Origin of the sequence: Fodinicurvata fenggangensis DSM 21160, from assembly GCF_000686045.1 — a bacterium.
GTDB classification, from domain to species: Bacteria; Pseudomonadota; Alphaproteobacteria; order Kiloniellales; family DSM-21159; genus Fodinicurvata; species Fodinicurvata fenggangensis.
In genome coordinates, this window is sequence record NZ_JMLV01000016.1 from 1 (window position 1) to 55,927 (window position 55,927).

The window sequence follows — 55,927 nt, forward strand, 5'->3', positions numbered from 1 at the left end:
CGTCGGCCATGTCTGCGACCTCTTCACCGAGGAGGAATGCACCAACTTCTTCAGGGCTGCCGGATATGAAATCAATTAAACGCGACAGGCTTTAGTCAGATGGCGCTCCAACAGCATGTAATCCTTGCTGGTGAGCTGGCACTTCATAGGCCGCAATGCCTCGGGCAGACCCCATTGGATCAGGTCCGGCAGGCAATCGGTGATTGGTGAATAGGAAACAGGGGAACCCGCTTCAAGGTGCGGGCCAGACCAGTTTGTGTTTATCGTGTGCATGACATCCCACCGCCGAACGACTTCTGTCGTTCGGTTCATGAATTCCATAGGAAATGTGGAATTGCCCCAAGCGGTGGGAGAGCACGTCTACCCTTAGCCCGCTCGGGGCTGAGAGCCTTCGAGCAGGGTGCCTGCAAACCGCAGGAACCTGTATGATGGGACGTGCTTGTACATGATGTACAGAAGGTAGGTCCGCCAGATGGTAAAGTCAAACGCCCTATTTACATAACGTTTATGATAAAAATGACGTGAGCCGATGGCGAGCAAATTGCCGGTGATGGAAAGGGAGCTTCCCTCCTGGCCGGGGTGTGCCAGGAAACGCCTTGTATTCAGCCTGCGGCCGGAACCGGTGCCTTCAGGGCTTCATTCAGATCGGCGATGATATCTTCCACTTCTTCCAGGCCGACCGACAGCCGGATCAGTCCTTCCGTGATGCCGTGGGCGGCGCGTTCTTCGGCAGTATAGGTCGAATGTGTCATGCTGGCGGGGTGCTGGATCAGGCTTTCCGCATCACCCAGTGACACGGCCCGCCGGATCAGCTGCAGCCGATCCATCATGGCCTTTCCGGCCGCGTGCCCGTCCTTGAGTTCAAAGGCGATCATCGCACCGAATCCGGGCATCTGACGGCGGGCCAACGCGTGTTGCGGGAAGCTCTCAAGCCCGGGGTAGTGGACCTTGGCCACCGCCGGATGGCGCTCGAGCATACCGGCCACTTCCATGGCATTCTCACAATGTCGCTCCATGCGCAGTTTGAGCGTTTTAAGGCCGCGCAGCACCAGCATGGCATTGAAAGGCGCCATGACGGCACCGGTCATGTCCTTCATGCCGATCATGCGGACCTCGCCCATGTCGTCCGCTCTGCCGACGGCAAGCCCGCCGACCAGGTCGCCGTGCCCGCCCATGTATTTTGTTGCGGAGTGGACGACGATATCCGCGCCCAATTCGATGGGGCGGGTCAGGACCGGGGTGGCATAGGTGTTGTCGACCACCGTTTTGGCGTCATGGGTTCGTGCGATGGCGCCTACGGCGTCGATATCGACCAGACGCATGTTCGGGTTTGCGGGCGTTTCGAAATACACGATCCGTGTGCGGGACGAGATCGCAGCTTCCAGCGCCGCCGGCTCGGTCAGGTCCACATGGGTGACGGTGATTCCGAACTTCTCCAGCCCGTGACGCATGAAGGCGAAGGTGCAGCCATAGAGGGTTTCGTCGGTGATGACCTCGTCCCCTGGCGCCAGGAAGGTCCAGAGAACCGAGGTGATGGCCCCCATGCCCGAGGCGAGTGCAAGACCCGCTTCGGCGCCCTCCAGTGCCGCCACGCGACGCTCGAGCAGATCCAGTGTGGGGTTGGAGATTCGCGAATAGATGTGGCCCTGGGCCTCGCCAGCGAAGAGCGCCGCGCCCTGCTCGACCGTATCGAAAGCGAAGGTGGAGGTGAGGTGCAGCGGTGGCGTCAGAGCGCCCTCGTTGTCTTGAGGCTCATACCCAAGATGAATGGCACGGGTGGCAAAACCGGCGGACTTGTTCGGAGTCATGGGCTGTCCCTTTGCTGCTGTCTGCCGCCAGTATCGCAGGAATCATCTGGTGATGGCGGTCAAAATCTGTCACGAATACATATGAAAATAGCATGATTTACTAATAGAGATGGTCATTGAAGTCACTTGATGCCAAGGATTTGCAGATTATCCGTGAGCTGCAGAAGGACGGCCGCCTGACGAATGCGGACCTGGCAACGCGGGTCAACCTGTCGCCCACGCCCTGCCTGCGGCGCGTCCGCTTGTTGGAGGAGGCGGGGATCATCACCGGCTATTCGGCCAACGTGAATCCCAGGGCCTACGGCCTGACGATCACAGCCTTCATCCGCATTTCCCTGGAACGTCACGATCGTGATGTCGTGCAGCGTTTCGAGGAACGGGTGTGCAGCATCGAGGAAATCCTGGACTGCCATCTGCTGACGGGGGAGGCCGATTACCTGTTGCGTGTGATGGTTACCGACCTCGAGGCCTATGAGGCCTTCGTGCGGACCCGCCTGCACGCCATCCAGGGTATCAGTTCGATCACGACAAGCTTCGTCTACGGGACCGTCAAGTCCTCGCCGATTTTCCCCAGGCCCTGATAGCAAGGACGAGAGGTGAAAGGGCGGATAGAGAATTTTTATGGACCTGCGCGACGGAGAAGAAAGCGACCTCATGGATATAAACTGGGAAGAAGTCACTGATCTTCTGGAAAAACTCTATGAAGCCTCTAGTGGGTTAGAAGCCTTGTTTCCGGGTAGGAAATTTACGCTCGATGGCCACCTTGTGGGAAGTATTGGAGAGGTGGTCGCTGCCTACATGTTCGGGCTTGAACTCATGCCAGCTTCGAATCTTGGCTATGATGCATTATCTGCCGACGGCCGCAAGGTAGAGATCAAACTTACCCAGGGAACTGTCATCGGCATTCGTCACCAGGCAGAGCATATCATTGTGCTGCATCGCTCAAGGGGCGGGCCGATTCGTGTTGCATATAACGGTCCTGGGGAACCGATTTGGTCTGCGGCAGGGTCAATGCAACGCAATGGTGCCCGGCAGATCTCTGTGAGAAAGCTTGCGAGGCTTGATGAAAGTCTCCCTGAAGCCAGGAAGTTACCAATTCTTCAGCAGGCACCAGTGTAAATCTGGAAGGTTTCAGTATGCCTTGGCCAGGTCGAGGATGGCCTGAGCGAAAGCTTCCGGTGCCTCCTGGGGTGGGTTGTGGCCTGTATCGGGCAGCAGGCGGCGTTCATAACGGTCAGTGAAATGCGCGGCGTGGGGGTCCGTCTCCTCCGGCGGATCCACACCGTCATTCGCGCCTTCAAGTACGATGGTGGGCACGGATATATCGGGCTGGCTGGCCAGTTGTGCCTCCAGGCCTTCCAGAGCCGGATCACCCGGAATCAGGCCATAGCGGTGGCGATAGGAATGGATCACGACCTCGACGAAGTCCGGGTTGTCGAACGCGGAAGCGCTGCGATTGAAGGTTTCAGTATCGAAGTTCCATGTCGGCGACCAGAGTTCCCAGAGCAGGCGCGTCAGGTCGCGGCGGTTTGCGGCCAGTCCCGCGCGGCCTCGTTCGGAGTGGAAGTAGTACTGGTACCAGAAGCGCCGTTCCTGTTCCGGTGCGGCGGGTGTGTCGGCCTTTGCGATGTCCTGGATGTTGTAGCCGGTGCCACAGCTGACCAGGCCGTGCACCCGGTTCGGCCAGAGGGCGGCCACGATGCAGGCGGCGCGTCCGCCCCAGTCATAGCCGGCCAGGATCGCCTGCGGAATCTCGAGCGCCTCCAGGAACGCCCGCAGGTCATCTCCCAGAGCGGCCTGCTGGCCCGAGCGGAGCGTGTTCCTTGACAGGAATCGCGTTGGGCCATAGCCGCGCAGGTAGGGGACGAGGCAGCGGAACCCATTTTGTGAAAGCTGCCCGGCCACTTCATCGTAGGAGTGGACGTCATAGGGAAAGCCATGCAGCAGAACCACCGGCGTACCGTCCGCCGGGCCCTGCTCCAGGTAGGTGACATTGAGCGAACCTGCGATCACCTGCTTCATACTGTCCTTCTCCTGCACCCTGATTATGCCCGAGGCAGTTCCAGTCTTGCTTCCAGCCCCTGCGCACGGTTTTCCAGGACCAAACTGCCGCCCGCGGCATCCGCGATCTCACTGGCGATGGCCAGGCCAAAGCCGTTGCTCCTGGCGCTTTCGTCGAGCCGTCTGCCTCGCGTTGTGAGAGTCTCGATCTGGGCTGGAGGAATTCCGGGCCCATCGTCGCGAATGGTTATTTCGATCCGATCGTCCAGGGCGCGCCCTGACAGATTGACTCGGCTCGAGGCGTGCCGGGCAGCGTTTTCGGCAAGTGCGCCCAGAGCCTCGGCCAGGTCGCTTGAATCGATACGGGCATGGAGGGTAGGGGCGATATCGAGACTCCATGCAACGCCTGCACCATCCGGACTGCGTTTCAGTACGGAAATAATGCCACGTGTCGTCTCCGCTACGTCCGCTCGTGCTTCCCGTGCACGTGCCGCTGCGCGCGCGCGCAGCAGCTCGCGGTCAACATGTCGCTGCATGGCACGGGCCACTTCCTCGATGTCTTCGGCAGCACGGGGGGACCCGCTTGTCCGCAGGCGACCGGCTTCCCCCAGCAGAGCCTGCAAGGGAGTCTTGAGGCCGTGTGCTAGGTCGCCAGCCCGGGCCCTGGCTTTTGAAATATCGGCTTCGCGCTTTTCGAGCAGGGCATCCAGTTCGTCCGCCAGGGGTTGGACCTCCTGTGGCCAATCCGTGCCCATGCGTGTGGCTTGACCAGAGCGCAGTGCTGCAATCCGCGTGCCGAGCCAACGCAAGGGGCGAAGACCTACCAGTAGTTGGACTGCTTGCGCTGCGATAAGGAATAACGCCAGCAAGGCCAGGAAAGGGGCAAGGTCTGTCATGAAGGCACGTTGTGCGCTTTCCAACTGCCCGGCATCCATGGCCACGGCCACACGGACTGGCTGGTTGCCCAGCCGTTCGGGCAGGGTAACCCTGCGTTCAAAGACCAGCAATTGGGTGTCGTCAGGTCCCGTGAGTCGCAAGCTGTGTGGCTGATGATCCGGCTGGTCGGTGGACGGGAGCGATAGCTCGTAATCCCAGAGTGAACGAGATCGAAGCACCTGGCCATTGGTCTCGACCTGCCAGTAAAGACCGCCATAGGGCTGTTGGAATCTGGGGTCTGCGGGAGGGGGTGTGACCGTCAGATTACCGTCCTGCTGTCCAAGTCCTGCCAGGACCTGATCCAGTTGCACCGACAGTTCGGCTGTTGCACGGCGCTCCACATGGGTCCCGAACAGTGTGGTCAGGCCGGCTGCCGCCAGTCCCAGCGCCAGTATGACAGCGACGGCGCCCGCAATCGCCAGGCGCAAACGCAGGGAGAGGCGCTTCACTGCCCTTCGCCCTCAAGGTAATACCCGAAACCGCGGCGTGTTCCGATCACGTCTCTCCCCAACTTGCGTCTCAGCCGGGCGACGACAGCTTCGAGGGCATTGGGGTCGCGGGCATCATCGTCTCCATAGAGATGTTCCAGCAGCTCGGTTGGCGGTATCACGCGATCGCGGTGCAGTGCCAGATAGGCCATGAAGCGGTATTCCAGCGCTGTCAAACTGACAGGAAGGCCGCGCACGGCCAGGGTCATGCGATTGGTGTCGAGGGTCAGTTCTCCCACCTGCTGTACGGCCGCGCCGCGACCGGCAGACCGGCGCACCAAGGCCCGGGCCCGGGCGACCAATTCCTCGATCCGAAAAGGCTTTGGCAGGTAGTCGTCGGCGCCGGCATCGATGCCTTCCACACGCTCTTCCCAGGTTCCACGTGCAGTCAGGACCAGCACCGGCAGTTCACGCCCACTGGCGCGCCAGCGCTTGAGCAGTGACAGTCCGTCCATGCTGGGCAGCCCCAGGTCAAGTACCACGAGGTCGTAGTCTTCTGTATCGCCCAGGAACCAGGCTTCCTCGCCATCGGCGCAAACCTCGACCAGGAAACCGGCGCTTTCGAGGGCTGTCTTCAGATCCGAGGCAATCCGCGAGTCATCCTCGACTATAAGTGCCCGCATCAGTCGTCCTCGAACTCCCGTTCCAGAATGCGCCCGGTCGCGCCGTCGAGCTCCAGTTCCAGCAGCCGGCCATCCGGGGTGATAAGCTCAAGCTCATAGAGATATCGCCCATCATCGTGTTCAAGGTCTACCTCAATGACACGACCGCCGGTATCTTTCTCGGCAATCTCCAGGATGCGTGTTAGTGGCAATACATCGCCACGCTCCAGGGCTTCGCGCGCACGCTCGTGATCGTCACCGTCGGCCAGGGCGGACGAGGCAAGAAGCAGTAGAAGCGGAAACAAATATCTCATCATGCAGATTCTCTACGTCAGACAAGCTGACAATATGCTGACATCACGCATCAGGGTGTGGTCAGCGCCAATATTCTAGAAGGGAGCCTCATTGCGGCACACAGCTGCAGCATACCAAAGGAGCATAACATGAAACGCAAACTGCTTATTGCCACCACTTTCGCCGCCGCAACCGGTTTCCTGATTGCGGGTGTTCAGGCATCCGATGACGATCGCGCCAGTAACGGGAGCCTTTCCTCGCAGGAAGAAGCGATGGAGCTTTCCGAGTTCGCAACCATGTTGTCTTCGCAGGGCTATACCATTCACGAGATTGAAGTCGAGGATGGTGTTTTTAGCGTAGAGATGACTGACGAGGCCGGAGCGGAATATGAGGGGGATTACGATGTCGTAACAGGCGAGGCAGTTTACGGCCCCCATCGTGATGATTGACGAAAGCGGGGCGTTACAGGCCTCATCCCAGTGATAGTTCGGCCCGGCTGTACTTGGAGTGCAGCCGGGCCAGTGCCGTTCGGAGAGTTCTAAATCAATAGTCCCGCAGCACCTTCCAGCGTTCCAGACTCTCCGCCGGCCAGTGTTCGCTGCGGCGATAGTACTGGGGCATCACCGGAACGTCGCTGGGCAGGGACAGCCAGTGCTGCTTGGAGTCCGTGTAGATATGGATATCGGGCGGGAAGCGGTCTGGGTCGTCCAGGGTTCCGACGCGCAAGAAGGCAACCTTCTCGCCGGCGCCGGGATAGTGGCTCCAGAGGGCCACGCGGCAGTCGGGGCAGCGCAGGATCTTTTGACCCCTGCCGCTTTCGGAGGGCGTCAGTGTCAGCTCGGGCTGCCCGACCAGTAGCTCCAGGCTTGCGGTTTCCACGAGCGCGTTGATGGCCAACGCGCTGCCGGTTTCGCGTTGGCACCAGCGGCAATGACAGCCATGTACGAAAAGCGGTCGGGCCGTCATGCGATAGCGAACCCTGCCACACGTGCAGCCACCCTCGAAATGGGCTGCGTTGCCATCTTGAACCATGTTCTTTTGTCCCCCGGTCATTGTCCTGGCAATGGAAAGGCCAGAGTACCCCGCCGTATTGGGCTTTGACCAGCCGCGGCTTCCTACAGACCTCAGGTCACGCGTGTCAGCAGAACCTTGATGCCGGCCGAGGCGAAGGCCAGCGCGAAGAAGGCCTCGAACCAGCGACGCAGGCGCAGGTAGCCACGGACCACCGGCGGAATCGAGAACAGCAAGGCGTAGCCGTGGAAGACCAGGAAGCTCTGGAGCCCGATGGCGGCGATCACCAGGAGCAGGCCTTGCAGTGTGGCACCGGGCGGAATGGCGATGGAGTAGAGAGAACCAAAGAAGAGGGCAGCCTTCGGATTGGTCAGGTGTATGGCCAGGCCTTTTCCATAGGCACGGCGCAGGGAGGTCGAAGGCATTGCCTTCGTCTGGGGCTCACGGTCCGACATGGCCTTGCGGCCTGCAGCGACAGCCAGATAGACAAGATAGCCTGCACCCAGATAGCGCAGGATCTCCAGCGCCCAGGCATGGGTCAGCAGGATCGCGCCCAGACCGAATGCAGCGCTTGTCGACCAGAGCAGGGAACCGGTCATGACGCCTGAGGCCAGGGCCAGGCCGAACCGGCGCCCGGAGGTCATGGAAGTGCTGGCAATGGCCAGGGTTGCTGGACCCGGACTGAGGGAGGCGATCAGGGCCGCGCCTAGGATAAGCGTTAACTGGATACCTTCGTACATACCCCTCTCCCTCTAGTGGATTCCGGGAGCCTCCCGGATTGGATCATTCCCCCTCGCGTGCTTTAGACCAGCCGTCGGGGTCCTTCAGGAAAGCCTTGACCTCATTTATGCCGGCTTCGTCCAGATAACTGCGCTCGGCGGCCACCTGCAGGGCGTCATGCCAGGTACAGAGCGCATGCAGGGAAACACCCTGTTCCTCCAACTGGGCGATGCCTTCGGGAAAGATGCCATAGTGAAAGATGACGAAGGTGTGCGCGACTTTGGCCCCGGCCTCGCGCAGGGCTTCGACGAAGCTCAGTTTCGAACCGCCATCGGTGGCCAGGTCCTCGACCAAAAGCACGCGCGCGCCTTCAGAAAAGGTCCCCTCGATGCGAGCATTGCGACCGAAGCCCTTGGCCTTCTTGCGGACATAGACCATTGGCAAGCCCAGGCGTTCGGCGATCCAGGCAGCAAAGGGAATGCCCGCCGTTTCGCCGCCGGCCACGGCGTCGAAGGCCTCCACGCCGGCTTCCTGCATCAGGCGTTCCACGGCCAGGTTCATCAGGGCTGCACGGGCCCGTGGAAAGGAGATGACCTTGCGGCAATCGATATAGACCGGACTGCGCCGGCCGGACGTAAAGGTAAAGGGCTCCTGTGGGCGAAAGTGGACCGCCTCGATCTCCAGCAGGGTCGAGGCAGTGAGCCGGGCGTGATCTGTCAGGTGAGTCATGGTCTGTCGGTCCCCTTGCGTGACTCCTGCTAGATATCCTGTTCGATACGACAGGACAATCGCGCAGGGCTGAGAAGGGCGTGTATTTCCTTTCATCGGGCGGCAGACTTCCCATCTCTCGGGCAGGCATAGATGCAAGGGCACTCGGATATGCAAAGCAAACCAATCGCTGAGGGCACCCCATCCCCCGGGCAAAGCCTGGACGCCATCCGCCAGACCGGTCCGTTGGTCCACAACATCACGAATCTTGTTGCCATGGACCTGGCGGCCAACAGCCTGCTGGCGGTCGGGGCCTCGCCCGTGATGGCCCACGCCTCGGAGGAGGTGGAGGACTTCGTCTCGCTGGCAGGGGCGCTGACCATCAACATAGGCACCTTTACCCAGGACTGGCAGGAGGCTGCCGTCTCTGCCGCTGTCCAGGCTTTGGGCAACGAAACGCCTTGGGTCCTGGACCCGGTCGGCTGCGGTGCCACGCGTTTTCGCATGGAGAACACACAACGCCTGTTGAAGATCCGGCCAACAGTTTTGCGTGGAAACGCCTCCGAGATTGCGGCGCTGGCCAATCATGCCTTGCGCAGCGGCAAGGGCGTCGATGCCACGCATTGGGTTGAGGACGTGGAAAAGGAGGCCGTGCGCCTGGCGCGCGAGGTGGGCGTGGTCGTTGCTGTTACGGGCGAAGTCGATTTTGCCACCGATGGTCAGAGAAACTTGCGTGTGTCTGGAGGACACCCGTTGATGACACGAGTCACAGCGACTGGCTGTGCTTTGAGCGCATTGACGGGAGCCTTCCTGGCGGTGGAGGCGGACGCACTTGTTGCCGCCAGCCATGCATTGGCCTGCATGGCCGCAGCGGGCGAAATCGCCGGTCGTCAGGCTGAAGGGCCCGGGTCCTTTCGGGTTCAGTTGCTGGACGCTCTCTATAGCTTGAGCCCCGGGAAACTGGACGAATTGGCCGCGATAGAATGGATGGAGGAGCAAGGATGACACGACCCGGTTTCGACCTTTCGGTTTATCTGGTGATCGGGCCGGAGGACGTACGCCACCACAGCCTGGAGGATGTGGTCGCCCTGGCAGCCAAGGGCGGGGTCAGCCTGGTCCAGCTGCGTGACAAGATGGCCGACAAGCAGCGATTCGTGGAGCTTGGCCGTGCCTTGCAGGGTGTTCTGAAACCTGCGGGCTTGCCGCTGATCGTCAATGACAGGGTCGAAGAGGCCGTCGCACTGGGGGCCGCCGGTGTGCATGTGGGTCAAGACGACATGCCGGCACGTCTGGTTCGTCAGGTCTTGGGCCCCGATCGGCTGGTCGGGCTGTCCAGCTCGCGACCGGAGGATGCACAGGCCGCAGACCCACAGGTGGTGGATTACCTGGGCGCAGGTCCCGTGAATATCACCACCAGCAAGGCGGATGCCAAGAAACCGATTGCTGCCGAAGGTGTGGGGGTGATCTGTCGAGCGACGTCCTTGCCCGTGGTGGCGATCGGCGGAATCCAAGTCGCGGATGTTCCGGCACTTGTGCGTGCGGGCGTTTCCGGTGTTGCCGTGGTTTCGGCCATCTGCAGTGCCACGAACCCCGAGTCTGCAGCGCGTGATTTGCGCCAGGCGGTCGATCAGGCCAAGGCCTGACGCAATATGGCATCAGTGCTGGAGGACGTTCAGCTGGCTTCGCAGACCATGTCAGCTTGGGGGTTTCGAACCAGAGTGCGGAAGACACTGCTGGCTATGATACCCAGCAACAGCCAGAAGGCTGCTGAAGTGCTGAGCGAAGCCATAAGAAACTGTTCAGAAAGTTCCAGTGGTATGCCGCTTTGTGCCGCCGGTGCGACAGGGGCGCCGTAGATATGCGGCATGGCCAGAAGAATCAGGCCCAGTGGCTTGAGCCAAAGAGGACGCAACAGAACCAAGATCAGCAAGCCCGCCGAGCTGAACAGGGCCGTAACCAGGAACCAGGACTGACGTTCAAGGAGTGGTGCCTGTTCCATGCCGGGCAGTGCAGGTGGCACACCAATTGCGGGCAGCAGACTCCACGCCAGGAAGCCACCCACCCCCCAAAGCAGCCCATGCCAGGCGCGTGTACGCCCCAGCAGGCTCATGCCGGCAGCAATGACCAGGCCAAACCCGATGCCTGTCATTCCGTTGGACAGGAGTGTAAGCAGGCTTTTGCCAAAGACACCGGCCTGATTTTGGTCCTGCAGGATATTGTCGTGCATGCTGAGGGTTTCGTTGGCGCCAAAGCTGGCTTCATACAGTTCGGCCTGATGAAGCAGGGGCACCAAGGTTGCCAGTTGCAGGACAGTGATTGCGAGTCCGGCTATAGAGCCTGCGACCAGCCCGGTAATGAGGATGCGGCTTAGCACAGGCATATCCTTCTATGACGCGATACCGAGCTTTTACCGTAACGCTCACATGCAAGACGAATCAATCACGCTTGAGCCTGTGCGCTCAAAGGACACACCTGCACCCGGCCAGCCGATAGCTCCTCAGCCGGCAAATATTCCTTGTCCAGGGAAAAGCGGGATCCAGGGTGCAGAAATAGCTGTGGCGTTTCTGTGTCAGCCACGTGGCATTACTGGATTTCCTCAAGATAATTCGTTGTTTTTCTTTGCCTTGTGGACATCCGAAGTGGGAAAAGCGGGATTGAGCCTTGAAGGTTGCCTTATTGCAGCCAAATGTAGATACGAAACATGAGCAGGATTACATTCAATCCCTGCCACGTTACTGAAGGTAAGGAGCTTGACCATGAAGAATATCGTTCTGGCCCTGACAGCCGTTGCTGGTCTGACCCTAGCGGGGTGCTCCGGCATGTCCACGACCGAACAGCGTACTTTGACCGGCGGTGCGGCTGGTGCGGCTGGTGGTGCGGCTCTTGGCGCCGTTACCGGCGGCAGCGCGACCACGGGCGCCCTGTTGGGTGGCGCCCTGGGTGCTGGCGGTGGCTATCTTTACGACCAGGCTGAAGAAGACTGAGCCTGCCCCCTCAGTCTCTTCCATGGACCGGGAAGCCTTCCAGGCTTCCCGGTTTTTTTTACGACAACAGTTTGTTCAGGCTTGTTGTTGGCCGGTCGTTGAAGTGGTTTCCCTGGGTGTTTCCAGGGGCTCCGTGGAAGCAAAACGCTTCTGCCAGAAGAACAGGGCGATGCCTAATCCGATGCCGAGGATGTCGGTTGTCGTCCCGCCGGAGATCATGGATACCGCGCCGATCAGCAAGGGAATGCGAATATAGGCCTTGGCATGGCCGAAGTACCAGGCCTGTACGGCCGAGGCCAGCAGGAAGATGCCAATCAAGGCCGTCACCATGTTCTGGGCAATCTCCATCGACTCGGCCTGGAGCAGAAGTCCCGGTGCATAGAAGAACATGTAGGGCACGATGAAGGCGGCCACCCCGAACTTGAAGGCCGTGACGGAAGTCCGCATTGGGTCCGATCCCGCAATTGCGGCGCCGGCATAGGCGGCCAGTGCGACCGGTGGCGTGATGGCCGAGATGACCGCGTAGTAGAACACGAAGAAATGAGCGGTCAGTGGGTCGATCCCAAGGCGGATCAGCCCGGGGGCGATGACCGAGGCCGCGACGGCGTAGGCGGCCGTTGTCGGCATGCCCATGCCCAGGATGATGGAAATGACCATGGCGAAGGCCAGAGCCAGCAACTGGCTGGTATCGGCCAGTTGCAGCAACATGGACGAGAAGCGCAGGCCAACGCCCGTCAAGCCGATGACCCCGACGATGATGCCGGCACAGGCACAGACCGCGATGAGCTGAATGGCCATGCGCGAGGCGCGATTGAGCGCATTGATGGTCCGTATCGGGCCCATGCGATGGGTGGTCAGCCAGCTGACGACCACGGCGGCGATCAGCGACATGGTGCCCGCCCGGATGACGGAATAGCCCGACAGCAGCGTGTAGATCAGGATGATGATGGGGATGAAGAGGAATATCTTCTTCAGGATATCGTTCATCCGGGGAAGGGCCGAGGAGGGCAGGCCTTTCATTCCCAGCTTCTGGGCCTCGAAATCCACCATCAGAAAGACGGCCGCGAAATAGAGGATCGCGGGGATGATGGCCGACATCATCAGTTCCGTGTACTTGATGCCTGTGATCTCGGCCATGATGAAGGCGCCCGCGCCCATGATCGGCGGCATGATCTGTCCTCCGGTGGAGGAAGCGGCCTCGATCGAGGCCGCGGACTGCGAGCGATACCCCACCTTCTTCATCAGCGGAATGGTCAGTGAACCCGTCGCCACCACATTGCCGGCGGAGGTGCCGTTGATCATTCCCATCAGGCCACTGGAGAAGACAGCAACCTTGGCCGGGCCGCCTCGGGTGCGACCGGCAATGGCGAAGGCAAAGTTCACGAAATACTCACCCACGCGCGATTCCTGCAGGAACGCGGCGAAGATGATGAACAGGATGATGTAGGTCGAGGATACGGCGACCGTTGGACCCAGGATGCCATTGTCCGTGTAGATATAGGTGAAGAAGCGGGCCGCGCGATAGCCGCCGTGTTCCAGGATTCCGGGCAGGTAGGGGCCCAGGAAGGAATAGGCGATGAAAACCATGGCGATGACGACCAGGGGCATACCGGCCACGCGCCGCGTCAATTCCATAATCAGCAGGATACCGGTCAGCGACATCCAGAAATCCGGCGGGGTCGGCATGACTCCGGCCCGCGATTGCAGTGCCGCCAGGTTGATCAGCAGGTACACGCAAACCAGGATGCTGCAGATCGCAAGAATCGCGTCGTACCAGCCCAGATACTGGGCCTGCGGCTTGAAGATCCAACTGCTGATGATTGCTACGATAAAGGCAGCGAAGGTACCGAGACTGGCGTATTCCCAGACCCAGGGTGGCGGTGCCATTTTTCCCTGAACCAGGACGATGTGGGCCGCATAGAGAGTCAGGACCACTGCGCCCAGAATCAGGAGGCCGCCCACCAAGCCGGGCAATATTTCAAATTTGGAGGCAGACCAGCCAATGTTTCCGCCGGTTTCCGTGTCCTGGAACTTTCGTGCCGCCATCAGGACGAATCCGATGACCAGTGCGCCCGCAATATGGGTGATGCGGAAGGACCAGGTCTCCATCGGGAAGATGTTGAGTGTTATCAGGTGAAAAGCGGCATAGGCGACACAGGCCGCGAAAATAAGCCAGCCGCGCCAGTTTTTCAGGTCGCGCTCGTTGGCGACCACCACTTCCTCGTCGATCTTCTCGACGTTCAGGGTTTCCACGACGTCCGACGGAGCGGAACTGTCCGATTGGAGCTGGTTGTCTTCCCGGGCCATTTTGGTCTTGTTCCAGTGTAACGGCGAGTGCGGATTTCTGGAATTGGAACACTTCCAGACTGGAAGAAAGAAACCAGCCGGAAGCCAAGGCTTCCGGCTGGTGGCAAAAAGCTTACTTCATTTCAGGCGGAATGAGATCCTCGTCGATCTCGTAGCCCTTTTCCTGGAAATACTTCACAGCACCCGGATGGAAGAACATGAAGCTGTTCTTGTCGTAGTGCTCGGGCAGGGTTTCGGCCGCTGCCTTGTGGACTTCCATCATGCGATCATTGTTGTCCAGCACGGTCTTCATGATCTCATAGCCCAGGCTTTCCGGGATGGACTTGTTCGCGATGGCGAAGTTCCACATGGCCACCGTGTCCTGGTCATCAGGTACGGCATCATAGGTGTCGCCCGGAATGGTAAAGGGGGCCAGAGAGGGGTTCTCATCCAGCAGGGTCTGAATCTCTTCATCGTTGAAGGCGAAGATGTTCACATCCCGCTGGGCGGCCACTTCACTGAAGGCCGCGATCGGAACACCGGCGCCGAAGGCGAAGGCGTCGATCAGGCCGTCCTGCAGCTGGCTGCCTAGGTCACTGGCGCCGCCATACTGCGGTTCGAAGTCAACACCGAGCTGTTCCAGGAAGCGTGGGAAGTATGTGCCCGGCGTGCCGCCGCGTGGGCCCACACCAACGGTCTTGCCGTTCAGGTCCTCGACCGAGTCAATGTCGGAATCGGCCAGTGCGATGATCTGGAACGGTGTCTGGTACATCGGGAAGAGCGCACGAACATCGCGCATCTCGACACCCGGTGCGATCTCGTTTTCACCGATCCAGGCATCATAGCCCGGGCCCATGGTGGTCATGCCGAATTCCAGGTCACCGGCATTCACGAGTGCCATGTTCTGGACAGGGCCACCGGTGGCTTCGGTCGAAGTCTGGATGTCCAGCTCCTCCTGGACCAGATCGGCCCAACCGGCGCCATAGATGAAGTATGTGCCGCCCTGACTGGCGGTGCCGACGGTTACGGAATCCGGCCAGTCATCCTGTGCGACGGCGCCGGTGGCCATGGCGCCAGCCATGGCAAGCGCCGCGCTGGCGGTTCCCAGTTTTGTTAGCCAAGAGAATTTCATGTCTTTGGTTCCTCCCTTATTCGAACCAGTGTATGCGGGTCCAGCCCGGCTCTCACCGGCGACAGGAAGCTGTTCGATTGCAAAGGGATCAGAAACTTTCCTCGAAAGCGGAACTCTTCGACCGCTTCGATTGGCGTGGTGGCCCGAGCCGGGGAATTCTGGCAGGCCAGCCAGCATCACTCCCTGTTGCAACCGGTCTTGCTGCCGGTAAGCCTTGGTACCCAGCTAGGAGAAAAACATACAGTTGTGCGCACGGAAAGCAAACTAAAGTTATTGTCATCCTGGGCCACTCGGCTTGTTCCTGTGGCAGGAGCGATTCGGCCGCTCTTCGCACTCCGGAGCTTGCCCGGGAACTCTGGAAAAGCGCGCCTGGCGACTTTTCCAGCCGCTGCTTATAGGATATGCGGGAGTGGGGAAGTCATCGGGAGTCGTCAAAGTCGTGAGCAGTGTTATCGCCAATCCATCCATCAATCTTTCCGCCGATGTGTCCAAGGCGCGCTATATCGTTCTGGGCAATGAAAAGGGCGGATCCGGAAAGTCGACCACGGCGATGCATCTGGCCGTCGCATTGATGCATGGTGGGCGCAAGGTCGGGATCATCGACCTGGACGCGCGCCAGGGCACCTTGTCCCGCTATGTCGAGAACCGGGCCGCCTTCGTGGAATCCGAAGGGCTGCCGCTCGAGGTGCCGAAACTCGAGAAGGTACTGGGCTCGACCCTGGACCATCGAGAAGAGGCACAGGCTGACGAGGAAGAGCGGCTGAATGCGGCAGTGGAACGCCTGCAGGATTGTGATTGCCTGATCATCGACACGCCAGGCAGCGATTCGCATCTCTCGCGCCTGGGACACATCCTGGCGGACATCCTGATCAGCCCGCTCAACGACAGCTTCATCGACCTGGATCTGTTGGCGCGCCTGGATGCCCAGGGGCGCAAGATCCTGGGGCCCAGCATCTACAGCCAGATGGTCTGGGAACAGCGCCAGAAGCGCGCGCGCCAGGGTGGGCGGCCGGTGGATTGGGTCGTCATGCGCAATCGCCTGTCCCACCTGGATGCCCGCAACAAGCAGCGTATAGGCCAGCTGCTGGACGAACTGTCACAGCGCATCGGTTTCCGTCTGGCCCCCGGCTTCGGTGAGCGGGTCATCTTTCGCGAACTCTTTCCGCAGGGATTGACCTTGCTGGATCTACGGGAAACCCACAGCAGCCTGACCATGAGCCATGTGGCGGCACGTCAGGAAGTTCGCGAACTGCTGCGCACCATTGGTGTGACCGAGGAGAGTTGAACCAGCTTGATTTCCTGTGGTGCCGAAGTGATCTAAATGATCAGGATGAATGTGCAGGTTATCGCCGAACAGCAAGCAGGGTCTCATGGCAGGCAAGGGCAAGGTCACGAAACAGGGCGAAGGCACGACAGGCCGCACCCGGGAAGTGGATGATTTTCTTCAGAAGGTCCGCAGCATGCCAGCGCAGGGCAGCGGGCAGGCCGCAGGGCAGCGCGGCCGTCTGATCTTCTCGCTGGATGCAACAGCCAGCCGTCAGCCCACCTGGGACCAGGCCATGGACCTGCAGGCCGAGATGTTCAGCCAGACCGGCAGTCTGGGCGGACTGGATGTCCAGCTGGCCTTCTATCGCGGTTTCGGTGAATGCAAGGCCAGCCGGTGGCATTCCGAGCCCGGAAGCCTGCTCAAAGCCATGACCGCCGTGCAGTGCCTGGCGGGACGTACGCAGATTGCCCGGCTGCTGCGTCATGCCCGTAGCGAAAACGCGAAGAAGAAAGTTTCTGCGCTGGTCTTCATCGGTGACTCTGTCGAGGAGGACGTGGACGAACTGGGGCATCTGGCAGGCGAGTTGAAACTGGTCGGCGTGCCCTGTTTCCTGTTTCAGGAAGGCCACGACCCCATGGCCACTCAAGCCTTTGCCCAGATCGCGAAGCTTTCAGGTGGTGCCCACTGCCGTTTTGACGCGGGGTCCGCGCGTCAGCTCAAGGACCTCTTGGGGGCCGTAGCGGTCTATGCAAGCGGCGGCATGAAAGCCCTGTCGGACCGATCCCGGGAACAGGGGGGCGCCGCCAGGCAGCTTCATGACCGCCTGCGCCTGGCCGATCACAGACGCGAGTCCTGATGCTGGGCTGGGTCATTCTGGTTGTCTGTGGTCTTGCAGGAGCATACCTCCTTCTGCGGTGGTTCGTGAATGCCTCCCCGGGGCGCGTGAAAACATCACTTCTGTGGGTCGCCGCCCTGTTCGGGACAGGCCTTATGCTGTTCGCCCTCTGGGGTGGGCTGCGCCAGTTGATCGCCTTGGGGCTTCCCTTCCTGCTGCCCCTCCTGTTCCGACTGCCCGGCCTGCTGCGCCGCATCAAGTGGCCGGGCGGCGGACAGGGCCCCGGCCAGGTCTCGACTGTCGAGACACGCTTCCTGCGCATGACGCTGGATCATGACACGGGAAGCATGGACGGTGTCGTGCGCGAGGGAAGTTTCCGGCCCCAGCGCCTGTCCGAAATGAGCCACCAGGACCTTGTTGCCTTCTGGGAAGAGGTCCGCATTGCGGACGAGGAATCCACGGCTGTCCTGGAAAGCTACCTGGACCGTGTGCTGGGTGAGGATTGGCGAAACCATGAGAGCTGGCCTGGTGCCGGCGGAGAGCAGCCGCATCCCTCGAATGGCCCGGAAATGTCACTGGAAGAGGCCTGGCGCATTCTGGAGCTTGAGCCCAGCGCCGACGAGGCGCAGGTGCGCGCCGCACATCGCCGATTAATGCAGAAATTTCATCCAGATGCAGAAGGATCGACCTATCTGGCAAGCAAGATCAATCAGGCCAAGGATGTGCTGTTGAAGCATCTCAGGGGCAAAGCTTGATCTTTTCTTGAGAAAGTTGTGTGTTGAACATGGCTCCTGCCGACCTTTATTCAGAGCAGGCGTTTTTGAAGAGGATCAGAGCAAGCCATGCCAAAACCCATTCGCAAGGCCGTGTTTCCCGTAGGCGGGCTGGGCACGCGTTTCCTTCCGGCCACCAAGGCCCTGCCCAAGGAGATGCTGCCCGTCGTGGACAAGCCCCTGATCCAGTATGCGCTGGAAGAGGCGCGCGCGGCTGGTATCGAGGAATTCATCTTCGTCACGGGACGCGGCAAGGCCGCCATCGAGGATCACTTCGATCATTCCTATGAACTCGAGGAGACTCTAAAGGCACGCGGAAAGCAGGCAAGCCTGGAGATGATCCAGGATACGGTGATGAAGCCGGGGCAGGTGGCCTACATACGCCAGCAGCAGCCGCTGGGCCTGGGACATGCCGTTTGGTGTGCACGGACCCTTCTGGGGGATGAGCCCTTTGCCGTGCTGTTGGCCGACGATCTGGTCCAGGCCCCCAGGTCCTGCCTGGCACAGATGATAGATGTCTATAACGAGGTTGGAGGCAACGTCGTTGCGGTGATGGATGTGCCGGAACAGCATACCGATCGCTATGGCATCCTGGATGTGGTGCAGGACAATGGCCGCATTGCCGAGGCGCGTGGATTGGTCGAGAAGCCCAAGCCCAGCGAAGCCCCCTCGACCCTGTCCATTATCGGCCGCTATATTCTGCAGCCGCAGGTGATCGACGAGCTGTCGCGTCAGGACAAGGGGGCCGGTGGCGAGATACAACTGACCGACGCCATGGCCCGGACCATCGGTCCGGTGCCGTTCCACGGCCTGCGCTTCGAGGGAACGCGCTTCGATTGCGGCAGCAAGGAAGGCTTCCTGGAGGCCAACATTGCCTTTGCTTTGGCGCGTGAAGATCTGGGAGGCGCCATGGACGACATTCTGCAGCGCTATCGGTCTGTCGAGAGGGAAACGGCATGACAAGCGAACAGCTGGCTGACCCTTCAGGGCATTCATTCGATCCCAGCATCCTGCGTGAATACGATGTGCGCGGCCTGGTTGGAGAAACCCTCTTTACCGAAGATGCGCGTGCCCTCGGCCGGGTGGTTGCCACGAAGGTTCGCCGCAACGGGGGGATCCGCGTCGTAGTCGGCTATGACGGACGCCATTCCTCTCCTGAACTGGAAGCGGCCCTGGTGGCCGGAATCCTGTCCAGTGGTATCGATGTTGACAGGATCGGTCTGGGGCCCACGCCCATGCTGTACTACGCTGTCCATGCCCTGGATGCGGATGGCGGTGTCATGGTGACCGGCTCCCACAATCCGCCCGACTACAACGGCTTCAAGCTGGTCATCGGAAAGCAGGCCGTCTTTGGGGAGGATATCCGGGAACTCGGGCGCATGGCCGCAAATGGCGACTACCTGCAAGGCGAGGGAGAAGTCCAGGATCACGAACTTCTGGAAGCCTATGTCTCGCGCCTGTTGCGCGATTACGAGGGCCCGAAGGACCTCAAGGTGGCCTGGGATGCCGGTAACGGGGCGGCCGGCGTCGCCATGGAGCGACTGTGCGAACAGTTGCCGGGCAGGCATATCCTGCTCAACCAGCGTATCGATGGCGCGTTCCCGGCGCATCACCCCGATCCGACTGTCGCGGAGAACCTGCAGCAATTGATCCAGACCGTTCGAGACGAGGGGTGCGACCTGGGAATTGCGTTCGATGGCGACGGGGACCGCATTGGTGCGGTGGATTCCCAGGGGCGCATCCTTTGGGGCGACCAGTTGATGCTGCTGCTGTCCCGAGACGTCCTGAAAGCGCAGCCGGGAGCGACGATCATAGCGGACGTGAAGGCCAGTCAGGTCCTGTTCGACGGGATTGCCGCGCTGGGTGGGCAGCCGTTGATGTGGAAAACCGGGCATTCCCTGATCAAGGCGAAGATGCAGGAAACAGGAGCGCCGTTCGCAGGCGAGATGAGTGCCCACCTGTTCTTTGCCGACCGTTTCTATGGACACGATGATGCGCTCTATGCTGCGGTTCGTTTGTTGTCCGCCCTGGATACCTGGGGCGACAGCCTGGCTGCGTTCCGCGATTCCCTGCCCCCAATCGTCAATACACCGGAGTTGCGCTTTCCCTGTACGGATGAGCGCAAGCAGGCCGTGATCCAGGAGGTCAAGGAACGCCTGGAAACGCGCAACGATGCCGAGGTGAATGCAATCGATGGCGTGCGGGTCAGCGAGGATGGCGGCTGGTGGTTGCTGCGGGCCTCGAACACGCAGGATGTCCTCGTTGCCCGCTGTGAGGCCGGTGACGAGGAGACATTGGAGCGCTTGAAGGGACGCCTGAAAGAGCAGCTTCACCTCAGCGGAGTAGAAATTCCTGACTCCTAATTTCGCGAAATAACATAAAAAGCTCGTTTAATGATTCCTTAAACGTCAGCTTCCTAGACTCGGCTCGCATTAACCGAGTTTTGGAATGGGGAAGCCATGAGCGAGCCAGATGGAAACCTTCAGGCGGGGACGCTGATCGATCGCGTAGCCGAAATCGCGGGAAGCCTGGGGCTGGAGCTGACCGACGTGGCAGGAGATGTGGAGAGCATTGCCGGCAACGTCGAAGAGCAGGCCAATTCCCTCAATGAGCTATCGTCGCAGGCCAATCGCGTCTCCGAACGCAACCATCGCATTCTGGAGATGGCCGCCTCGGCCCAGGAAACTGCATCCAGTGCGTCGCAGGAGGTTTCAGGATCGCGCGAGACCATGGACAGCGGACTGGAGAAGATCCGCAACCTGGTGCAGTCCGTCAACAACATGGAAAGTCAGCTTTCCGGACTGCAGGAAGCCTTGGACAAGGTTGCGCGCGTGGCGGCCGGCATCGATGCCATTGCCAAGCAGACAAATCTTCTGGCACTGAATGCCACGATCGAGGCGGCGCGCGCCGGTGAGGCCGGCAAGGGCTTTGCTGTGGTTGCCGGTGAAGTGAAGGAACTGGCCAGTCAGACCAGCAAGGCAACCGCCGAAATCGACGAAACCCTCAATCAACTCACAAGCCAGGCGCAGCATCTCATCTCCATGGGAACGGAGAGTACGCAGCAGGCCGAGGCTGTGCGTGAGGGAACAGAAAGCCTGGACGGCTTGCTGGGCAAGCTGCAGCAGGCAATGGAAGCCGTGGATGGCCGGGCCGGGGATATCGCCCGCGATGCCGGCGACATCGACGAAGGGTCGCGGCAGTTGGCTGAAACTCTCAACGGCATGACCGAGGGGGTTACACAATCCGGTGAGACGCTCAAGGAAAGCAGGGACCGTATCAACAGCCTGATCTCCACCGGCGAAAACCTGCTGGGCCTAGTGGCAGACAGCCAGGAAAATACCCTGGACCGTCCCTTCATCGAACTGGCGCGGGAAACGGCACAGCAGTGTGCTCAGGTGCTGGAAGAGGCGCTTTCACAAAACGAGATCACCCAAGCAGACCTGTTCAGCCAGGACTACCGAGCGATACCGGGAACCAACCCGGAGCAGTACATGACACCCTTTACGGAGTTGACGGACCGGTTGTTGCCGGAATACCAGGAAGCGGTCCTTGAGCGGGATGAGCGTATTGTCTTCTGCGCCTGCATCGATACCGAAGGCTATATCCCGACACACAACAAGAAGTTTTCAAAGCCGCAGAGTGACGACCCCGTCTGGAACAATGCCAACTGCCGAAACCGGCGACTGTTCAACGATCGGGTGGGACTGGCTGCCGGCCGGAACACGAAACCCTTCCTGCTGCAGACCTACCGCCGCGACATGGGCGGTGGGCAGTTCGTCCTGATGAAGGATGTTTCGGTTCCGCTTTATGTTGGCGGACAACACTGGGGCGGGTTGCGCCTGGCCTATCGACCCAAGAACTGAAGCTCTCGATCAAACCAAAAAAGTGGCTGCCGGCGTAACAAAGCCGGCAGCCTCTTTTTGTGATCGCTTGGTCCGTATGTAGGAAACGTCAGCCGCCTGAGGGGTTCACCACCAGGCACTCCATTCCTTCGGAAGACAGGGTTTTGCAGGCACCTTTGGCCTGATTTTCCTCAAGTCCGATCAGGCGGGCGCGATAGAGCGAACCCTTTGAGCCCTTGGTGCTGCTGACAGCGACGTGCTCACGGGAAAGCCCACTGACCTGTCCCGCCGCTTGCCCTGCCATACTTTGCGCTGATTGGGAGTTGCTGTAGGCGCCGACCTGTATGGCCCAGATGCCGGAGGTGGACGCATCGCCTTCTGGATAGGTGGCATCGCCTGTCGAGGCTTCGGCCTTGGAAATGAGCGATATCCCGGACGACGAACCCTGACCCTCCCTGTCGGATGAGCTTGATGAAGCGGCGGCCGAGGCCAGCTGTATCGGCTTTGGAGCTGCCGGGCCGGTCGGAGTGATCGAGTTGGCGACGCGAAGCTGCTTGGCCTTTTCGAACCCGCGATTCAGTAGTGTGACCATGTGATCATTGCGCGAGCGTGATGTGCGCCCACCAAAGACCACCGCAATGATGCGGCGTCCGTTGCGTACCGCCGAGGCTGCCAGATTGAAGCCGGACGCATTGATGTATCCGGTCTTGATGCCATCAACGCCGTCATAGCGGCTCAAAAGCTTGTTGGTGCTGTTGATGGTCTGTCCGCGATAGCTGAAGCGCTCGGTAGAGAAATATTTGTAGTGGTGCGGAAAGTGGTCCAGCAGGGCCTTTGAAAGGTAGGCCATGTCACGCGCCGTGGTCACCTGCCCGCGATCCGGCAATCCGGATGCATTGCGGAAGGTCGTGTTCTGCAGGCCCAATTGACGGGCCTTGCGGGTCATGAGCTGGGCGAAGTCCCACTCGGTCCCGGCAATGCTTTCGGCAATCACCACCGCCACGTCGTTGGCCGAGCGTGTCACCAGAACGCCGATTGCTTCTTTCAGGAGAATGGTCTCGCCGGCACGCAGACCCAGTTTCGAGGGCGGCATGCCAGCAGCACGTGGCGAAACCGGCAGCGGCTGCTCAAGGGTCATCTTCCCTTGGTCCAGCTGTTCGAAGACCATATACAGCGTCATCATCTTGGTCAGCGAGGCAGGGTAGCGCTGGGCATCGGCACTGGATGCGTGCAGGACCTTCCCTGTCTGGTAATCCATGATGATGGATGCATACTTCGGATTGGCCTGGGCGGCCGCGGAAAGCAGGAAAACCGCTGCGAATACGCAGAGGAACCTCGCTGCCAGGAAAGAGAATGATTTGGAAATCATTGAGACGGCCCCCAAAGAGTATCTGATAGTCCCCTGAATCCTCGTGATTCTAGGGGATCGATTCGCAGCTGTCCAGATTTTAGAGAAAAATAGTTAACAAAAAGCTTCTTTGCCTCTTGTACAGGCAAAGGCTGGACCAGGGAAGTTCTCACACCTAAGGAATGGTAGCCAAAGGGATGGTGTCGGTCGGTCATCCGCTTGATCGTTGGCGGATCAAGCGATGGATCGCTCAGGCACAAGGCGACGAGGGGAAGCGATGCCTCGCGCGCCATGTTGCAGCGCACAAAAATTCCTTGACTTACGCAATGCCATCCTTATCTTTCAGTCATGCTGCATTGCAGCAAAGACATGCGTTGATCGTTCCTGAAAGTTTTAATCCATAAAGCTTATCAGAACACCATCACGCGAAACATCAGGAGTAATGAGATATGACCAGTAAGAAAACCGCCTCGGCGCAGGAAGCGTTGAAGCCTGTTGAGGCCGCCGTCAATTCCGGTAAGGAAACTGTCGATGCGGTTCTCAAGGTCAGCGCCGATGCCGCCACGAAGCAGTATGAGCAGGCCTTCTCCATGACCAAGGAGCAGGTCGAGAAGTCTTCCAACATGGCTTTCAAGAGCTACGACGAATTCCAGGATCTGGGCAAGGAGAACCTGAATGCCGTCGTGAACTCGGGCACGACCTTTGCGAAAGGGTTCGAGGCCATGAGCAAGGAAATGATGGCGTTTACCCAGTCCAACATGGAAGCGGGCTTGGCCATGACCAAGAAGATGCTTGGCGCCAAGAACCTTCAGGAATTCACCGATCTGCATGGCGAATACAGCCGTGGCCAGTTCGACAAGTTCCTGGCGGAATCCGCCAAGCTGGGCGAAATGTCCATGCAGACGGCCAACGAGGCCGTAGCACCGCTTCAGACGCGTGCCCAGGCAACCATGGAAAAGGTCATGAAGCCGGCCGCATGAATGCCCGGTGACATGATGTTCTGACAGCGGGGCCCGGCAGCGATGCCGGGCCCCGTTTCGTTTGATGGCATCCGGTTAATTTGTCAGACTCTCGCTGTCATGACGAATATGAGAGAGTGCCCTCTTGACGCCGCATTCTTCTTTCCAAGTTAATCAGTAGGAAAAGCTTTTTGTGCTATGATCATCGGAAACGAAGGCAGTTGGTTCCCACGCATGTATCAGGAAGCCGTTATGAGTGCGAATGACGGAAATGATGGAGATGACGACGGCTCCACCGACGTTGTCGTGAAATCCCGGACAAAGACCAAGAAGCCGTCACTCTACAAGGTACTGATGCTGAACGATGACTACACGCCGATGGAGTTCGTCGTTCATGTTCTGGAGCAATTTTTCTCGAAAGGTCGGGAAGAGGCCACGCAGATCATGCTTCAGGTGCACCGTCGGGGTGTTGGCGTGTGTGGTGTCTTTACATATGAAGTAGCGGAAACCAAGGTAACACAGGTGGTCGATTACGCGCGCAAGCACCAGCACCCCCTGCAGTGCACGCTGGAAAAGGAGTAGGCCTCTCATGCTCTCACCCAATCTCGAAAAAACGCTGCACCGGGCCTTGGCCCTGGCCAGTGAACGCCGGCATGAATACGCGACGCTGGAGCATCTTCTTCTTGCATTGAGCGAAGACAGCGATGCGCTGTCCGTCATGCGGGCCTGCGGCGTGGATGTGAACCAGTTGCGCAGCGACGTCAGTGAGTACATCGACAACGAACTGACCAACCTGATCAACCTGCAGACGGAAGAGAGCAAGCCCACGGCCGGGTTCCAGCGTGTCCTTCAGCGCGCTGCCATTCACGTGCAGTCCTCGGGCCGGGCGGAAGTCACTGGTGCCAATGTGCTCGTGGCCATGTTCTCCGAGCGCGAAAGCCACGCGGTCTATTTCCTTCAGGAACAGGACATGAGCCGGCTTGATGCGGTGAACTACATCAGCCACGGCATCGCCAAGGTCTCCGGCAAGGAGGAATCCAAGACCGTGCACGGTGCAGAGAATGAGGCACAGTCCGAGAAGGTAGTCCAGAAGGGGCGCGAGGCGCTGGATGCCTATTGTGTCGACCTGAACCAGAAGGCCGAGGACGGACGGATCGACCCCCTGATCGGACGGGACGCCGAAATCGAGCGCACCATCCAGGTGCTCTGCCGTCGCACCAAGAACAATCCGCTCTATGTCGGGGATCCCGGTGTCGGCAAGACGGCCATAGCCGAGGGCTTGGCGAAACGCATCGTTGATAATCAGGTCCCGGAAGCGCTGAAAACCGCCACGATCTTTGCGCTCGACATGGGGTCTCTGCTGGCCGGGACGCGTTATCGCGGTGATTTCGAGGAGCGGCTGAAGGCCGTGATGAACGAACTGGAACAGCAGGATCATGCCGTTCTGTTCATTGACGAAATCCATACCGTGATCGGCGCCGGGGCGACCTCGGGTGGGGCGATGGATGCCTCGAACCTGCTGAAGCCGGCATTGCAGAACGGTACACTGCGCTGCATCGGTTCCACGACCTACAAGGAGTATCGCAGTTACTTCGAGAAGGACCGTGCCCTGGTACGGCGCTTCCAGAAGATCGACGTCCATGAGCCGACGGTCGATGATGCGGTCAAGATCCTGCAGGGCCTCAAGCCCTATTACGAGAAGCACCACAGTGTGCGCTATACGCAGGATTCCCTGCGCACGGCCGTGGAGTTGGCGCATCGCTATATCCATGACCGCAAGCTGCCGGACAAGGCCATCGACGTGATCGACGAGGCCGGCGCGGCCCAGAGCCTCCTGCCGGACTCCCGCAAGCGCAAGACGGTGGCCGTCAAGGATATCGAGGCCGTGGTCTCCAAGATCGCGCGGATCCCACCGAAGGCCGTCACCAAGGACGACCGGGAATCCCTGCGGACGCTGGAGCGCGACCTGAAGACCATGGTGTTCGGCCAGGACAAGGCCATCGACGCCCTCTCGGCGGCCATCAAGCTGTCCCGGGCCGGCCTGCGCGAACCGGAAAAGCCCATCGGCAGTTACCTTTTTGCCGGTCCCACGGGGGTTGGCAAGACCGAGGTGGCACGCCAGTTGTCCCGTACCCTGGGCATTGAGCTGACCCGCTTCGACATGTCCGAGTACATGGAGCGGCACACCATCAGCCGCCTGATCGGTGCGCCGCCGGGCTATGTCGGTTTCGACCAGGGCGGTCTGTTGACCGATGCCGTGGACCAGAATCCGCACTGTGTCCTGCTGCTTGACGAGATCGAGAAGGCGCATCCCGACCTCTTCAACATCCTGTTGCAGGTCATGGACTACGGGAAGCTGACGGACCACAACGGCAAGACCATCGATTTCCGCAACGTCATCCTGATCATGACCACGAATGCCGGTGCCGCCGAAATGGCGAGGCCCGCCATCGGCTTCATTTCCAGCAGCAGGACCGACGAGGATGTCGAGGCCATCAACCGCCTGTTCACGCCAGAGTTCCGTAATCGCCTGGATGCGGTCATCTCGTTCGCCGGTCTGTCGTCGGAAATCGTTGCCCAGGTGGTCGACAAGTTCGTCATCCAGCTGGAAGCCCAGCTGGCCGACCGCGGTGTGACCATCGAGCTGAGCGAGGAGGCCCGCCAGTGGCTGGCCAGGAAGGGCTACGAGCCATCCTTCGGCGCCCGTCCCCTGGGTCGGATCATCCAGGAGAACATCAAGACGCCGCTGGCTGAAGAGTTGCTCTTCGGCAAGCTTGCAAAAGGCGGATATGTCCGCGTCGAGGTCAAGGATGACCAATTGACCTTCGCATTCGAAGAACCGCAGAAAGGCGGCGGCAAGAAGTCTTCAGGCTCGAACGGAGGCAAGGGCAAGACCCCGGTCCTGGTCGAGTAACCTGAAGCGGTTGTTTCTCGTAAAGTAAGCCTGATGCGCTGCGGGCCCGGAGTCCTTGGACTCCGGGCCCGCTCTGTCATGCGCTATCGTTGCTGATCGACTTGCCTGCCAATGCCCGCTCCTCGATCAGGCTGTAGACTGCACGCAGGGCCATGGCTTCGCCGCCGGCCGGCCGACCGGGACGGTCGCTCTGGTTCCAGCCATAGACATCGAAGTGCACCCAGGGTGTTTCCGGGGGAATGAAGTGCTCCAGGAACAAGGCGGCCGTGATGGCGCCGGCAAAGGGGCCTTCCGAAACGTTGTTCAGATCGGCAACCTTGCTTTTCAGTTTCTCACGATAGGGCTGGTGCAGCGGCAGGCGCCAGATGCTGTCCCGCTGCCTTTCGCCATGCTGCGACAGAGAGGAAGCCAGTGCTTCGTCATTGCAGAACATGGCCGGCAGATCGGGGCCCAGGGCCACTCGTGCCGCACCGGTCAGAGTCGCGAAGTCGAGCAGCAGGTCGACCTTCTCGCTACCGGCTTCGCAGAGTGCGTCGGCCAACACCAGACGACCTTCGGCGTCTGTGTTCCCGATCTCCACGCTCAGGCCCTTACGCGTTTGTATGACATCCATGGGACGGAAGGCATTTCCGGAAACCGCGTTCTCCACTGCGGGAATGAGTACACGCAGGCGAACTGGCAGGTCTGCTTCCATGATCGTGGATGCAAGCCCCAGGACATGGGCGGCACCGCCCATGTCCTTCTTCATGATCTTCATTCCCTCGGCCGGTTTCAGGTCCAGGCCGCCTGTATCGAAGCAGACGCCCTTGCCCACCAGAACGATGAGGGGCGCCGCCTGATCGCCGCCGGACCACCGCAGGTCAATCAGGCGAGGGGTGCGTGTGGAGGCACGGCCCACCGCATGAATGGCGGGATAGTTCTCCTCGAGCAGTGTCTCCCCCTCGGTGACATGCAAGGCGGCGCCATGCTCGCCAGCAAGTTGGCGCGCAGCTTCCTCCAACTCCTCCGGCCCCATGTCGTTCGCCGGCGTATTGATCAAGTCGCGCGTCAATCCGATGCCCCGGACCAGGCGTTTGACGGTCTCGGTATCGCAATTCTGCGGCCACACCAGTGAAGCGGACAGGCGGTCCAGCTTGCGATAGTGGTTGTAACTGTAACTGCCGAGTGCCCATCCAAGTGCGGCCGCATTTGCGCTTTCCCTGTCGAGGGCGGGCTGAATTTCATAGGTCCCGGGGGGTAGGGAGGCCGGCAAGGCACCGTAGGACCATATGTCGTCCAGGGCCTCGACGCCGGCCAGCATTTCGCTCAAATGACCATCCCTGCCCGGCAGGGGACAGAAGCTGCCGCTTTTCGCGCTGAACCCGTTTGCTGTCACCCAGGCGCGCACCTCGTCCGGCTGATCGGCCAGCCAGCTTTCCAGGCTTTTCGCGTCCAGGATACGCAGGGCGATGGCGTGACCGGAGGAATCTGCGAGAGACGCAAGCATATGATTTGTCATCGTGATCGCTTCACCAGAAGGGAGTTGAAGAAAGATTTGCGAAGGCAGGCTCGCACGGGCAAGCTGAACAACCAAGCAGTCTGCGCCAAGTCTTCGCGAGCGTTTCATGGATACTACACTGGTTATCGGAAACAAGAACTACTCGTCCTGGTCTCTGCGGGCCTGGCTGCCCCTGAGACAGGCCGGGCTTTCCTTTCGTGAAGAGGTGATCCCTCTGCGCCGCAAGGATACAGCGGAGCGCATTCTGACCTGGTCTCCCAGCGGCAAGGTGCCGGCATTGCTTCATGAGGGAAACACTATCTGGGACAGCCTGGCCATTGGCGAATATCTGGCAGATCTCTGCCCCCAGGTCGGCCTGTTGCCTGCCGAACGTCCTGCGCGAGCGCGTGCACGCAGCATAATTGCCGAAATGCATGCCGGCTTCGTCGCCCTGAGGAAGGAATGCCCGATGGACATGCGGGCGCACCGTCCGGCCGAGCTGTCTGCGGACACACAGCGGGATGTGGAACGTATCAGTGCAATCTGGGAAGACTGCCTGGAGGCCGTTGGCGGCACAGGTTTCCTGTTCGGTGCACCTGGGCTTGCCGATGCCTTCTATGCCCCCGTGGCCAGCCGTTTTGCCACTTACGGGATCTTGCCGGGACCACTAGGGCAGGCTTACATGCAGCAGGTCCAGGAATGGCCCCTGTACCAGGAATGGCTGAACGCTGCCCGGCAGGAAGCTTGGGATTTCAACCTGACGGCCTGAGTTCACGCCGCATGGGCCGGTGATCGCTGACCATTATTCTTCTGGCTGTCTGCACCCTGCCGTTGGATGGCCCTCTCGACTTCTTCGGGACTGCCGAAAAGTTGCCCATCAAGGTTGTCATAGCGCGGGTCGAGCGCAGTGAAGCGAAAGTGCTCACCTTCGCGGATTGCAAGTCCGACACCGCGTTCGTCGGTCTCTATAAGAAGTGCGCCTGAGTTTCCGAATACCTGCATCAGTCTGTCCTCGCTGGGTGACAGCGCCGGTCCTGGGTAGCAGGTGACGCTGGTGGATTACCGCCCAGACTACAGCAGGCTTGGTGATGTTATGATGTCATCCGCGTGATAATGCGTTGAAGGTATCGAGAGGACTCTTCAGCTCTCTTGGCCAGCTTAGCGAAACTTCAAAGTGCGCAGGAAGAAGTTGGAGGTGCGCCGCAGGCTGTCATCGAATGTAGAGCCGCGCAGGGTGTGAGCCTGCCCATCATAGATCTGCAGCTCGTAGTTGGCCCCCACTGTCTTGAGCACCTTGGCCGCTTCATGAGCGCGGCCAACCGGGACTACGGAATCCCGTGCACCGTGGAGAATCAGGGTCGGTGGCATGGATTCTATGCGGGAGCGGTCGATATCCCAGGAGAGTCCCCCGCCGACGGCAACCACGGCCTTGATGCGTTCGTCCTGCGTAGCGCGGCCAAGTGCCTGAAAGGCGCCGAGGGAGAAGCCGTAGACACCAATGCGCTCCGCATCGACCTTGGGAAGCTTCGCTATGTATTCGAGGGCTTCGCCTACCACTCGGTCACGTTGCTGGAAATAAGCCGGGCTGGACTTGTTCGCGACACTCAGGCCATCGAAGTAGTGAACGATGAAAGCGGCAATGCCTTCGTTTACCAGCTGTTCAACTATGGGGTAGAACAGGGTCCCGCTTCCCAGGCCGCTGGCGCCGTGCAGAACTGCGACGGCCGGGACCGGTGCGTCGGACCTGGCCCCTTCGGGCAGGGCCATGTCGATCCGCACGTTGCGGCCCTCGACCTTGAAGCTTCCCATGCCGTTGACGACCTGGGCCCCATTGATGGCGTGGCTTTCTGGAATGGGAAACAGCAGGAAAAAGCTGAGAACGAGGCCGGTCAGGGCCGGAAAAATGGCTTCTCTACGTTTCCGCATGCTCTGCCAATGCCTCCCGGATGATTGGACCAGTGGTTCTATAACACCAAAACCCGCCCCCGTCTCAACAAAAAGCCGCTTCATTTTCGACATTTTGGGTTTTGGTCACTTCGAGTCGTCGTCATCAAGTGACTGTGCTGGCCGGACGGGGGCCCAGAGAACATCCTCGACGTCCTCGGCTCCGGTGAAGAGCATGACAAGACGATCAATACCAAGCGCGATCCCGGCTGCTTCCGGCATTCCATGCTCGAGGGCGGCCAGGAAGTCTTCATCGATGGGATAGCGGTGGCCATAGATGCGGTGCTTTTCATCGCAGTCCGCCTGGAAGCGTCGACCCTGCTCCCTGCTATCGGTCAGTTCGCCGAAGGCGTTGGCGAGTTCGACGCCTGCGACATAGAGCTCGAAGCGTTCGGCCAGCCTGGGGTCTGACGGTTTTGGCCGGGACAACGCGGCCTGGCTGACCGGGTAGTCATAGAGGATGGTGGGGGTGCCGTAACCCAGATGCGGCTCGATCTTCTCCAGCAGGATTCGGGTAAAAACGGCTTGCCAATCGTCATCCTCGGCCGTCCGGATACCCTGTCGCCTGGCTGCTGCGGCCAATAGGTCCACATCGGGAGACCAGGGATCTGCCGTCGTTGCCAACAGGTCGATATTGGCGAAACGCTGAAAGGCTTCGGGCACGGAAAGGTAAGTCCAGGACTGGAACAGCTCGACCTGTCGCCCCTTCCATGTGATTGAGGTCTGCTCCAGCTGGCGTGCGATGGCACGCAGCAGGTTCTGGCAGTCCTGCATCAGGGCTTCGTAGCCTTCCCGCGCCCTGTACCATTCAAGCAGTGTGAACTCCGGGTGGTGCAGGGACGAGGCTTCGGCATTGCGAAACACGCGTGCAAGGGTAAAGAGCCGCCTTTCCCCGGCGACCAGCAGCTTCTTGCAGGCAAACTCGGGAGAGGTATGAAGGTAAAGCTGTGCCTGTCTGCCGTCCGGTGTGTTCAGTCGGGTTTCAAAGGCCTGCAGGTGGGGCTCGAGGCCGGGAGAGACCTGCAGGGCCGGGGTTTCGACCTCCATGAAATCCTGATCGAGGAAGTACCGGCGTATCCTGTTCAGGATATGCATTCTCTTGATCAGGTTCGGGCGTCGCCGGGCATAGCTCTCGGGATTCCACCAGTTTTCCGAATCTGTGGTCATGCTACTGGCGCCGTTCCGGTGCGGCTTGGCGTTGAGGGAAGGCGGGGAAGCTGTTAGCTTCCGGCATCTTATTCATTAGGGATATTCGATCGTGAAAGTGAATGCCAGTGCACTGCGTCAGGGCAATGTTGTCGAGTACAATGACAAGCTCTACGTCGTTCTCAAGGCCGACAACATCCAGCCGGGCAAGGGAACACCCGTAACCCAGCTGGAAATGCGCCGCATCAGCGATGGCGTCAAGGTTTCGGAGCGCTTCCGCACCACGGAGCAGGTGGAAAAGGCCTTCATCGAGGAAGGGGACTATCAGTATCTTTATGAAGATGCCGATGGGTCGGCCTTCATGGAGGTCAACACCTTCGACCAGATCATCATCCCCAAGCAGGTGATTGGCGATGGCGAGGTCTATCTGCAGGAAGGGCTCGTGGTGAAGGTCTATCTGCACGAGGGAGTTCCGGTCAGCATTGAGCTGCCCCAGCGGGTGACGCTCGAAGTCACGGAGACGGAGCCTGTCGTCAAGGGTCAGACAGCGGCCTCTTCCAACAAGCCTGCCAGTCTCAGCAATGGCCTGCGTGTCATGGTCCCCTCGCACATCACCGCCGGCACGCGGGTGATCGTGAACACGGCGGACAACACGTATCAGGAGCGTGCCAAGGACTGAGCGGACACGCTGTTTCCAGGAACGGAAAACGCTGTTCAGACAAAAGCCCCCCTGTTGCCAAGCAACAGGGGGGCTTTTGTTCTTTGAGACCAAAATTCGGAAAAAAGCCCCTGCCTCCTCAGGGGGCAGGGATGGGAGGCAGGGGCAGGGAAGCACTTATTCCATATCTTCAGGGGCTTCGTATTCCGGCATATCCTCAATGTCCTCTTCCGTGAGAGAGGTCACCAATTCACCTTCCTCGCCCGGAGAGAGCTCTGAGAGCTCAATGGCGAGTTCCTTGGCGCCGATGCCAAGAATACCGCCTGATTTGGCAAGGACGGCCTGAACCTCGCCAGCTTCATTGGCGAGAAGATCGTCAACACGGGCAACCTCGTCGCCCTCCTGGTTGACGATGGCGGCGCCGGCAACGTCTTCGGCATTCATGCCGTTGCTGAGTGTGACACCCTCATATTCGCCTTCGAGGGGGCGCAGCTGGGATATGTCGACGCTGTCATCCTCGGAGGTTTCCACGGATGTGCTTTCGGCCTCGTCCTCATCCAGGGCTTCGTCCATGGCTTCATCCGCGCCTTCGACTGCGTCTTCGGTCTCCTCGGCAGCCTCCTCGGCGGTTTCCTCGACGCTTTCGGCGGCATCTTCAGCCGTATCTTCTACGCTCTCGGCTGTATCCTCGGCAGCCTCCTCGGTCTCCTCGGCGGCTCCAATGTCATCTTCCTCCTCGACCTTGGCGCCTTCCTCGGCGGAATGCGCCGCATCGTCATCGAAGGCTTCGCCCAGTTCGGCGCCTTCCTCGTCGCCGGCGTAATCCTCCTTCTCGCTTTCCCCTTCACCGCTCTCGGCATTCACGTCCGAGCCAGATTCCGGAGAGGATTGGGTGGTTTCCGCAGGCTGTCCACTATCCTGTTCGGAGGTGATGGAGGACTGGGCCACTGCCAGGCTTGTTGAAGCCAGCAGCAAGGCGGCAGCGGGAATCAGGGTGGTGATACGGGGTTTCATGATTTCACCTCATTAAAAACCGTTGTTCGGTTCAACAGAGGTTGGGTGGCCCTATGAAGCCTGCAATGTACCTACCAACAATGCCCCAGCGATGTCCCTTTCATTCCACAGAATATCCCTGTTTACAGGTGGATGAGGCGCGCATGTACAGAATCTGTCACAAGCGCAGCTTATCGTTTTTCCTCATTTCAAGCAGAGGAGAAGGTGCATCTGTCCAGGTTTCAGGATTGAACGACCTGACAGGTCAACTCTCCAATGCGTTCTATGCTGCCGTACAAGCTGTTGCCGGGAAGGACCGGCCCCACGCCGGAGGGCGTGCCGGTATAAACCAGGTCGCCGGGCAAGAGGGTGAAATAGCGGCTGAGGTGGGACAGCAGCTCCTCTACAGACCAGGTCATCTGTGAAAGGTCCCCGGACTGGCGTTCTTCGCCGTCTACCGCCAGGGCGATCTTGCCTTCGCTGGGGTGGCCGATTTCTGAGGCCGGGTAAAGGCGCGAGCAGGGCGCGGAACAATCAAAGGCCTTGCCCACTTCCCAGGGACGGCCCTTCTTCTTGGCTTCCCCCTGAAGATCCCGCCGGGTCATGTCGAGGCCAACCCCATAGCCGAAGATATGCTGGTGCGTCTTGTCCCGTGTGATGTTTCGCCCGCCGGTGCCCAAGGCCACCACGAGCTCGATTTCATGGTGAACATTCTGGCTTTCCGAGGGATAGGGGAAATCCTGACCTTCAGGCAGCAGACTGCTGGCCGGTTTCATGAAGAAGAAGGGCAGTTCCCGGCTGTCCTCGCCCATTTCCCGCACATGCTCGGAATAATTCCGTCCGACGCAGAATATGCGGCGTACCGGGAAGGTTTCCTGTCGGCCGAAGATCGGCAGGAAGGGTTGTGTCCAGGGAGCTGGGATGTCTGTCATGGTCGCGCCTTCTGCTAGGGTGAGAGTCGGATTTGCTGCAGAGAAAGTGGATTCCTGTCAACTTTACCTGAAGCAGGCATGCTTCTATAGCTGTTGCGGTTCAGGTGGGCCAGAGAGTTGGGTCACGTCGCGCAGGAAAAGGGGGCACACTTTATGTTCAGGCTGAAATTCCGACAGGCATTAACCGCGCCTGCTTGTCTTTTGCTGGGGGTGGCCCTGGCGGCAAGCGCCCAGGCCCAAGACGTTACCTTGCGCATCCATCACTTCCTGCCGGCATCTTCCACGGTACAGGTCGAACTGCTTGAGCCCTGGGCTGAACGCGTCGAGGGCCAGTCGGATGGCCGTATCGCCATCGAGATCTATCCAACGATGCAGCTGGGAGGACGCGCGCCCCAGCTTTTCGACCAGGTGCGTGACGGCGTGGTGGACATGGTCTGGACCCTGCCTGGCTATACCCCGGGGCGCTTTCCCAAGCTGGAGGTTTTCGAGCTGCCGTTCGTGCCGGGGAACGCTAGGGCCACCAGTGCCGCGGCCCAGCGTTACTACGAAAGCCATGCCAGAGATGAATTGGCCGACGTGCATCCAATTCTGGTGCATGCCCATGCGCCGGGCAGCCTGCACATGAAGGGCAAGCGTATCCGCACGCTGGAGGATATCCAGAACGTGAAGGTGAGGGCGCCAACCCGCATCATCAACGATACCCTGGAGGAAATCGGGGCTTCGCCGGTCGGGATGCCGGTGCCGCAGGTGCCGGAAGCCATTTCCAAAGGTGTTATCCAGGGGGCGGCTCTGCCCTATGAGGTGACGCGCTCCTTGCGCATGCATGAACTGACAGACAGCCATACCGAATTCCATGGTGAGCGCGGCCTCTACACGGCGGTTTTCCTGTTCCTGATGAACAAGCAGCGCTATGAATCCTTGCCGCAGGACCTGCGCCAGGTGATCGATGACAACAGCGGCATCGACCTTGCTCTGGAGATCGGCGCCACCTGGGACAAGGCGGAGGAGCCGGGGCGCGAAGCGGCGCGAGAGGAGGGCCATGCCTTCGACATAATCGAGGGCAAGGAACTGCAGCGGTGGCGCGAAGCCAGCCAACCGGTGATCGATGCATGGATTGCCGAGCGGGATGAATCTGGTGATGACGGAGCGGCCCTGCTGTCAACCGCCCGGCAGTTGATCGAGCAATACAGCGAGAAATGAATGGCAATGACAGGTGGAGCTGAGAACGGGACGGCTCCTCTCTGGGCCCTGTGGGACCGCTGGATTCATGCCGTGGCTGCTGGCTTCGCCATTCTCGGCGGCCTGGCGCTTTCCCTGGTGGCAATCCTTACGGTGGTCAGCATTCTGGGGCGTGCCTTTCTGGGCAGCGGACTGGGTGGTGATTACGAGATCGTGGAAATGGGCTGCGCAACCGCGGTTTTCACCTTCCTGCCCTATTGCTATCTGGTGCGCGGCCATGCGCAGGTGGATTTCTTCAGTCGGTGGTTCGGTCCTCGGCTGAGGCTTTTTCTGGATGGCCTGGCTGATTTCCTCTTTCTGGCGATTGCCGTCCTGCTGACCTGGCGACTGAGTGCTGGCGCGCTCGATGTCCTGCAGTACGGGGAATCGACCATGGTGCTGCGCCTGCCCGTGTGGTGGGGCTTTGTGCCGGCCGTTCTCGCTTGCGGTTTGCTGGCCGTTGTATGCCTTTACGGACTGCTGCGCCGCTTCCTTGGCCCCGGCCGGGACGAGAGCGGGAGATGACGGCTTTCTCGCTGGGACTCGCCAGTTTTCCCCTGCTCCTGGTGCTGTTGGCCCTGCGCCTTCCAATCGGGGTGGCCATGCTGGTCGTAGGCGGCGGTGGTTATATGCTGGTCAATGGCGAAGCCGCCTTGCTGAATTACCTGAAGACCACACCCTATTATCTGTTTGCCAACTATTCCTTCTCGGTCATCCCGTTGTTCTTGCTGATGGGGCAGTTCGCTACCCGCGCGGGGCTGTCGGAAGCACTCTTCCGCGCTGCCTATGTCTTCCTGGGGCACCGGCGCGGCGGTCTGGCTATCGCCGGAATTGGCGGCTGTGCCGGGTTTGGGGCCATTTGCGGCTCGTCCACGGCGACGGCATCCACCATGGGGCAGGTGGCCCTGCCCGAGATGCGCCGCTATGGCTACTCTGGTGCGCTTTCCACAGGAACGCTGGCTGCCGGCGGAACCCTGGGCATCCTTATTCCGCCATCGGTCATCCTGGTGATCTACGCCATCCTGACCGAGCAGAATGTCGCCGCCATGTTCCTGGCCGCCTTTGTTCCGGCACTTCTGGCGGTATTTGGCTTCATGTTGGCCGTTTCGGTCTATGTCCGCCTGTTTCCAGCCGAGGGGCCGTCGGCGCCCAAGACATCCTGGAGGGAACGCTTGCGTACGTTGCTGTCCATCTGGCCCGCACTGGCCATTTTCCTGGCCGTGATCGGGGGCATCTACGGAGGCATTTTCACGCCAACTGAGGCCGCTGCTGTCGGGGCTGCGGCAACCGGTCTATTGGCTCTGCTGAAGGGGGGATTGGCCAATGGAGGCTGGAAAGACGTTCTTCTGGGCACAGCGCAGACCACGGCCATGATCTTCCTGATCCTGCTGGGGGCCGAGGTCTATTCCTCTTTCCTCGCCATGACCCGCATGCCGATGGAGGCTGCTTCCTGGATCACGGCGGCAGAGCTGTCCCCCTATCTGGTCATCGGGGGCATACTGCTGTTCTATCTTGTGCTGGGCTGCGTGATGGACAGTCTGTCCATGATCCTGCTGACCATTCCCATTCTCTTTCCCATTGTAAGCGGCCTGGATTTCGGTCTGAGCCACGAGGAAACCGCAATCTGGTTCGGTGTCCTGGTCGTGATCGTGGTGGAACTTGGCTTGATTACGCCGCCCGTCGGTCTCAATGTCTTTGTCATCAATGCCATCGCGAAGGATGTTCCGATGCTGGAAACCTTTCGCGGCGTCCTGCCCTTCCTGATTGCGGAAGTGGCGCGTGTCGCCCTTCTGGTAGCGTTTCCGGGCATTGTACTGTTTGCCCTGAGGTTTGCATGAGTTCGACGGAGAGCCTTTTCGAAAACACGGCGGATCGACCGCTTGCAGACCGCTTGCGGCCAACCCGTCTGGAGGACGTCGTGGGACAGGAGCACCTTCTGTCCCCGGAGGCCCCGATCGGGCGCATGGTCCAGCAGGGGCGACTGGCCTCGATGATCCTGTGGGGACCGCCGGGTTGCGGCAAGACGACCATCGCCCGCCTGATCGCGGAAGCAAGCGACCTGGCCTTCGAGCCATTATCTGCGGTCTTTTCCGGGGTTGCAGATTTGCGCAAGGTCTTCGAACGCGCCAAGGAACGTCGAGGTGCCGGGCAGGGCACGTTGCTCTTCATCGATGAGGTGCATCGCTTCAATCGGGCTCAGCAGGACGGTTTCCTGCCCTATGTGGAGGATGGCACGGTCACCCTGATCGGCGCCACGACGGAGAATCCTTCCTTCGAGCTGAATCCGGCCCTGCTGTCCCGCTGTCAGGTGTATGTGCTCAACCGGCTAGGCGAGCCGGCCCTGAGTGAACTGATGAGCCGGGCGGAGGCTGAAGCTGGACGCAGCCTGCCGTTGGATGAGGAAGCACGCAGTGCCCTGTTGGCCATGGCAGATGGGGACGGGCGATACCTTCTGAACCTGGCCGAGCGACTATTGGCGGAGCCGGCGGAGGCCCAGCTGACCACGGCTGACCTGGTTGCCGTGGTACAGAAGCGCGCGCCAATCTATGACAAGGGGCAGGAAAGCCACTACAACCTGATCAGTGCGCTGCACAAGTCGCTGAGGGGCTCGGATACCGACGCGGCCCTCTATTGGTTTTCCCGGATGATCGATGGCGGCGAGGATCCGGAATACGTTGCGCGCCGCCTGGTGCGCTTTGCGTCCGAAGACATTGGTCTGGCTGATCCTCAGGCGCTTTCCCAGGCCCTGGCCGCCTGGGATGCCTACAACCGTCTGGGCAGTCCGGAAGGCGAGCTGGCCCTGGTCCAGGCGGTCATCTACATGGGAACCGCGCCCAAGTCCAATGCCGCATACAAGGCCTCGAAAGTTGCCCTGAAAACCGCTCGCGAAACGGGTTCCCTGGCGCCCCCCAAACACATCCTGAACGCCCCCACCAAGCTGATGAAGCAACTGGGCTATGCCGAGGGCTATGCCTATGACCATAACACCGAGGAAGGCTTCTCGGGCCAGGATTACTTCCCGGAGGAGATGGAGCGTCAAGCGTTCTATCAACCTGTGGAGAGAGGGTTTGAACGGGAAATTGCCAAGAGACTGGATTATTGGGCACGCCTGAGGGCGAAAAAGGGTTCATAAAGAACTGTCTAGCGTAGCCTTGCGCAACCTGCGATTCCGTCATGCAAAGCTGATCCTTGTTTTGGCGCTCTGTCCGCGTAAGGTCCACGGCTACGTGAAATCAGCTTTTGCCAGTAGGCCGGTACAGGATCTGCATGACAAAGACCATGACCGAGCAAAACGTTCCCGACCGTTCCGCGGTCGCTCTTCTGACCATCGACCTGCAGCGCGATTTTGCCTGCCAGGGCTCTCCCATCCAGGCATCCGGTCTGGGTGCCTGCCTGCCACGTATCCGCAGGATCGTGCAGGCGTTCAGAGAGTACGAAAAGCCCATCTTCCATGCCGTGCGCCTCTATCGTCCGGACGGCTCCAATGTGGACCTCTGTCGCCGTTCCGCTGTCATGGAAGGGCTTCGTGTTCTGATGCCCGGGACCCAGGGTGCGGAGTTGCTGGACGACATCAAGCCCAAGGCAGACATCCGACTGGACAGTGAAGAGCTGTTGTCAGGCGGGTTCCAGGAATTCGGTGCCAATGAGTGGGCTTACTACAAACCCCGCTGGGGAGCCTTCTACGGAACCGAACTGGAAAAGCGTCTGCGCGAGTCGGGTATTGGCACTCTGGTGGTCGTGGGGTGCAATTTTCCGACCGGAGGACGCGCCACGATCTACGAGGGCTGTGCCCGGGATTTCTGTGTCATCGCGGGCAGCGATGCCATCTGTGATGCAAGCCGCGATGGATTGGATGAGTTGGGCCGGCTTGGAGCTTACCAGAAGACAACGGATGCCGTCCTCGAGTGGCTTTCCGGAAAACGGCAGAACAGCGCTGCTTAGAGGGACCTGAGCAGCGACGGCTTTTCCGGACAGGACCCTTCTGGTAAAGGCTTTCGGCCAGACGATCCAGAAGGGAACTGATCATGCATTCGCTGTTGGCTGTTGCGGCTGGGGGCGCTATCGGAGCTGTCGCCCGCTACCTGCTGTCAGCGCAGATCATGCGCGTGACCGGGTTCGGGTTCCCCTTTGGCACCCTTTCCGTGAATGTCCTTGGGGGCGTGCTGATGGGTCTGCTTGTCAGCCTGTTTGCATTGCATTGGAATGCAGGTCAGGAACTTAGATTGTTTCTGACTGTGGGCCTGCTTGGGGGCTTTACCACCTTTTCAACCTTCTCGATGGAAACGATACTCCTGTTTGAGAGGGGGCAGTGGATGGCTGCCGGCCTTTATGTCCTGGCTTCCGTCAGTCTGGCCCTTGCGGGGTTTGCCGCAGGTCAGGCCTTGGTGCGCCTGTGTTCCGGATGACAACATGGTAGAGAACAGGAAAATCGAAGACAGCGAAGCCGAGCAACGCCTGGATCGCTGGTTCAAGCGCCATTATCCCGGTCTGTCTCACGGGCGCCTGGAGAAGCTGTTGCGCAAGGGCCAGGTTCGGGTGGATGGCCGGCGCGCGAAGGCTTCCACGCGCCTTGAGTCGGGCCAGGTGGTTCGGGTGCCGCCCCTGGGAATGGACAGCCAGAGCACCGAACGGCCCAAGCGGTCTGCTCCAGAGCCTTCGGCACGTGAAGCGGCCGATCTCAAGGCGCGCATCCTCTATCAGGATGACTGGGTGATGGCCATCGACAAGCCAGCGGGTCTGGCCGTCCAGGGCGGCAGCGGCCAACACCGGCACCTGGATGGCTTTCTGGATCTGTTGCAGTTCGAAAAATCCGAACGTCCAAGGCTGGTACACCGCCTGGACCGTGATACGGCCGGTGTCCTTCTGTTGGCGCGTACAGCCGAAGCTGCGCGTCGATTGGCGGCCTCCTTCAAGCGGGATGAACCGCTTAAGCTCTATTGGGCACTGGTTGTCGGCAGTCCGGATCCGGACAAGGGGGAAATCGACCTGCCGTTGGCCAAGTCCGGGACGACAGGCAGGGAGAAGATGGAAACACAGGGTGCAGATGCCCGGTCGGCCGTTTCCCGCTACGCCACGATTGCGCGATCTGGGAAGCAGGTGACCTGGCTTGCGTTGCGCCCCCTCACGGGTCGTACCCACCAACTGCGTGCCCATTGCAGCGCAATCGGGCATCCGATACTGGGGGATGGAAAATACGGCGGTCGCCAGGCCTTTCCCGACAAACCCTGGAAACCGGAAAGCCTGATGCTCCTGGCGCGCGAGATTACCTTGCCGCATCCGGACGACGGCACCACCCTGCGCGTGACGGCCCCGCTGCCTTCGCATTTCGAAGCGGCATTCGGGAAGCTGGGTTTTCAAAGTGAAACGGGTTATGCCCTCAAGGCCGCCGATATCTTGGGCCTTTAATCCATATCCCGGAGTTCCAGAACAGACCATGCCTGCTCATTCCTATCGCCTGATCCTGTTTGATTTCGATGGCACACTTGTGGACAGCCAGGCGAACATCCTGCGCTGCATGCGGCAATCCTTCCTTGATGCGGGACTCGAGCCGCCTCTGGACCGTGATATCCGGCGCATAGTGGGGCTCAGTCTCGATGAGGCGATAGAGCGCTTGTTGCCACTCGAACGGAAAAAGGACAGCGTTGCGCGGGTCTGCGAGGGCTATCGCCGTGCCTTCCTCGATTGGCGGCAGCATCCCGATTACGAGGAGCCTCTGTTCCCAGGAGTCAGACCTACTCTGGAGCGTCTCAACGAGCCCGAGGTTTTCCTGGGAATTGCCACGGGCAAGAATCGACGCGGGCTTTCGGCTTCATTGGACCATCACGGCCTGGCGCATCTGTTCTGTACCTTCCAGACCCCCGATACCTCGCCCGGCAAGCCGCATCCGGGCATGGTGTTGCGTGCGATGGAAGAGGTGGCCTGCCAGCCCGAGGAGACCCTCCTGATCGGGGACACGACCTACGATATCGAGATGGCGCGAAATGCCGGTATCAATGCAATCGGCGTGAAATGGGGTTATCATGAAGCTCACGAGTTGATATCCGCGGGCGCACTCAGGGTGCTGGATGACTTCTCGGAAATCCCCGATCACCTGTCAGATCTTGTGGAGACGGAACAATGAGGAAACTGAAGTGGGTTCTGCTGGCCATTGTCGTCATTCCCATCGCTCTGGTGGTGACGGCCTACGCGATTGTCTCCACCTACAGCTTCGATGAAGTCAAGGCGATTGCACAGCAGGAAGCGCGCAAGGCAACGGGGCGCGATCTTGTCATCGATGGTCCGCTCGATGTCGCCCTGTCGTTGTCGCCAGCCGTGACCATCAGCGATGTAAGCCTTGCCAATATCGAGAATGGCAGCCGGGACAACATGATCAACCTGGATCGATTCGAACTTCAGGTTGAGCTCATTCCCTTGCTGAGCGGGGATATCGAAGTCACGCGCCTGGTACTGGTGGGTGCGGATATCCTGCTGGAGACAGATGCGGAGGGGAATCCGAACTGGCGGTTCACGCCGACGGAAACAGGTGAAACGGCTGAGGAAGAAACCACGACAGCTGACCAGGCCCGCGAGACGGGCCGTCAGCGCATGCCGAACCTCAATTCCGTTTCCATCGAGGACAGCCGGGTCACCTACCGGAATGGCGACACCGGTGAAAGCATGACCCTGTCCCTGGACAGTGCCACGATTTCCGGATCGGGCGAACTGCTCGACCTGGATCTGGAAGGCGGTGTCCGCGAAGTGCCCTTCTCCTTTGCCGGTTCCGTTGGCGGCCTGGACCGCCTGACGGGCGGTGGCGATTATCCGGTCAAGCTGGAAGGGCAGCTTGCCGACGCCGACATCAGCCTGAACGGCAACATCATCAGCATGACCAGTGATCCCAGGCTGGACCTGCAGGTCCAGCTTGAAGGCGAAAGCCTGGCGGCCTTTTCCGAACTGGGTGGAAACGATCTGCCGGATCTTGGACCCTACAGCTTTGCGGGCCATGTGGAAGGAGAGATGACCGCACTGTTCCTGAATGGGATGACCCTTGAAGTGGGGGAAAGCGATCTTTCGGGAGATGCGGGACTGGATCTGACGGGCGAACGGCCACGGATTACGGGGGACCTGCAGAGCACTTTGCTGGATTTGGCCGATTTCCAGATGGAAAGCACGGATAGCTCGCAAGGTAGTGAGGAAGACGGTGATACGGAGGGAAGTGGCGACAGCGAGTCACAGTTCCTGATTCCGGAGACGCAACTGCCGCTCGAGGCCTTGCGAGGGCTGGACGCCCAGTTGCGCGCGCGCGTTGCCACGTTGCGGTTGCCCTCCGATACGGAAGTGTCGGATGTGGATGTAACCCTTGCACTGTCCAATGGGCGGCTGGACGTCACGCCGCTCCAGGCCGGCATTTCCGGCGGTATGCTGGATGGCGAGGTCATGCTGGACAGCAGCTCTGATACACCGCGTCTTGCAATCGACATGACGATGGAGGGGTTTGACTACGGCCGCCTGTTGCGTGAACGCGATCTGAGCGAAGATGTCGAGGGCACGGCCGATATCAACCTGGATCTGGAGGGAACAGGCAGTTCGCCGCGTGCGCTGGCTTCCAGCCTGAACGGACGCAGCGAGATCATTGGCCATGAAGGCGTGATCACGAATCGCCTGCTGGCCGTCGTATCCACCGGTTTGTCCGAAATCATGGGGCCACTGCTTGGCGACAATGAGCAAACCCGGCTTAACTGCATTGTCAGCCGGTTTGCTTTCGAGAATGGCGTGGCCACAAGCCAGGCACAGCTCCTCGATACATCAACCTTCTCTGTGGCGGGTGGTGGCCGCATCGACTTGCGTGATGAAAGCCTGAACATGAATTTCGACACCAAGACGCGGCAGACGGCATTGGTCAGCCTGGCCATCCCGTTCAATGTCCGGGGGACTTTGAAGAACCCAAGTTTTTCCCCCGATCCCGCAGGTACCGTGGAGGCCGCTGCCAAGCTGTTCGGTTCGGGCAAGAATCCCGAGGAAATTCTTGGCTCCATCATGTCAGGCGGTTCTTCGGACAGTGAAACACAGGAAGAAGAGGACAACCCCTGCCTGACTGCCCTGGGCCAAACAGAAGGACAGACCCAGTCCTCGAGCGAGACCGACGCGCCTTCCAGTGAATCCAGCCAGGGCGAGGATGCCGTCAAAGGCGTTGCCGAGGATCTGGAGGAAGGTTTGAAGGGCCTTTTTGGAGACTAATGGCGACATGATCCAGGCAACAAAGCGCTTTTATAAACGGGCCGAACCAGCAGAAGTGGAGGGCGGCTATGGCATCTTTCTGGATGGCCGGCCTGTCCGCACCCCTGGACGTCGGGAATTGGCCCTCCCGTCCTGGCCTCTGGCAACTGCGCTGGCCACTGAATGGGAGACACAGGAAGAACAGCTTGATCCGGAGGCCATGCCACTGACTGCATTGGCTTTCACAGCCCGGGATGTCGTGGCGCCGAGGCGTCCTGAGGTTGTCGATGAGATCGTGGCTTATAGCGAGACCGACGTGCTCTGCTATCGTGCCAGTTATCCGGACAACCTGGCTCAAAGACAGCAGGAGGTCTGGCAGCCCCTGATTGACTGGATGGCTTCTGGCCTGGGAGCGCCCCTGGAGGTCACCACCGGAATTCAGGTGGTCGAGCAGCCCGCCACCTCACGTCAAAGACTGAGAAAGGCTGTCGAGGCATATGACGACCTGGCACTCACCTCGCTTTCTTCCGCAGTCAGCACAAGCGGGTCCCTGGTCATAGCCCTGGCACTCTGTGAAAAGCAGATCTCTGCCGAAGAGGCCTTTGCGGCGGCCGAGCTGGATGAAACCTACGAAATGGAACAGTGGGGGTGGGACCGCGAAGCCCAGGAGCGCCGTGATCGCCTGCTGGCCGAACTGCAGAATGCACGCCGATTCCTGGAGCTCATGAAAGCCTGAACGCCCTGCGAACGGTCAGTACTGTGTCCTTGCCTTGCCGGGAATTCGGCTTCCGGCCAGGCGAGCCAGCCACCGAGTCTGCTCAAACTGATCACAGATCGTGAGGATGGCGATCGTTGCCGGCACGCCGATAAAGGCGCCGGCAACACCCCAGATCATCCCCCAGAAGAAGATGGAAATCACAACAACCAGCGGAGAAAGTGCCAGGGCACGTCCCTCCAGGCGAGGATCGACGTAGTTGCCCAGCACGATCTGTATGGTGGAGGTTCCAAGCAGAACCAATAGGGGCATCATCCAGCCGTCGAACTGAACGGTTGCAAAGACCACAGGCGGGATGACGGCCAGAATCGAGCCAAGGAAGGGGATGTAGTTCAGGACGAAGGCGATCAATCCCCAGGTCAGGGCGAACTCGAGTCCAAGGACAAGCGCAAAAAGGTAGGTCAACAGGCCGGTCAGCAGACTGACAAATGTGCGTACGACGATGTAACGTCGGAACTTGTGGCTAATCTTCTGGATGGCATCCAGAATGAGGTCCCCCGTTTGCAGGGACCTGAGCTTGTTGCCAAAGTCCCGAACCTCCAGAAGGCCCAACAAGATGTAGATGAAGGTCAGGCCGATCAGGCCGATGCTGGCATTGACGCGGTCCAGGGCACTGGCCGCCATGCCGACCATGGGTCCGATGTCCATCTCCTCAACGTTCGGGACGTTCACCGGGAAGCCGTTCGCCGCAGCCCAGGCCAGAACGCTGAAATAGGCACGGTCGAGCTCGTAGCGATAGGCCGCGATGCCATCCCCGATCAGGATGACACCAAGGGCCAGAAGTCCGAAGAATCCTCCGAAGGCAAGGACCAGAAGCAAGACGGAGGCCAGAAAACCCACCCAGCGTGGAAAATGACGGTCCAGTCGTTCCTGGACCGGCCAGACGATGGCCATCAGGAACAGTCCAAAAGCCAGGGGCAGGGTTACTGGACGGCTCAGATAGAGCACCAGGATGAACAGGAAAGATGCACCAAAGATGACTGACCAGTGCGCCAGTCTGGCTGTTCGATCCATTCCGTCACCCTTTGTATCCATGGCAAAGTCCCGCTTTCGTGAATCGCTGGCATTCAACCCCAACTTGGCGCCAGCCTGTGCGCATGATATCAGCAGATAAGAAGAATTACATGTCAGCGCCACGAGAAGACAGGAAATGACCCATGCAAGATATTCTTGGCGAGTTGGAAACGCGGCGCGAGCGTGCGCGCCGCGGTGGTGGAGAAAAACGTGTTGAAGCCCAGCACGCCAAGGGAAAGCTGACTGCGCGAGAACGTATAGAAGTGCTGCTCGACGAGGGCTCCTTCGAGGAATACGACATGTTCGTCGAACACCGATGCAACGACTTCGGCATGGACGAACAACGCATTCCCGGTGACGGGGTTATCACCGGGTACGGCACCGTTAACGGAAAGCCGGTTTTCGTGTTCAGCCAGGATTTCACGGTTTTCGGTGGCTCACTTTCGGAAACACACGCCGAAAAGATCTGCAAGATCATGGAGCAGGCCATGAAGGTCGGGGCCCCCGTGGTCGGCATCAACGATTCGGGAGGTGCCCGCATTCAGGAAGGCGTGGCCTCCCTGGGCGGCTACGCCGATGTCTTCCAACTGAATGTCATGGCATCGGGCGTGATTCCCCAGATTTCGATGATCATGGGGCCCTGCGCCGGCGGAGCCGTCTATTCTCCGGCCATGACCGACTTCATCTTCATGGTGAAGGATAGTTCCTACATGTTCGTAACCGGACCCGATGTGGTAAAGACCGTGACGCACGAAACCGTGACGCACGAGGAACTGGGCGGTGCCGTCACGCATACAAGCAAATCCGGCGTGGCTGACCTGGCATTCGAGAACGACGTGGAGGCCCTGCTGGAACTGCGGGACTTCCTGTCCTATCTGCCGCCCAGCAATCGAGACGAGGTGCCGGAGCGGCCCACCGAGGATCCGGCGGATCGGGACGACCACTCCCTGGATACCCTGGTGCCGGGCAGCCCCAACAAGCCCTATGACATGAAGGAGCTGATCGAGAAGGTCGTCGACGAGGGCGAGTTCTTCGAGTTGCAGCCAAACTATGCCGGCAACATTATTATCGGCTTTGCCCGCATGGAGGGGCGCACCGTCGGTATTGTCGCCAACCAGCCCATGGTGCTGGCCGGGTGCCTGGATATCGCCAGCTCGATCAAGGCGGCGCGCTTCGTGCGCTATTGCGACTGCTTCAACATTCCCATTCTGACCTTTGTCGACGTGCCCGGCTTCCTGCCCGGCACCTCCCAGGAGTTCGGCGGCATCATCAAGCACGGGGCCAAGCTGCTCTTTGCCTTCGGACAGGCGACCGTGCCCAAGGTGACCGTGATTACCCGCAAGGCCTATGGGGGGGCTTATGACGTCATGAGCTCCAAGCATCTGCGTGGCGACGTGAACTACGCCTGGCCTTCGGCCGAGATTGCCGTGATGGGCCCCAAGGGCGCGGTGGAGATCATTTTCCGTAAGGACGCCGATGACCCCGAGAAGATCGAGGAGCTGACCGAGGAATATCGCAAGAAGTTTGCCAATCCCTTTGTGGCCGCTTCACGCGGATTCCTGGACGATGTCATCATGCCGCACGGAACGCGCCGCCGGATTTGCCGTGCCCTTCACATGCTGCGCAGGAAGAAGGTTGAGGAACCCTGGAAAAAGCATGACAACCTGCCGCTTTGAGAGGACGTCTCGCTTGAACTGGGGCACAAGACATGACAACGAAGGAGCGCTGCGTGTTTGAGAAAGTCCTGATCGCCAACCGTGGTGAGATCGCCTGTCGCATCATCCGCACCTGCCGGCGCATGGGAATTGCCAGTGTTGCGGTCTATTCCGAGGCGGACAGCGATGCCCTGCATGTCCGCATGGCAGACGAGGCCGTCCTGATCGGTCTGGCGGCGGCGTCCGAGAGTTACCTGCAGGCTGAGCGTATCATCGAAGCCGCCAAGTCGACCGGTGCCCAGGCCATCCATCCCGGCTTCGGATTCCTGTCGGAGAACGCGGAATTCGTGAAGGCCGTCAAGGCCTCCGGCCTCGTCTTCATCGGACCGCCGGCCGATGCCATTGCGGCCATGGGCGACAAGATCCAATCCAAGAAGCTGGCCGAGAAGGCCGACGTCAATACCGTGCCGGGCTATATCGGCGATATCTCCGATGCGGAAACGGCGGTCTCGATCGCCGCAGACGTAGGTTATCCCGTCATGATCAAGGCGTCTGCCGGCGGCGGTGGCAAGGGCATGCGGATCGCGCGCAACGAACAGGAGGTGCGCGACGGTTTTGGTTCGGCGCGCAATGAGGCCAAGAGCAGTTTCGGCGATGACCGCATCTTCATCGAGCGCTATGTGGAACAACCGCGGCACATCGAGATCCAAGTCCTGGCTGACGGTAAGTCGCCCCCCGTCTATCTGCATGAACGGGAGTGCTCGATCCAGAGACGTCACCAGAAGGTTATCGAGGAGGCGCCTTCCCCCTTCCTGGATGAAAAGACCCGCCAGGCCATGGGCGAGCAAGCTTGCCAGTTGGCGGCGGCAGTGGACTATCACTCGGCCGGTACGGTCGAATTTATTGTCGACAAGGACAAGAATTTCTTCTTCCTGGAAATGAACACCCGCCTGCAGGTGGAGCACCCTGTCACCGAGATGATCACGGGCCTCGACTTGGTGGAGTGGATGATCCGCATCGCCGCAGGCCAGCAACTGGACTTCGAGCAGAAGGATATCAAGCGCAATGGCTGGGCCATTGAAACCCGGGTCTATGCCGAGGATCCCGCACGTAATTTCCTGCCCTCCATCGGCCGGCTGAGGCGCTATCAGGAGCCCGAGAAGGGGCGGGACGTCCGCATAGACAGCGGTGTGGACGAAGGATCCGAGATCACCATGTTCTATGATCCCATGATCGCCAAGCTGGTGACCTGGGGATCAGACCGCCGTGCCGCGGTCACGCGCATGAGGGCGGCGTTGGATGCCTTCTACATCCGCGGCATCAACCACAACATCAACTTCCTTTCCGCCGTTATGGCACACCCGCGCTTTCGTGACGGCAATATCACGACGAACTTCATTGCCGAGGAGTTCCCAGAGGGCTTTGCCGGTCGGGCGCTGAGTGACGAGGAACAGCTGGGCCTTGCGGCTGTGGCGGCCTTTATCGAGTGGCGCCGGGAAGGCTGTCATTCCATGCCGATCAGCAACGGCTCCGAGCGTGTCGTGCGCATCGGGCAGGAGGAATACCCCTTTTCCATCGAGCGGGCCGAGAAGGGGATTCGGGTGACCTCCGAGCAGGGCACGCTGTCGGTCGAGGGAGACTGGAGACCCGGGTGGCCGCTGTTCACTGGACAGCTGGACGGGTCTGCGATCACCGTTCAGGTGGACCGCCGCGGGCCGGCACTGGTGCTGACCAACGACGGCTGCAGGGTCGAGGCGCTTGTCCTGCGATCGCGCGTGGCGGAATTGTCCCGCATGATCCCGGAGAAGGCACCACCGGACCTGTCCCGCTATCTCCTGTCGCCCATGCCGGGTCTGCTGGTTTCCGTGAAGGTGGAGGCCGGCCAGCTGATCAAGGCCGGTGAGGAACTGGCCGTTGTTGAGGCCATGAAGATGGAAAATGTATTGCGCGCTGTTTCGGACGGAACCGTCTCCAAGATTCATGCCCAGCCCGGCGAGAGCCTTTCAGTCGACCAGGCCATTATTGAATTCGAGTAACTTACCGGCCAACTTGGATCTCATGGAGCATCTTGACCCGCCCGATAGCTTGATCTGGGACGAGCGGCGCCTCTGGTTCGAAGAGCAAGAAGCGCGTCATGCGCGCGCTGGCGCTTCGTCTCGCTTATCCGAACAGGCCTGTGCCCTGATGCTGGACTTGCAGGCCGTTTTCTGTGCGGGTGCCTGGGCGACGGTCGTGATTCTGGCGGCGGCAATTGTCGAGACCCAATCAGATCGTTCGCAGCTGTACCGCACGGCCTCGGCCCGGGAGCTTCAATGGCTTCGGGGCCTGCGCAACAGCCTGCTTCACGAGAATCAGGGCGAACCCGTTCTGACCATAGAAGATCAATGGGTGCAGCGCCCGCAATGGGAGAAGCATGCCCGCCGGGCAGTCTCTCTGGTCTTCCAGGCGATCTACCCAGAAAGTGAGCCGCAAATTCCCGAGGCGGGTTCGGTGAAGGAGAGGTGACAGCATGTCGGAAGTGGCGCGGCATCTGACCATTCATGGCAGGGTTCAGGGTGTTGGCTATCGTGCCTGGGCCGATGGCGAGGCGACGGCGCGTGGGTTGTGTGGATGGGTCAGAAATCGGCGAGAGGGAACGGTTGAAGCCATTTTCTGTGGCCCGGAACAACTCGTCGAGGAAATGGTCCAGTTGTGCTGGCAGGGTCCTCCAATGGCCCAGGTCCGGGACATCGATCAGGAGCCCTGTGCGCCGCCAGAGGATGACGGTTTTGAACAGTTGCCGACCCTATAGCCTGCCCTTGAAAGGAGCAGGCGCGTGATTGCATTCGACGAGCCTGAACCCGGTCACCGCTATATGAACCGTCCTGGCGCCTATGGCGTGGCCTATGGTTCGGATGGAGTCCTGTTCCTGGTAAGCACCAAGGATGGGCTGGAGATTCCGGGGGGCGGTATTGAACCTGGCGAGAGCGCGGAAGAAGCCTTGCACCGGGAATTCCTGGAGGAGACGGGGCATGAGTTGGAGAAGGTCACGCCCTGGCTGTGCATCCAGCAGTTCCTGACGCAACCGGCAGAGAACAAGTTCTATCACAAGTATCCCTTCTTCTACCTGGTTACGTTGGGTCGCAGGATTGGTCCTCCCTTCGAGCAGGGGCATGATCCCTGCTGGATTCGGCCAGAGGACGCACTGGGGCAGATGGCGGAATCCGGACAGGAATGGATTATCAATTACCTTCTGCAGGAAGGGGCAAAGGATCTCTTCCGCTGAAACGAGAGACTGGCAAGGGGCCGGTCTTTTCGAGTAGAAGGAATAGCTTTCAGGAAAAGGGGGACCCAAAATGGCAGAGCCGGAAATTCAAACACCCCATGGCACTGGCAATTCAAACGATAAGATGATGCCGCTCGTGGTCTATATTCTCTATCTGACCGGTTTTGTGGTCGGCATCACGCCCGTGATCGGTGTGATCATGGCTTATATAAACAGGGGGACCGCACCTGCCTGGTTGCAGACACACTACAGCCTGCAGATACGAACCTTCTGGATTGGGCTGCTGCTCAGCATCGTTGGCGCCATCACCGCACTGATCTTCATCGGTTGGCTTGTCCTGCTGGCAACCGCCATCTGGTTCATCGCGCGCTGTGTGAAGGGCCTGATGCACCTGCAGCGCGGCGAGGCCTATCCCGATCCCGCAACCTGGCTGCTTTGAGGGGGCTCAGGCTTCCTCGAAGGTGGTCAGGAAGCTGCGGTAGAGGGCTGCGTCAAGGTCATCGAAGGTGACAGGCAAGCCCTGGTCGACCAGAGAGGTGACGCCGTGTTCGCGGATGCCGCAGGGGACAATCCCCTGGAAGTGCGAAAGATCGGGCTCCAGGTTCAGTGAGATGCCGTGAAAGGTGACCCATCGGCGTACGCGTACGCCGATGGCGGCAATCTTCTTTTCCTGTCCGCTCTTCTCGTCGACGATCCAGATTCCGACCCGGCCTTCACGGCGTTCGCCGCGAAGGTTGAATTCCTGCAGGGCTGCTATCAGCCAGTCTTCCAGACTGTGAACATACTGTCGGACATCCGGGCGGCGCTTCTTGAGATTCAGCATGACATAGGCCACGCGCTGACCAGGCCCATGGTAGGTGTATTGCCCGCCACGGCCGGTCTCAAAGACCGGAAACACAGGGTTCAGAAGGTCGGAAGGGTCGGCACTTGTCCCGGCGGTATAGAGCGGGGGGTGTTCCAGTAACCAGACGGCTTCTCGCGCTTGGCCGGACGCGATATCTGCAGCGCGCTGTTCCATCGCCTCCAGTGCATCTGGGTAGTCCACGGCGTCCGTCGAAAGCCGCCATTCGGCACGGCCAGGGCCCGGGTCCGCATAAAGGTCTGTCTCGTGCAGAGCTGTTTTGTCCATGGTGGTTTGCTTGTTATGCTTTCCCGGCTTGATCACAGGGCCATGGCTTGCGCTTCGGGCTTGCGTTCGTCAAGGCTTGGTCTAGTTTCGATCCATCCCGGTCCTTGTAGGTGATCGGGTCCCGCCAGAAAAGAACAAGGGACAGTCCATGGCAGACAATCTCTCCGAAGCCGCACTGGCGTACCACCGCCAACCAAGGGCCGGAAAGCTGGAGGTCACGGCGACCAAGCCCCTGGGAAACCAACGAGATCTGGCACTTGCCTATTCGCCGGGCGTTGCGGCTGCCTGTCATGCCATTGTCGAGGATGAGGCGGAGGCCTCGACGGTAACCACACGCGGAAATCTTGTGGGGGTCATCACCAACGGGACGGCTGTCCTGGGACTTGGTTCCATCGGGCCGCTGGCCTCCAAGCCGGTGATGGAAGGCAAGGCCGTCCTCTTCAAGAAGTTTGCCGGAATCGATGTCTTCGATATCGAGGTGGATGAGGGCAATCCGGAGAAGCTGATCGACATCATCGCCTCGCTGGAGCCCACCTTCGGAGGCATCAACCTTGAAGATATCAAGGCGCCGGAATGCTTCATCGTCGAGGGGGCCTTGCGCGAGCGCATGGGCATTCCCGTCTTCCACGACGACCAGCATGGCACTGCGATCATCGTCAATGCCGCGATCTATAACGGCCTGCGCCTGGTGAAGAAGTCTGTCGAAGACATCAAGGTCGTCTGTTCCGGTGCGGGAGCGGCTGCGATCGCCTGCCTGAATCTTCTGGTCAGCCAGGGGGTCAAGCGCAAGAACATCTGGGTGACGGATATCGCAGGTGTCGTCCACGAGGGCCGTACGGACGAGATGGACCCCTGGAAGGAGAAGTATGCCCAGAAGACCGACAAGCGGCATCTGTCTGAGGTGATCGAGGAGGCGGACGTTTTCCTGGGATTGTCCGTGCCGAATGTGCTGAAGCCCGAGATGGTCAAGCAGATGGCACGTGATCCCATGATCCTGGCGTTGGCCAATCCGGTTCCCGAGATCCAGCCGGAGGAAGCCCGAGCCGTGCGCTCGGACGCCATTATCGCAACGGGCCGTTCGGATTATCCCAACCAGGTCAACAACGTCCTCTGCTTTCCGTTCATTTTCCGCGGTGCGCTGGATGTTGGGGCCACCACCATTAATGAGGAAATGAAACTGGCCTGCGTCAAGGCCATTGCCGACCTGGCCATGGTGGAGTCCTCTGAAGTGGTGACACAGGCCTATGGAGGTCAGCCCACATCCTTTGGTCGGGATTACCTGATCCCCCGGCCGTTCGATCCGCGCCTGATCATCCAGGTGGCGCCTGCCGTTGCCAAGGCGGCCATGGACAGTGGGGTCGCCAAGCGCCCCATCGAGGACATGGCGGCCTACCACCAGCAGCTCAGCGAGTTCGTTTTCCGCTCGGGCCTGGTCATGAAGCCGGTCTTCGAGCGGGCCGCCCAGGATCCCAAACGGGTCTTCTTTGCGGAAGGCGAGGCCGAGCGCGTCCTGCGTGCTGCCCAGGTCTTGGTCGATGAGGGCCTGGCGCGGCCTGTGATCTGTGGTCGGCCCAAGGTTGTCGAAAAGCGCATCCGCAAGCTGGGCCTGCGGATACACGAAGGTGAGCATTATGACCTGATCAACCCGCTCAGCGATTCACGCTACAGCGAGTACTGGCGGCTCTATCACAGCCTGATGGAGCGCAAGGGCGTCTCTCCCGATCAGGCGCGTACCATCGTGCGTACGGATGCCACCGTCATCGGCGCGCTGGCAGTCCTGCGCGGTGATGCCGATACAATGGTCTGCGGTGTCGAGGGGCAGTACAAGAATCACCTGAGGCATGTGAACGATATCATCGGAAAGGCGTCCACGGTTCACGACTACTCTGCGCTCAGCCTGCTGATCACGCAGAAGGGCACCTTCTTTGTCGCGGACACCTATGTCAGCGACGACCCCACGGCTGAAGAAGTGGTCGAGATGACGGCCATGGCGGCGGAATCCGTTAAGCGCTTCGGCATCGAGCCCAAGATTGCCCTGATCTCGCACTCTAACTTCGGCAGCCATGATGATTCCTCGGCACGCAAGATGCGCAAGGCCACTGGGCTGCTGCACGAAAAGTATCCCGAACTTGAGGTCGAGGGGGAGATGCATGCGGACGCGGCCTTGTCAGAGGAGATCCGCGGACGGATCTTCCCCAATTCACGCCTGAAAGGGCCGGCCAATCTGCTCATCATGCCGACCATCGATGCGGCAAACATTTCCTTCAACCTTTTGAAAGTCCTGGGAGATGCCCTTCCGGTCGGGCCCTTGCTGATCGGCGCTGCCCGTCCCGCCCATATCGCCACACCTTCGATCACCGCCCGCGGCGTCGTGAACATCAGCGCTGTCGCGGTTGTCGATGCCCAATGCATCGAGCCCTCAGATTCCAAGAACGCAGACACCGGCAAGGGCTGAATTCGTGGCCGAAGTGGAAACACGCCCCCCTGAACCCGAGACGGAGGGTGAAGTTATCGGCCTTTCCTCTTCCCTCGTGCGTGGGGTGGAGGAGGCTCTGGACAATAGCGATGAAGAGTCCGTCAGCGAACTGATCAGTGATCTTCATCCGGCGGACATGGCCGACTTGCTGGAAAGCCTGGCGCCGGCCCAGCGAGAACAGTTGCTTGAGCAGATCGGGCAGACCCTGGATCCGGAAGTCCTGTCCTATCTGGATAGTGATCTGCGCGAAGATGTGGCGGAAACCCTGGGTGCCAAGGAAGTCGCGCGTGTCCTGAAGCGGCTGGAAAGCGATGACGCGCTGGAGTTCTTCGAAGACCTGAGTGAAGAGCTGCGCACACAGGTCCTGGCGCGTGTCCCGGTTACGATACGCCGGCTCCTGCAGGAAGGACTGGAGTATCCCGAGGATTCCGCCGGCCGACTCATGCAGCGCGAGGTTGTCGTGGTGCCTGCCATCTGGAACGTGGGCGAGACCATCGACTACATGCGTTCGCACAAGAAACAGATGGTGCGGGATTTCTACGACCTCTATGTCGTGGATCCCCGTTATCGCCCTATCGGCAAGATACCGCTGTCCAGGGTCCTGAGGAACAAGCGGCATGTTCCGATCGTAGAGTTGCTTGACGAAGGTGTGCGGACGGTTCCCGTCACCATGGACCAGGACGATGTCGCCTATCTCTTCAAGCAGTATTCGCTGCTCTCCGCTCCGGTGGTGGATGCCTCCGAGCGGCTTGTGGGCGTCGTGACCATCGACGACATCGTCCACGTGGTCGAAGAGGAGGCCGAGGACGACCTGCTGAAACTGGGCGGTGTGAAGGAGACCAATGTCTACAGTGCCGTGATGGAGACGACCAAGTCGCGTTTCACCTGGCTCTTTGTCAACCTCGGTACGGCGGTCATGGCCTCGCTGGTCATCGGCATTTTCGAGGCCACGCTTCAACAGGTGGTGGCCCTGGCCATCCTGCTGCCAATCGTGGCCTCCATGGGGGGCAATGCCGGGACGCAAACGGTAACGGTCGCCGTACGTGCCCTGGCGCTGAAGCAGCTTTCCGGAGGCGCTGCAAAGCGCTTCATCATCAAGGAACTCTTGGTTGGCCTGGCCAACGGAGTTTTGTTTGCCGTTCTGGTCGGCCTGGTTGCCTGGCTATGGTTTGCCAATCCGCTGATCGGTTTGATTATCGCGATGGCCATGGTCATTAACATGGTGGCGGCGGGCCTGTTCGGCACCCTGGTTCCCATTACGCTGGAAAAACTGAACATTGACCCGGCGGTGGCGTCTTCGGTCTTCCTGACCACCGTTACGGACGTAATCGGCTTTTTCGCTTTCCTGGCATTGGCAGCTCTCATCCTGCTGTAAAATCTTGCCCCGGCGGAGTGTGGCGCCATCAGCTGCGGAAGAAGGAGTTTCAGCCATGTATCGACTTTACTGGTCCCTTTCTACCGGGGCCTTTGCTCCTGAAGCCGTGCTGAACGAAATCGGTGCGCGCTACGAGCGGGTGCCGGTGGATACCCGCAAGAACGAACACGGCACACCGGATTTTCTGAAGATCAATCCCCGGGGGCAGGTGCCGGCACTGGAACTGCCAGACGGGAGCATCTTGACCGAGTCGGCAGCGATGATGCTGACACTGGGTGAACGTCATCCGGAGGCCGAACTGATGCCGCCCCAGGGACAGCCAGCGCGCGCGCAGCTTCACCGGTGGTTGTTCTTTGCGGTTGCCAATATCTACGAAGCGTTGTTGCGCTACAATTACAGTGATCGCTTTACCGTCGATCCGATGGGAGGCGAAGCCATACAATGCCAGGCGGAAGCGGATCTGGCAAGCTATTGGGGCATCGTGGAACAGGAGGCCCTGTCCAAGAAGGGCAGCCTTCGAGATACCGATTTCAGCTTGGCTGACATCTACTTTTCCATGCTTGCAGCCTGGCAGCCACAGGCCCCAGCTTTGCTGGAAACCCACCCGAGGATCGCGCGCATGGTCAGCCGTGTCAGCCAGCGCCCTGCAATCGCACCCTTGTGGCAGGAGCACTTCGGACACAAGGCGCGGGCGTGATCACCCAGCAACAGAACGGAACAATCCCATGTCGCATTTCCAGCCGGCTGATTCTCAGTGGGAGTCACG

At 60.0% G+C, this 55,927-nt stretch carries 57 protein-coding genes (1 of these 57 cut by a window edge); 37 read left to right on the plus strand and 20 right to left on the minus strand.

The window, feature by feature from the left end; genetic code table 11:
- Positions 1 to 602: 602 nt before the first annotated feature.
- Entirely contained in the window at positions 603 to 1,808 is a 1,206-nt protein-coding gene (locus BP38_RS0116455) for a methionine gamma-lyase (protein ID WP_026988622.1), read from the minus strand.
- Between the two features lie 116 nt (positions 1,809 to 1,924).
- On the opposite strand from BP38_RS0116455, the gene BP38_RS0116460 reads away from it, so the two are divergent.
- Both BP38_RS0116460 and BP38_RS0116465 read left to right on the plus strand, forming a co-directional pair.
- Entirely contained in the window at positions 1,925 to 2,389 is a 465-nt protein-coding gene (locus BP38_RS0116460) for an Lrp/AsnC family transcriptional regulator (RefSeq protein ID WP_026988623.1), read from the plus strand.
- 40 nt (positions 2,390 to 2,429) lie between these two features.
- Positions 2,430 to 2,927, plus strand: a complete 498-nt coding sequence (locus tag BP38_RS0116465; protein WP_211250373.1) for a DUF6998 domain-containing protein — start codon at positions 2,430 to 2,432, stop codon at positions 2,925 to 2,927.
- 12 nt (positions 2,928 to 2,939) lie between these two features.
- On the opposite strand, the gene BP38_RS0116470 is transcribed toward BP38_RS0116465, so the two are convergent.
- The 4 genes from BP38_RS0116470 to BP38_RS0116485 are packed head-to-tail and all read right to left on the minus strand — an operon-like array spanning position 2,940 to position 6,152.
- Complete coding sequence (locus BP38_RS0116470; RefSeq protein ID WP_026988625.1) at positions 2,940 to 3,830, minus strand: alpha/beta fold hydrolase; 891 nt, start codon at positions 3,828 to 3,830, stop codon at positions 2,940 to 2,942.
- A 23-nt stretch (positions 3,831 to 3,853) separates the two neighbouring features.
- Positions 3,854 to 5,194 (minus strand): sensor histidine kinase, encoded by a 1,341-nt coding sequence (locus BP38_RS0116475; protein ID WP_026988626.1) that lies wholly within the window; start codon positions 5,192 to 5,194, stop codon positions 3,854 to 3,856.
- A complete protein-coding gene (locus tag BP38_RS0116480; RefSeq protein WP_026988627.1) occupies positions 5,191 to 5,856 on the minus strand; it encodes a response regulator transcription factor in 666 nt (221 codons plus the stop codon). The genes BP38_RS0116475 and BP38_RS0116480 overlap by 4 nt, the downstream gene beginning before the upstream one ends.
- Complete coding sequence (locus BP38_RS0116485; RefSeq protein ID WP_026988628.1) at positions 5,856 to 6,152, minus strand: PepSY domain-containing protein; 297 nt, start codon at positions 6,150 to 6,152, stop codon at positions 5,856 to 5,858. Before BP38_RS0116485 ends, BP38_RS0116480 begins: the two co-directional genes overlap by 1 nt.
- A gap of 126 nt (positions 6,153 to 6,278) precedes the next feature.
- On the opposite strand from BP38_RS0116485, the gene BP38_RS0116490 reads away from it, so the two are divergent.
- On the plus strand, positions 6,279 to 6,578 hold the full coding sequence (locus tag BP38_RS0116490) for a PepSY domain-containing protein (protein WP_026988629.1): 300 nt from the start codon (positions 6,279 to 6,281) through the stop codon (positions 6,576 to 6,578).
- Between the two features lie 94 nt (positions 6,579 to 6,672).
- Here BP38_RS0116490 and BP38_RS0116495 read toward each other — a convergent pair whose 3' ends face one another.
- From BP38_RS0116495 to BP38_RS0116505, 3 genes are all read right to left on the minus strand, one after another.
- Positions 6,673 to 7,161, minus strand: a complete 489-nt coding sequence (locus tag BP38_RS0116495) for a GFA family protein (protein ID WP_026988630.1) — start codon at positions 7,159 to 7,161, stop codon at positions 6,673 to 6,675.
- 92 nt (positions 7,162 to 7,253) lie between these two features.
- Complete coding sequence (locus BP38_RS0116500; RefSeq protein ID WP_026988631.1) at positions 7,254 to 7,880, minus strand: LysE family translocator; 627 nt, start codon at positions 7,878 to 7,880, stop codon at positions 7,254 to 7,256.
- Positions 7,881 to 7,923: 43 nt separating this feature from the next.
- Entirely contained in the window at positions 7,924 to 8,589 is a 666-nt protein-coding gene (locus BP38_RS0116505) for an orotate phosphoribosyltransferase (RefSeq protein ID WP_026988632.1), read from the minus strand.
- A gap of 150 nt (positions 8,590 to 8,739) precedes the next feature.
- Here BP38_RS0116505 and thiM point away from each other — a divergent pair, with 150 nt between their 5' ends.
- Both thiM and thiE read left to right on the plus strand, forming a co-directional pair.
- A complete protein-coding gene (gene thiM / locus BP38_RS0116510; protein WP_026988633.1) occupies positions 8,740 to 9,573 on the plus strand; it encodes a hydroxyethylthiazole kinase in 834 nt (277 codons plus the stop codon).
- Entirely contained in the window at positions 9,570 to 10,211 is a 642-nt protein-coding gene (gene thiE, locus BP38_RS0116515) for a thiamine phosphate synthase (RefSeq protein WP_026988634.1), read from the plus strand. Before thiM ends, thiE begins: the two co-directional genes overlap by 4 nt.
- Before the next feature lie 29 nt (positions 10,212 to 10,240).
- Here thiE and BP38_RS0116520 read toward each other — a convergent pair whose 3' ends face one another.
- Positions 10,241 to 10,948 carry a CbtA family protein gene (locus BP38_RS0116520; protein ID WP_026988635.1) on the minus strand — a complete coding sequence of 236 codons (708 nt, stop codon included), beginning with the start codon at positions 10,946 to 10,948 and terminating at the stop codon, positions 10,241 to 10,243.
- A 376-nt stretch (positions 10,949 to 11,324) separates the two neighbouring features.
- Between BP38_RS0116520 and BP38_RS0116525 the strand changes: the two genes are divergently transcribed.
- Positions 11,325 to 11,552: a YMGG-like glycine zipper-containing protein gene (locus tag BP38_RS0116525; RefSeq protein WP_026988636.1), complete on the plus strand. Its 228-nt coding sequence runs from the start codon at positions 11,325 to 11,327 to the stop codon at positions 11,550 to 11,552.
- Positions 11,553 to 11,627: 75 nt separating this feature from the next.
- On the opposite strand, the gene BP38_RS0116530 is transcribed toward BP38_RS0116525, so the two are convergent.
- Together BP38_RS0116530 and BP38_RS0116535 are read right to left on the minus strand one after the other, a co-directional pair.
- The gene (locus tag BP38_RS0116530) at positions 11,628 to 13,859 is read right to left on the minus strand and encodes a TRAP transporter permease (protein ID WP_035725671.1); all 2,232 of its coding nucleotides are present in this window, start codon (positions 13,857 to 13,859) and stop codon (positions 11,628 to 11,630) included.
- A gap of 112 nt (positions 13,860 to 13,971) precedes the next feature.
- Positions 13,972 to 14,970 carry a TAXI family TRAP transporter solute-binding subunit gene (locus tag BP38_RS0116535; protein ID WP_026988638.1) on the minus strand — a complete coding sequence of 333 codons (999 nt, stop codon included), beginning with the start codon at positions 14,968 to 14,970 and terminating at the stop codon, positions 13,972 to 13,974.
- 439 nt (positions 14,971 to 15,409) lie between these two features.
- Between BP38_RS0116535 and BP38_RS0116540 the strand changes: the two genes are divergently transcribed.
- The 6 genes from BP38_RS0116540 (at position 15,410) to BP38_RS0116565 (ending at position 21,708) form a co-directional block, all read left to right on the plus strand.
- Positions 15,410 to 16,255: a division plane positioning ATPase MipZ gene (locus tag BP38_RS0116540; protein ID WP_081816747.1), complete on the plus strand. Its 846-nt coding sequence runs from the start codon at positions 15,410 to 15,412 to the stop codon at positions 16,253 to 16,255.
- Between the two features lie 85 nt (positions 16,256 to 16,340).
- Positions 16,341 to 17,093, plus strand: coding sequence for a hypothetical protein (locus BP38_RS0116545; RefSeq protein ID WP_026988640.1), 753 nt, complete (start codon positions 16,341 to 16,343; stop codon positions 17,091 to 17,093).
- A gap of 86 nt (positions 17,094 to 17,179) precedes the next feature.
- Positions 17,180 to 17,827 carry a DnaJ domain-containing protein gene (locus BP38_RS0116550; RefSeq protein ID WP_162175179.1) on the plus strand — a complete coding sequence of 216 codons (648 nt, stop codon included), beginning with the start codon at positions 17,180 to 17,182 and terminating at the stop codon, positions 17,825 to 17,827.
- Positions 17,828 to 17,914: 87 nt separating this feature from the next.
- Positions 17,915 to 18,805 (plus strand): UTP--glucose-1-phosphate uridylyltransferase GalU, encoded by an 891-nt coding sequence (galU, locus tag BP38_RS0116555; protein ID WP_026988642.1) that lies wholly within the window; start codon positions 17,915 to 17,917, stop codon positions 18,803 to 18,805.
- Entirely contained in the window at positions 18,802 to 20,208 is a 1,407-nt protein-coding gene (gene pgmG, locus BP38_RS0116560) for a phosphoglucomutase/phosphomannomutase PgmG (protein WP_035725674.1), read from the plus strand. Before galU ends, pgmG begins: the two co-directional genes overlap by 4 nt.
- Before the next feature lie 96 nt (positions 20,209 to 20,304).
- Positions 20,305 to 21,708, plus strand: a complete 1,404-nt coding sequence (locus BP38_RS0116565) for a methyl-accepting chemotaxis protein (protein WP_026988644.1) — start codon at positions 20,305 to 20,307, stop codon at positions 21,706 to 21,708.
- An 88-nt stretch (positions 21,709 to 21,796) separates the two neighbouring features.
- On the opposite strand, the gene BP38_RS0116570 is transcribed toward BP38_RS0116565, so the two are convergent.
- Entirely contained in the window at positions 21,797 to 23,056 is a 1,260-nt protein-coding gene (locus tag BP38_RS0116570; RefSeq protein ID WP_051609477.1) for a D-alanyl-D-alanine carboxypeptidase, read from the minus strand.
- Between the two features lie 428 nt (positions 23,057 to 23,484).
- On the opposite strand from BP38_RS0116570, the gene BP38_RS21200 reads away from it, so the two are divergent.
- From BP38_RS21200 to clpA, 3 genes are all read left to right on the plus strand, one after another.
- Positions 23,485 to 24,015, plus strand: a complete 531-nt coding sequence (locus BP38_RS21200; RefSeq protein WP_026988646.1) for a phasin family protein — start codon at positions 23,485 to 23,487, stop codon at positions 24,013 to 24,015.
- Positions 24,016 to 24,246: 231 nt separating this feature from the next.
- Positions 24,247 to 24,576, plus strand: a complete 330-nt coding sequence (gene clpS, locus BP38_RS0116580) for an ATP-dependent Clp protease adapter ClpS (protein ID WP_022729256.1) — start codon at positions 24,247 to 24,249, stop codon at positions 24,574 to 24,576.
- A gap of 7 nt (positions 24,577 to 24,583) precedes the next feature.
- The gene (gene clpA / locus BP38_RS21205; RefSeq protein WP_035725676.1) at positions 24,584 to 26,908 is read left to right on the plus strand and encodes an ATP-dependent Clp protease ATP-binding subunit ClpA; all 2,325 of its coding nucleotides are present in this window, start codon (positions 24,584 to 24,586) and stop codon (positions 26,906 to 26,908) included.
- 76 nt (positions 26,909 to 26,984) lie between these two features.
- Here the strand turns inward: clpA and BP38_RS21210 are convergent, their stop codons facing one another.
- Complete coding sequence (locus BP38_RS21210; RefSeq protein ID WP_051609486.1) at positions 26,985 to 28,394, minus strand: leucyl aminopeptidase family protein; 1,410 nt, start codon at positions 28,392 to 28,394, stop codon at positions 26,985 to 26,987.
- A 118-nt stretch (positions 28,395 to 28,512) separates the two neighbouring features.
- Between BP38_RS21210 and BP38_RS0116595 the strand changes: the two genes are divergently transcribed.
- Positions 28,513 to 29,154 carry a glutathione S-transferase family protein gene (locus BP38_RS0116595; RefSeq protein WP_026988647.1) on the plus strand — a complete coding sequence of 214 codons (642 nt, stop codon included), beginning with the start codon at positions 28,513 to 28,515 and terminating at the stop codon, positions 29,152 to 29,154.
- 2 nt (positions 29,155 to 29,156) lie between these two features.
- On the opposite strand, the gene BP38_RS0116600 is transcribed toward BP38_RS0116595, so the two are convergent.
- The 3 genes from BP38_RS0116600 to epmA all read right to left on the minus strand — a co-directional run bounded on the left by BP38_RS0116600 (position 29,157) and on the right by epmA (position 31,496).
- Positions 29,157 to 29,387: a hypothetical protein gene (locus BP38_RS0116600; protein ID WP_026988648.1), complete on the minus strand. Its 231-nt coding sequence runs from the start codon at positions 29,385 to 29,387 to the stop codon at positions 29,157 to 29,159.
- Positions 29,388 to 29,543: 156 nt separating this feature from the next.
- Positions 29,544 to 30,311, minus strand: coding sequence for an alpha/beta hydrolase family protein (locus BP38_RS21955; RefSeq protein ID WP_051609478.1), 768 nt, complete (start codon positions 30,309 to 30,311; stop codon positions 29,544 to 29,546).
- Between the two features lie 105 nt (positions 30,312 to 30,416).
- Positions 30,417 to 31,496 (minus strand): EF-P lysine aminoacylase EpmA, encoded by a 1,080-nt coding sequence (gene epmA, locus BP38_RS0116610; protein ID WP_026988649.1) that lies wholly within the window; start codon positions 31,494 to 31,496, stop codon positions 30,417 to 30,419.
- A 91-nt stretch (positions 31,497 to 31,587) separates the two neighbouring features.
- Here epmA and efp point away from each other — a divergent pair, with 91 nt between their 5' ends.
- Complete coding sequence (gene efp / locus BP38_RS0116615; protein WP_322098976.1) at positions 31,588 to 32,154, plus strand: elongation factor P; 567 nt, start codon at positions 31,588 to 31,590, stop codon at positions 32,152 to 32,154.
- A 156-nt stretch (positions 32,155 to 32,310) separates the two neighbouring features.
- Here efp and BP38_RS0116620 read toward each other — a convergent pair whose 3' ends face one another.
- Together BP38_RS0116620 and BP38_RS0116625 are read right to left on the minus strand one after the other, a co-directional pair.
- Positions 32,311 to 33,147, minus strand: coding sequence for a PRC-barrel domain-containing protein (locus BP38_RS0116620; protein ID WP_026988651.1), 837 nt, complete (start codon positions 33,145 to 33,147; stop codon positions 32,311 to 32,313).
- 221 nt (positions 33,148 to 33,368) lie between these two features.
- Positions 33,369 to 34,058 (minus strand): fumarylacetoacetate hydrolase family protein, encoded by a 690-nt coding sequence (locus BP38_RS0116625; RefSeq protein WP_035725678.1) that lies wholly within the window; start codon positions 34,056 to 34,058, stop codon positions 33,369 to 33,371.
- Positions 34,059 to 34,211: 153 nt separating this feature from the next.
- Here BP38_RS0116625 and BP38_RS0116630 point away from each other — a divergent pair, with 153 nt between their 5' ends.
- The 10 genes from BP38_RS0116630 (at position 34,212) to BP38_RS0116675 (ending at position 44,208) form a co-directional block, all read left to right on the plus strand.
- On the plus strand, positions 34,212 to 35,258 hold the full coding sequence (locus tag BP38_RS0116630) for a TRAP transporter substrate-binding protein (protein WP_026988653.1): 1,047 nt from the start codon (positions 34,212 to 34,214) through the stop codon (positions 35,256 to 35,258).
- Entirely contained in the window at positions 35,259 to 35,801 is a 543-nt protein-coding gene (locus BP38_RS21220) for a TRAP transporter small permease (RefSeq protein ID WP_081816749.1), read from the plus strand.
- Complete coding sequence (locus tag BP38_RS0116640) at positions 35,798 to 37,114, plus strand: TRAP transporter large permease (protein ID WP_026988654.1); 1,317 nt, start codon at positions 35,798 to 35,800, stop codon at positions 37,112 to 37,114. The genes BP38_RS21220 and BP38_RS0116640 overlap by 4 nt, the downstream gene beginning before the upstream one ends.
- Complete coding sequence (locus tag BP38_RS0116645; RefSeq protein ID WP_026988655.1) at positions 37,111 to 38,409, plus strand: replication-associated recombination protein A; 1,299 nt, start codon at positions 37,111 to 37,113, stop codon at positions 38,407 to 38,409. The genes BP38_RS0116640 and BP38_RS0116645 overlap by 4 nt, the downstream gene beginning before the upstream one ends.
- Positions 38,410 to 38,555: 146 nt before the next feature.
- Entirely contained in the window at positions 38,556 to 39,218 is a 663-nt protein-coding gene (locus tag BP38_RS21225; protein ID WP_035725705.1) for a cysteine hydrolase family protein, read from the plus strand.
- Positions 39,219 to 39,301: 83 nt separating this feature from the next.
- Entirely contained in the window at positions 39,302 to 39,682 is a 381-nt protein-coding gene (gene crcB, locus BP38_RS0116655; protein ID WP_026988656.1) for a fluoride efflux transporter CrcB, read from the plus strand.
- Between the two features lie 4 nt (positions 39,683 to 39,686).
- Entirely contained in the window at positions 39,687 to 40,682 is a 996-nt protein-coding gene (locus tag BP38_RS21230; RefSeq protein ID WP_051609481.1) for an RluA family pseudouridine synthase, read from the plus strand.
- A 28-nt stretch (positions 40,683 to 40,710) separates the two neighbouring features.
- Positions 40,711 to 41,397 carry an HAD-IA family hydrolase gene (locus BP38_RS0116665; RefSeq protein WP_026988657.1) on the plus strand — a complete coding sequence of 229 codons (687 nt, stop codon included), beginning with the start codon at positions 40,711 to 40,713 and terminating at the stop codon, positions 41,395 to 41,397.
- Positions 41,394 to 43,493 (plus strand): AsmA family protein, encoded by a 2,100-nt coding sequence (locus BP38_RS0116670; protein ID WP_026988658.1) that lies wholly within the window; start codon positions 41,394 to 41,396, stop codon positions 43,491 to 43,493. The genes BP38_RS0116665 and BP38_RS0116670 overlap by 4 nt, the downstream gene beginning before the upstream one ends.
- Positions 43,494 to 43,500: 7 nt before the next feature.
- Positions 43,501 to 44,208 (plus strand): ATP12 family chaperone protein, encoded by a 708-nt coding sequence (locus BP38_RS0116675; RefSeq protein ID WP_035725680.1) that lies wholly within the window; start codon positions 43,501 to 43,503, stop codon positions 44,206 to 44,208.
- 15 nt (positions 44,209 to 44,223) lie between these two features.
- On the opposite strand, the gene BP38_RS0116680 is transcribed toward BP38_RS0116675, so the two are convergent.
- A complete protein-coding gene (locus BP38_RS0116680; protein WP_026988660.1) occupies positions 44,224 to 45,261 on the minus strand; it encodes an AI-2E family transporter in 1,038 nt (345 codons plus the stop codon).
- Positions 45,262 to 45,404: 143 nt separating this feature from the next.
- Between BP38_RS0116680 and BP38_RS0116685 the strand changes: the two genes are divergently transcribed.
- The 6 genes from BP38_RS0116685 to BP38_RS0116710 all read left to right on the plus strand — a co-directional run bounded on the left by BP38_RS0116685 (position 45,405) and on the right by BP38_RS0116710 (position 50,620).
- Positions 45,405 to 46,937: an acyl-CoA carboxylase subunit beta gene (locus BP38_RS0116685; RefSeq protein ID WP_026988661.1), complete on the plus strand. Its 1,533-nt coding sequence runs from the start codon at positions 45,405 to 45,407 to the stop codon at positions 46,935 to 46,937.
- A gap of 53 nt (positions 46,938 to 46,990) precedes the next feature.
- A complete protein-coding gene (locus BP38_RS0116690) occupies positions 46,991 to 48,952 on the plus strand; it encodes an acetyl-CoA carboxylase biotin carboxylase subunit (protein ID WP_026988662.1) in 1,962 nt (653 codons plus the stop codon).
- Positions 48,953 to 48,974: 22 nt separating this feature from the next.
- Positions 48,975 to 49,421, plus strand: a complete 447-nt coding sequence (locus BP38_RS0116695) for a hypothetical protein (protein ID WP_026988663.1) — start codon at positions 48,975 to 48,977, stop codon at positions 49,419 to 49,421.
- 4 nt (positions 49,422 to 49,425) lie between these two features.
- Positions 49,426 to 49,707, plus strand: coding sequence for an acylphosphatase (locus BP38_RS0116700; protein WP_026988664.1), 282 nt, complete (start codon positions 49,426 to 49,428; stop codon positions 49,705 to 49,707).
- A gap of 24 nt (positions 49,708 to 49,731) precedes the next feature.
- Entirely contained in the window at positions 49,732 to 50,181 is a 450-nt protein-coding gene (locus tag BP38_RS0116705) for an NUDIX domain-containing protein (RefSeq protein ID WP_026988665.1), read from the plus strand.
- Positions 50,182 to 50,251: 70 nt separating this feature from the next.
- On the plus strand, positions 50,252 to 50,620 hold the full coding sequence (locus BP38_RS0116710) for a DUF4870 family protein (RefSeq protein ID WP_026988666.1): 369 nt from the start codon (positions 50,252 to 50,254) through the stop codon (positions 50,618 to 50,620).
- 6 nt (positions 50,621 to 50,626) lie between these two features.
- On the opposite strand, the gene lipB is transcribed toward BP38_RS0116710, so the two are convergent.
- Positions 50,627 to 51,310, minus strand: a complete 684-nt coding sequence (lipB, locus tag BP38_RS0116715) for a lipoyl(octanoyl) transferase LipB (protein WP_035725683.1) — start codon at positions 51,308 to 51,310, stop codon at positions 50,627 to 50,629.
- Positions 51,311 to 51,458: 148 nt separating this feature from the next.
- Here lipB and BP38_RS21235 point away from each other — a divergent pair, with 148 nt between their 5' ends.
- The 4 genes in view from BP38_RS21235 to BP38_RS0116735 are tightly spaced (at most 55 nt apart) and all read left to right on the plus strand, a layout consistent with a single transcriptional unit that may run on beyond the window.
- The gene (locus BP38_RS21235) at positions 51,459 to 53,765 is read left to right on the plus strand and encodes an NADP-dependent malic enzyme (protein WP_035725685.1); all 2,307 of its coding nucleotides are present in this window, start codon (positions 51,459 to 51,461) and stop codon (positions 53,763 to 53,765) included.
- 4 nt (positions 53,766 to 53,769) lie between these two features.
- A complete protein-coding gene (gene mgtE / locus BP38_RS0116725) occupies positions 53,770 to 55,161 on the plus strand; it encodes a magnesium transporter (RefSeq protein ID WP_162175180.1) in 1,392 nt (463 codons plus the stop codon).
- 55 nt (positions 55,162 to 55,216) lie between these two features.
- Positions 55,217 to 55,858, plus strand: a complete 642-nt coding sequence (locus BP38_RS21240; RefSeq protein WP_051609483.1) for a glutathione S-transferase family protein — start codon at positions 55,217 to 55,219, stop codon at positions 55,856 to 55,858.
- A 28-nt stretch (positions 55,859 to 55,886) separates the two neighbouring features.
- Positions 55,887 to 55,927, plus strand: partial view of a PaaI family thioesterase gene (locus tag BP38_RS0116735; protein ID WP_026988669.1) — the beginning only. The gene runs 403 nt beyond the window's last position; the window shows 41 of its 444 coding nt (coding positions 1-41); its start codon is at positions 55,887 to 55,889; its stop codon lies off the right edge, out of view.

Coding starts and splice junctions, on each gene's coding strand:
- BP38_RS0116455 (WP_026988622.1), bottom strand. CDS start 1,808: ATGACTCCGAACAAGTCCGCCGGTTTTGCCACCCGTGCCATTCATCTT.
- BP38_RS0116465 (WP_211250373.1), top strand. CDS start 2,430: ATGGACCTGCGCGACGGAGAAGAAAGCGACCTCATGGATATAAACTGG.
- BP38_RS0116470 (WP_026988625.1), bottom strand. CDS start 3,830: ATGAAGCAGGTGATCGCAGGTTCGCTCAATGTCACCTACCTGGAGCAG.
- BP38_RS0116480 (WP_026988627.1), bottom strand. CDS start 5,856: ATGCGGGCACTTATAGTCGAGGATGACTCGCGGATTGCCTCGGATCTG.
- BP38_RS0116485 (WP_026988628.1), bottom strand. CDS start 6,152: ATGATGAGATATTTGTTTCCGCTTCTACTGCTTCTTGCCTCGTCCGCC.
- BP38_RS0116490 (WP_026988629.1), top strand. CDS start 6,279: ATGAAACGCAAACTGCTTATTGCCACCACTTTCGCCGCCGCAACCGGT.
- BP38_RS0116495 (WP_026988630.1), bottom strand. CDS start 7,161: ATGGTTCAAGATGGCAACGCAGCCCATTTCGAGGGTGGCTGCACGTGT.
- BP38_RS0116500 (WP_026988631.1), bottom strand. CDS start 7,880: ATGTACGAAGGTATCCAGTTAACGCTTATCCTAGGCGCGGCCCTGATC.
- BP38_RS0116505 (WP_026988632.1), bottom strand. CDS start 8,589: ATGACTCACCTGACAGATCACGCCCGGCTCACTGCCTCGACCCTGCTG.
- thiM (WP_026988633.1), top strand. CDS start 8,740: ATGCAAAGCAAACCAATCGCTGAGGGCACCCCATCCCCCGGGCAAAGC.
- thiE (WP_026988634.1), top strand. CDS start 9,570: ATGACACGACCCGGTTTCGACCTTTCGGTTTATCTGGTGATCGGGCCG.
- BP38_RS0116520 (WP_026988635.1), bottom strand. CDS start 10,948: ATGCCTGTGCTAAGCCGCATCCTCATTACCGGGCTGGTCGCAGGCTCT.
- BP38_RS0116525 (WP_026988636.1), top strand. CDS start 11,325: ATGAAGAATATCGTTCTGGCCCTGACAGCCGTTGCTGGTCTGACCCTA.
- BP38_RS0116530 (WP_035725671.1), bottom strand. CDS start 13,859: ATGGCCCGGGAAGACAACCAGCTCCAATCGGACAGTTCCGCTCCGTCG.
- BP38_RS0116535 (WP_026988638.1), bottom strand. CDS start 14,970: ATGAAATTCTCTTGGCTAACAAAACTGGGAACCGCCAGCGCGGCGCTT.
- BP38_RS0116545 (WP_026988640.1), top strand. CDS start 16,341: ATGGCAGGCAAGGGCAAGGTCACGAAACAGGGCGAAGGCACGACAGGC.
- galU (WP_026988642.1), top strand. CDS start 17,915: ATGCCAAAACCCATTCGCAAGGCCGTGTTTCCCGTAGGCGGGCTGGGC.
- pgmG (WP_035725674.1), top strand. CDS start 18,802: ATGACAAGCGAACAGCTGGCTGACCCTTCAGGGCATTCATTCGATCCC.
- BP38_RS0116565 (WP_026988644.1), top strand. CDS start 20,305: ATGAGCGAGCCAGATGGAAACCTTCAGGCGGGGACGCTGATCGATCGC.
- BP38_RS0116570 (WP_051609477.1), bottom strand. CDS start 23,056: ATGATTTCCAAATCATTCTCTTTCCTGGCAGCGAGGTTCCTCTGCGTA.
- BP38_RS21200 (WP_026988646.1), top strand. CDS start 23,485: ATGACCAGTAAGAAAACCGCCTCGGCGCAGGAAGCGTTGAAGCCTGTT.
- clpS (WP_022729256.1), top strand. CDS start 24,247: ATGAGTGCGAATGACGGAAATGATGGAGATGACGACGGCTCCACCGAC.
- clpA (WP_035725676.1), top strand. CDS start 24,584: ATGCTCTCACCCAATCTCGAAAAAACGCTGCACCGGGCCTTGGCCCTG.
- BP38_RS21210 (WP_051609486.1), bottom strand. CDS start 28,394: ATGCTTGCGTCTCTCGCAGATTCCTCCGGTCACGCCATCGCCCTGCGT.
- BP38_RS0116595 (WP_026988647.1), top strand. CDS start 28,513: ATGGATACTACACTGGTTATCGGAAACAAGAACTACTCGTCCTGGTCT.
- BP38_RS0116600 (WP_026988648.1), bottom strand. CDS start 29,387: ATGCAGGTATTCGGAAACTCAGGCGCACTTCTTATAGAGACCGACGAA.
- BP38_RS21955 (WP_051609478.1), bottom strand. CDS start 30,311: ATGCGGAAACGTAGAGAAGCCATTTTTCCGGCCCTGACCGGCCTCGTT.
- epmA (WP_026988649.1), bottom strand. CDS start 31,496: ATGACCACAGATTCGGAAAACTGGTGGAATCCCGAGAGCTATGCCCGG.
- BP38_RS0116620 (WP_026988651.1), bottom strand. CDS start 33,147: ATGAAACCCCGTATCACCACCCTGATTCCCGCTGCCGCCTTGCTGCTG.
- BP38_RS0116625 (WP_035725678.1), bottom strand. CDS start 34,058: ATGACAGACATCCCAGCTCCCTGGACACAACCCTTCCTGCCGATCTTC.
- BP38_RS0116630 (WP_026988653.1), top strand. CDS start 34,212: ATGTTCAGGCTGAAATTCCGACAGGCATTAACCGCGCCTGCTTGTCTT.
- BP38_RS21220 (WP_081816749.1), top strand. CDS start 35,259: ATGGCAATGACAGGTGGAGCTGAGAACGGGACGGCTCCTCTCTGGGCC.
- BP38_RS0116640 (WP_026988654.1), top strand. CDS start 35,798: ATGACGGCTTTCTCGCTGGGACTCGCCAGTTTTCCCCTGCTCCTGGTG.
- BP38_RS0116645 (WP_026988655.1), top strand. CDS start 37,111: ATGAGTTCGACGGAGAGCCTTTTCGAAAACACGGCGGATCGACCGCTT.
- BP38_RS21225 (WP_035725705.1), top strand. CDS start 38,556: ATGACCGAGCAAAACGTTCCCGACCGTTCCGCGGTCGCTCTTCTGACC.
- crcB (WP_026988656.1), top strand. CDS start 39,302: ATGCATTCGCTGTTGGCTGTTGCGGCTGGGGGCGCTATCGGAGCTGTC.
- BP38_RS21230 (WP_051609481.1), top strand. CDS start 39,687: ATGGTAGAGAACAGGAAAATCGAAGACAGCGAAGCCGAGCAACGCCTG.
- BP38_RS0116665 (WP_026988657.1), top strand. CDS start 40,711: ATGCCTGCTCATTCCTATCGCCTGATCCTGTTTGATTTCGATGGCACA.
- BP38_RS0116670 (WP_026988658.1), top strand. CDS start 41,394: ATGAGGAAACTGAAGTGGGTTCTGCTGGCCATTGTCGTCATTCCCATC.
- BP38_RS0116675 (WP_035725680.1), top strand. CDS start 43,501: ATGATCCAGGCAACAAAGCGCTTTTATAAACGGGCCGAACCAGCAGAA.
- BP38_RS0116680 (WP_026988660.1), bottom strand. CDS start 45,261: ATGGATCGAACAGCCAGACTGGCGCACTGGTCAGTCATCTTTGGTGCA.
- BP38_RS0116685 (WP_026988661.1), top strand. CDS start 45,405: ATGCAAGATATTCTTGGCGAGTTGGAAACGCGGCGCGAGCGTGCGCGC.
- BP38_RS0116695 (WP_026988663.1), top strand. CDS start 48,975: ATGGAGCATCTTGACCCGCCCGATAGCTTGATCTGGGACGAGCGGCGC.
- BP38_RS0116700 (WP_026988664.1), top strand. CDS start 49,426: ATGTCGGAAGTGGCGCGGCATCTGACCATTCATGGCAGGGTTCAGGGT.
- BP38_RS0116710 (WP_026988666.1), top strand. CDS start 50,252: ATGGCAGAGCCGGAAATTCAAACACCCCATGGCACTGGCAATTCAAAC.
- lipB (WP_035725683.1), bottom strand. CDS start 51,310: ATGGACAAAACAGCTCTGCACGAGACAGACCTTTATGCGGACCCGGGC.
- BP38_RS21235 (WP_035725685.1), top strand. CDS start 51,459: ATGGCAGACAATCTCTCCGAAGCCGCACTGGCGTACCACCGCCAACCA.
- BP38_RS21240 (WP_051609483.1), top strand. CDS start 55,217: ATGTATCGACTTTACTGGTCCCTTTCTACCGGGGCCTTTGCTCCTGAA.